Annotated in this window: 36 protein-coding genes, 1 pseudogene and 1 riboswitch; of the genes and pseudogenes, 27 read left to right on the top strand and 10 right to left on the bottom strand. The window is 38.2% G+C overall.

Annotation, left to right across the window (positions count from 1 at the left end; translation table 11 throughout):
* A partial coding sequence (locus AC5YDH_RS11570; protein ID WP_496119670.1) for an autotransporter outer membrane beta-barrel domain-containing protein occupies window positions 1-563 on the top strand: 563 nt, incomplete at its 5' end.
* Window positions 564-653: 90 nt separating this feature from the next.
* Here the strand turns inward: AC5YDH_RS11570 and AC5YDH_RS11565 are convergent.
* Complete coding sequence (locus AC5YDH_RS11565; protein ID WP_496119668.1) at window positions 654-899, bottom strand: hypothetical protein; 246 nt, start codon at window positions 897-899, stop codon at window positions 654-656.
* A 281-nt stretch (window positions 900-1180) separates the two neighbouring features.
* A pseudogene (locus AC5YDH_RS11560) lies at window positions 1181-1348 on the bottom strand (DUF3565 domain-containing protein); the annotation flags it as partial.
* A 108-nt stretch (window positions 1349-1456) separates the two neighbouring features.
* On the opposite strand from AC5YDH_RS11560, the gene gshB reads away from it, so the two are divergent.
* The 9 genes from gshB (at window position 1457) to lpxC (ending at window position 11938) form a co-directional block, all read left to right on the top strand.
* Window positions 1457-2401: a glutathione synthase gene (gene gshB / locus AC5YDH_RS11555; RefSeq protein WP_496119666.1), complete on the top strand. Its 945-nt coding sequence runs from the start codon at window positions 1457-1459 to the stop codon at window positions 2399-2401.
* A 21-nt stretch (window positions 2402-2422) separates the two neighbouring features.
* The gene (locus AC5YDH_RS11550) at window positions 2423-3535 is read left to right on the top strand and encodes a phytanoyl-CoA dioxygenase family protein (protein WP_496119664.1); all 1113 of its coding nucleotides are present in this window, start codon (window positions 2423-2425) and stop codon (window positions 3533-3535) included.
* Between the two features lie 294 nt (window positions 3536-3829).
* Window positions 3830-4927 carry an undecaprenyldiphospho-muramoylpentapeptide beta-N-acetylglucosaminyltransferase gene (gene murG, locus AC5YDH_RS11545; RefSeq protein ID WP_496119662.1) on the top strand — a complete coding sequence of 366 codons (1098 nt, stop codon included), beginning with the start codon at window positions 3830-3832 and terminating at the stop codon, window positions 4925-4927.
* A 12-nt stretch (window positions 4928-4939) separates the two neighbouring features.
* Window positions 4940-6388: a UDP-N-acetylmuramate--L-alanine ligase gene (gene murC, locus AC5YDH_RS11540; RefSeq protein WP_496119661.1), complete on the top strand. Its 1449-nt coding sequence runs from the start codon at window positions 4940-4942 to the stop codon at window positions 6386-6388.
* A gap of 56 nt (window positions 6389-6444) precedes the next feature.
* Window positions 6445-7374, top strand: coding sequence for a D-alanine--D-alanine ligase (locus AC5YDH_RS11535; protein WP_496119659.1), 930 nt, complete (start codon window positions 6445-6447; stop codon window positions 7372-7374).
* A 3-nt stretch (window positions 7375-7377) separates the two neighbouring features.
* Window positions 7378-8232, top strand: a complete 855-nt coding sequence (locus AC5YDH_RS11530; protein ID WP_496119657.1) for a cell division protein FtsQ/DivIB — start codon at window positions 7378-7380, stop codon at window positions 8230-8232.
* Window positions 8233-8301: 69 nt separating this feature from the next.
* Window positions 8302-9564, top strand: coding sequence for a cell division protein FtsA (ftsA, locus tag AC5YDH_RS11525; RefSeq protein WP_496119655.1), 1263 nt, complete (start codon window positions 8302-8304; stop codon window positions 9562-9564).
* Window positions 9565-9722: 158 nt separating this feature from the next.
* Window positions 9723-10910 (top strand): cell division protein FtsZ, encoded by a 1188-nt coding sequence (gene ftsZ / locus AC5YDH_RS11520; RefSeq protein WP_496119653.1) that lies wholly within the window; start codon window positions 9723-9725, stop codon window positions 10908-10910.
* A gap of 125 nt (window positions 10911-11035) precedes the next feature.
* On the top strand, window positions 11036-11938 hold the full coding sequence (gene lpxC / locus AC5YDH_RS11515; protein WP_496119652.1) for a UDP-3-O-acyl-N-acetylglucosamine deacetylase: 903 nt from the start codon (window positions 11036-11038) through the stop codon (window positions 11936-11938).
* A 96-nt stretch (window positions 11939-12034) separates the two neighbouring features.
* On the opposite strand, the gene AC5YDH_RS11510 is transcribed toward lpxC, so the two are convergent.
* Window positions 12035-12475, bottom strand: coding sequence for a DUF721 domain-containing protein (locus AC5YDH_RS11510; RefSeq protein WP_496119650.1), 441 nt, complete (start codon window positions 12473-12475; stop codon window positions 12035-12037).
* Window positions 12476-12579: 104 nt separating this feature from the next.
* Here AC5YDH_RS11510 and AC5YDH_RS11505 point away from each other — a divergent pair, with 104 nt between their 5' ends.
* From AC5YDH_RS11505 to recJ, 9 genes are all read left to right on the top strand, one after another.
* On the top strand, window positions 12580-13260 hold the full coding sequence (locus AC5YDH_RS11505; protein ID WP_496119648.1) for a M23 family metallopeptidase: 681 nt from the start codon (window positions 12580-12582) through the stop codon (window positions 13258-13260).
* A 261-nt stretch (window positions 13261-13521) separates the two neighbouring features.
* A complete protein-coding gene (gene aceE, locus AC5YDH_RS11500) occupies window positions 13522-16221 on the top strand; it encodes a pyruvate dehydrogenase (acetyl-transferring), homodimeric type (protein WP_496119646.1) in 2700 nt (899 codons plus the stop codon).
* A gap of 2 nt (window positions 16222-16223) precedes the next feature.
* Entirely contained in the window at window positions 16224-18128 is a 1905-nt protein-coding gene (locus AC5YDH_RS11495) for a 2-oxo acid dehydrogenase subunit E2 (protein WP_496119644.1), read from the top strand.
* An 86-nt stretch (window positions 18129-18214) separates the two neighbouring features.
* A riboswitch (yybP-ykoY riboswitch) is annotated at window positions 18215-18338 on the top strand.
* An 89-nt stretch (window positions 18339-18427) separates the two neighbouring features.
* A complete protein-coding gene (locus AC5YDH_RS11490) occupies window positions 18428-19006 on the top strand; it encodes a TMEM165/GDT1 family protein (protein ID WP_496119642.1) in 579 nt (192 codons plus the stop codon).
* Between the two features lie 182 nt (window positions 19007-19188).
* Window positions 19189-19989 (top strand): oxygen-binding di-iron domain-containing protein, encoded by an 801-nt coding sequence (locus tag AC5YDH_RS11485; protein WP_496119640.1) that lies wholly within the window; start codon window positions 19189-19191, stop codon window positions 19987-19989.
* Between the two features lie 307 nt (window positions 19990-20296).
* Window positions 20297-21763 (top strand): IMP dehydrogenase, encoded by a 1467-nt coding sequence (gene guaB, locus AC5YDH_RS11480; protein ID WP_496119638.1) that lies wholly within the window; start codon window positions 20297-20299, stop codon window positions 21761-21763.
* 116 nt (window positions 21764-21879) lie between these two features.
* Complete coding sequence (glmM, locus tag AC5YDH_RS11475) at window positions 21880-23211, top strand: phosphoglucosamine mutase (protein ID WP_496119636.1); 1332 nt, start codon at window positions 21880-21882, stop codon at window positions 23209-23211.
* Between the two features lie 8 nt (window positions 23212-23219).
* Complete coding sequence (pdxH, locus tag AC5YDH_RS11470; RefSeq protein ID WP_496119634.1) at window positions 23220-23876, top strand: pyridoxamine 5'-phosphate oxidase; 657 nt, start codon at window positions 23220-23222, stop codon at window positions 23874-23876.
* Window positions 23877-25580, top strand: a complete 1704-nt coding sequence (recJ, locus tag AC5YDH_RS11465; protein ID WP_496119632.1) for a single-stranded-DNA-specific exonuclease RecJ — start codon at window positions 23877-23879, stop codon at window positions 25578-25580.
* A gap of 79 nt (window positions 25581-25659) precedes the next feature.
* Here recJ and AC5YDH_RS11460 read toward each other — a convergent pair whose 3' ends face one another.
* Window positions 25660-26436: a putative porin gene (locus AC5YDH_RS11460; RefSeq protein WP_496119630.1), complete on the bottom strand. Its 777-nt coding sequence runs from the start codon at window positions 26434-26436 to the stop codon at window positions 25660-25662.
* A gap of 408 nt (window positions 26437-26844) precedes the next feature.
* On the opposite strand from AC5YDH_RS11460, the gene prfB reads away from it, so the two are divergent.
* The 5 genes from prfB to AC5YDH_RS11435 all read left to right on the top strand — a co-directional run bounded on the left by prfB (window position 26845) and on the right by AC5YDH_RS11435 (window position 31554).
* Window positions 26845-27940 (top strand): peptide chain release factor 2 gene (gene prfB / locus AC5YDH_RS11455; protein ID WP_496119628.1). Its coding sequence is split into 2 segments (ribosomal slippage): window positions 26845-26916 and window positions 26918-27940, totalling 1095 coding nucleotides; the frame shifts between segments, so codons are not numbered across the junction.
* A 139-nt stretch (window positions 27941-28079) separates the two neighbouring features.
* Complete coding sequence (locus AC5YDH_RS11450) at window positions 28080-28379, top strand: ArsR/SmtB family transcription factor (protein ID WP_496119677.1); 300 nt, start codon at window positions 28080-28082, stop codon at window positions 28377-28379.
* Window positions 28380-28405: 26 nt separating this feature from the next.
* The gene (locus AC5YDH_RS11445; RefSeq protein ID WP_496119626.1) at window positions 28406-29470 is read left to right on the top strand and encodes an alkene reductase; all 1065 of its coding nucleotides are present in this window, start codon (window positions 28406-28408) and stop codon (window positions 29468-29470) included.
* A gap of 96 nt (window positions 29471-29566) precedes the next feature.
* Complete coding sequence (locus tag AC5YDH_RS11440) at window positions 29567-30847, top strand: 3-deoxy-D-manno-octulosonic acid transferase (protein ID WP_496119624.1); 1281 nt, start codon at window positions 29567-29569, stop codon at window positions 30845-30847.
* On the top strand, window positions 30844-31554 hold the full coding sequence (locus AC5YDH_RS11435) for a 16S rRNA (uracil(1498)-N(3))-methyltransferase (RefSeq protein ID WP_496119622.1): 711 nt from the start codon (window positions 30844-30846) through the stop codon (window positions 31552-31554). The genes AC5YDH_RS11440 and AC5YDH_RS11435 overlap by 4 nt, the downstream gene beginning before the upstream one ends.
* Before the next feature lie 3 nt (window positions 31555-31557).
* Here the strand turns inward: AC5YDH_RS11435 and AC5YDH_RS11430 are convergent, their stop codons facing one another.
* Together AC5YDH_RS11430 and AC5YDH_RS11425 are read right to left on the bottom strand one after the other, a co-directional pair.
* Complete coding sequence (locus AC5YDH_RS11430) at window positions 31558-32514, bottom strand: mechanosensitive ion channel family protein (RefSeq protein ID WP_496119620.1); 957 nt, start codon at window positions 32512-32514, stop codon at window positions 31558-31560.
* 110 nt (window positions 32515-32624) lie between these two features.
* Complete coding sequence (locus tag AC5YDH_RS11425) at window positions 32625-33206, bottom strand: DUF805 domain-containing protein (protein WP_496119618.1); 582 nt, start codon at window positions 33204-33206, stop codon at window positions 32625-32627.
* A 280-nt stretch (window positions 33207-33486) separates the two neighbouring features.
* Between AC5YDH_RS11425 and acs the strand changes: the two genes are divergently transcribed.
* The 3 genes from acs (at window position 33487) to AC5YDH_RS11410 (ending at window position 38391) form a co-directional block, all read left to right on the top strand.
* Complete coding sequence (gene acs, locus AC5YDH_RS11420; protein ID WP_496119616.1) at window positions 33487-35433, top strand: acetate--CoA ligase; 1947 nt, start codon at window positions 33487-33489, stop codon at window positions 35431-35433.
* A gap of 137 nt (window positions 35434-35570) precedes the next feature.
* A complete protein-coding gene (locus tag AC5YDH_RS11415; protein ID WP_496119675.1) occupies window positions 35571-36749 on the top strand; it encodes an acyl-CoA dehydrogenase family protein in 1179 nt (392 codons plus the stop codon).
* 328 nt (window positions 36750-37077) lie between these two features.
* Window positions 37078-38391 carry a CitMHS family transporter gene (locus tag AC5YDH_RS11410; RefSeq protein WP_496119614.1) on the top strand — a complete coding sequence of 438 codons (1314 nt, stop codon included), beginning with the start codon at window positions 37078-37080 and terminating at the stop codon, window positions 38389-38391.
* Window positions 38392-38448: 57 nt separating this feature from the next.
* On the opposite strand, the gene AC5YDH_RS11405 is transcribed toward AC5YDH_RS11410, so the two are convergent.
* The 4 genes from AC5YDH_RS11405 to msuE form a co-directional block, all read right to left on the bottom strand.
* Complete coding sequence (locus AC5YDH_RS11405) at window positions 38449-39063, bottom strand: riboflavin synthase subunit alpha (RefSeq protein WP_496119612.1); 615 nt, start codon at window positions 39061-39063, stop codon at window positions 38449-38451.
* 80 nt (window positions 39064-39143) lie between these two features.
* Window positions 39144-40304, bottom strand: coding sequence for an MFS transporter (locus AC5YDH_RS11400; protein WP_496119672.1), 1161 nt, complete (start codon window positions 40302-40304; stop codon window positions 39144-39146).
* A 215-nt stretch (window positions 40305-40519) separates the two neighbouring features.
* On the bottom strand, window positions 40520-41626 hold the full coding sequence (sfnG, locus tag AC5YDH_RS11395) for a dimethylsulfone monooxygenase SfnG (RefSeq protein ID WP_496119610.1): 1107 nt from the start codon (window positions 41624-41626) through the stop codon (window positions 40520-40522).
* Between the two features lie 32 nt (window positions 41627-41658).
* Window positions 41659-42390 carry an FMN reductase gene (msuE, locus tag AC5YDH_RS11390; RefSeq protein ID WP_496119608.1) on the bottom strand — a complete coding sequence of 244 codons (732 nt, stop codon included), beginning with the start codon at window positions 42388-42390 and terminating at the stop codon, window positions 41659-41661.
* Window positions 42391-42562: the final 172 nt, after the last annotated feature.

The following is a 42562-nucleotide window of genomic DNA, read 5'->3' as shown; positions in this document are numbered from 1 at the left end:
CAGTTGAAAAACGTGGTGCTTATATTGATTCATGGGTACTTTGGAATAAATTCAATAATAAAATCGATACACCAGACCAAAACCAATATAAATACAATTCATCTGGTGTAACAGCATCCATTGAGGTGGGTGGTGATTATCTCATTAATAAAAATGGGAAGAAAAATTGGTGGGTACAACCCCAAAGCCAAGTGATTTATCAAGGTGTACACGCTCATAATTTCAAAGATGCGCAAGGTGTTGATGTTTATCATGGGAAAGATAATGTACAAGCACGTATGGGTGTTAAAACCTATTTAAATATTCCAACCAATGGAAATACATTAACAAGCTACCGTCCATATATTGCTTTGAACTATATTCACAATACCAATCCTTACTCTGTTGTAATTGATGGTATTCGTTATGAAAATGAAGGTTCAAAAAGCCAAGGAGAGTTTAAAGTAGGTGTTGAAGGAAATACGACTAAAAACAGTCAAGTTTGGTTAAATGCCTCGTATACCACAGGTAGTCATAATAATGAATCTTATCAAGGTAATATAGGATGGAAGTACAATTTCTAAGCAAGATATCGAATAAAAAAATAGGATCTCACATGAGGTCTTATTTTTTATGGATTTACCATAACCCCCCTTATGCAAAACCTAATTTATCTACGTATACAACTTATAAAATCGATACTCGGGAAAAATTAATCCAATTATAAAAAGAATGGTGAATCCTATCCATGTAAATAAAGCCATTGCACGTAATTGTTCGGTATTCCAGGCTTCAGGGTTGCCATTAAAGAAAAAGATACTTTTCCATCCCTTAATTGCATCTGCGCCACCCCATGAAAGAATCCATTTACAAGTTAAGCTAATGAAAATATATAAACAAATCCAAACAGGTGTAGACATAATTTTTAAATTTTGATTTCTTATAAGTGAATAAAATATAACATTATTATTTTAATAGTTGAATTAATCATCGCATAATTTACATTCCAACATTCCAACATTCCAACATTCCAACATTCCAACATTCCAACATTCCAACATTCCAACATTCCAACATTCCAACATTCCAACATTCCAACATTCCAACATTCCAACATTCCAACATTCCAACATTCCAACATTCCAACATTCCAACATTCCAACATTCCAACATTCCAACATTCCAACATTCCAACATTCCAACATTCCAACATTACACCTAATTTCTCCTGCCGTCCTTGTTCTGTTAACACCCAAGGGTGGTTTTGCCATGGTGGCGTATGACGTACGTGCTGATTATGCCCACAAGCAAGCTTTGCAATCCAATGTTGCTCATTATCTAAATAAAAACCAATAATTGCTTGTGGCATCAACACATCCTCAACATAAAAGAATAAAAAGGATTACGGAAATTCAGAAAAAGAAATTAAGAATCTCCGTTATACTCTGAAGCAGATCATTTTTAAAAGAGCAGAAATATGCGCGTACTTGTTGTGATGGATCCCATCGAAAATGTAAATCTAAAAAAAGACTCATCTATGGCAATGCTTTGGGCAGCAGCTCGACGTGGTCATGAACTAGGTTATGCATTACAACAAGATTTATATATTGATCAAGGCAAAGCATTTGGTCTTATTTCGCCTTTAAAAGTATTTGAAGATTACAATAATTACTATGAACTTGGCGAAAAACAAAAAGAATCTATCGCCGCGTACGATGTTGTACTGATGCGTAAAGATCCACCGTTCGACATGAACTTTGTGTATACCACATATATTTTAGAACAAGCAGAACGTGAAGGCGCTTGGATTATTAACAAACCACAAAGCTTACGTGACTGTAACGAAAAACTGTTTGCTACACAGTTCCCAGAACTTCAAGTTCCAACACTTGTAACGTCACAGCAAAGTTTAATTCGCGAATTTATTGCAGAACATAAAGATGTGATTGTAAAACCACTTGATGGTATGGGTGGAACAGGTATTTTCCGTTTAACTATAGATGGTGCAAATACAGGTTCTACACTAGAAATGCTCACAGAAATGGGTCAACAACCTATTATGGCGCAGCGTTATATTCCTGAAATTGTAGATGGTGATAAACGCATTCTTATGGTGAATGGTGAGCCTGTACCTTACTGCTTAGCGCGTATTCCACAAAATGGTGAAACACGTGGTAACTTGGCAGCAGGTGGTCGTGGTGAAGCGCGTCCACTCACTGAAAATGACAAAGCAATTGCGGCAAAAGTCGGTTCATTCTTAAAAGAAAAAGGTTTGGTATTTGTTGGTTTAGATGTGATTGGTAACTATGTGACAGAAATTAATGTAACAAGCCCAACCTGTATTCGCGAAATCGACACGCAATTTGGAACTTCTATTGCAGATGATTTGTTTGATGTTTTAGAAGCTGGTTTAGCCAAGTAACTTAAAAATTGAGAGCATGTCGTGTTATCTACACTTAAAAAAGTATGGACATATCCCAACAAGAAAACAGTCCTACAAGAATTAAAAAAAATAGCAAAAGCAAATCCGAAAAAGTTTGTGGTAGATGCCACAACACTTTTCGGCTTTGCGAAAAGCTTTGAGTCACATTCAATTATTGGCAATAAAACATTCAATGAATTGGGGTTGCATCGTTTTCGGGTGGAACAAGCATCTAAACTTGCTCAAAAAAGACGACAAAAACTTGCAAAATCACTCACTCAAGATGAGGTAGAGCAGTTTCAAAAAAATGGTTTTATTTTAAAAGAAAACTTTTTACCTGAAGATGATTTCGCTCGACTGTCCCAAGAGTTATTAGAAACGCCTCTAGAGACACGTGAAACCTTACAAGGAGATACGGTAACTCGAAGAATGTCTTTAGATGGTGATGCCTTAAAACAATTGCCTACAACAGAAAAATTATTGAATGATTTACGTTGGCAGGAACTTCTGAATTATGTAGCAAGTTCTAAAGTTCAACCCATGTATTATGTGCAAGTTATTTTGTCACAGGTTAGAAAATCGCGCCCCGACCCGCAAACAAGCTTACATAGCGATACTTTTCATTCAAGTGTAAAAGCATGGTTATTTTTAACCGATGTTACAGAAGATGAAGGACCTTTTGTTTATGTGCCAGGTTCGCATGTTGTCAATGAAAAAAGACTCGCTTGGGAACATTTGCAATCTATTCAAATGAATGAGCAATCGAATGCACTTAGCCGTAGAGGGTCTTTACAAATTCATCCAAATGAATTGGAAAATTTGGGATATGGGCAACCACAAGCTTTCGCAGTAAAGAAAAATACTTTGGTTGTTGCAGATACTTATGGCTTTCATGCACGAGGAGCAAGTGTTCGACCATCAACACGTATTGAATTGTGGGGATATGGTCGTCGTAGTCCATTCTTGCCTTGGGTTGGTTTAAATGTATTTTCTATTCCATTTGTTAAGCAGCATTTAATTCCATGGTATTGGACAGGTTTAGATTATTTGGAGCAAAAATACCAACGAAAAAACCCGTGGCGAAAAGTTGGGAAATTGAAAGCTACAACTCCTGCTGTAATGACAAGCAAATAAATTTAATTTAACCAAAAAGTACAAAAGAGCAAATAAAATTATTTTTATTCTGCTATTAAAAATAGGGTGGGGGGAGTGCATATTTTTACAAAAAAGGTGATCAATTCTCTAAAAATAAGAGAATTTGTATAGATTCATAATAAATCTAGTTTAAACTTCAATAACTGTAGAAAAAAACGATAAAATGCTGAGTGAAAAAAAGTAAATTAACTTTCACGTACTATGCGTTTGTGATTACAATTGATAGCTTATAACGAATTTTCATTAGCCCTTATTAAGTTGAAGAATTAGACCGTGACCAACGCACAGAAAAAACAGCCTAAACATGTCATGATGATGGCAGCAGGTACGGGTGGACATGTTTTCCCTGCACTAGCCGTTGCGAAAGAACTTCAGCAGCAAGGTGTTGAAGTGTCTTGGTTGGCAACACCGTCAGGGATGGAAAATCGACTATTAAAAAATCAAAATATTCCAATTTATCAAATTGATATTCAGGGTGTTCGTGGTAATGGTTTGCTACGAAAGTTAGCCGCCCCTTTTAAAATTTTAAAAGCAACATTAAGCGCTATGCGTTATATGAAACAGCTGAATGTAGACGCTGTAGCTGGTTTTGGGGGGTATGTTGCAGGGCCTGGTGGTTTGGCTGCACGTGCTTTAGGTATTCCTGTCATTATTCATGAGCAAAATGCGGTAGCGGGTTTTACTAATACGCAATTATCTCGTGTAGCGAAAACTGTTTGTCAGGCATTTCCAAATACATTTCCTGAAACTCATAAAATTAAGACAACAGGTAATCCTGTTCGTAAAGAAATCACCGAAATTTTAAATCCGAGTTGGCGTTATCAAGAGCGTGAAAAAGCGGGCGAGCCATTACGTATATTAATTGTGGGTGGTTCACTTGGTGCACAAGCTTTGAATGAGCGCGTACCTGCTGCTTTAAAGCAGCTAGATGTTCCTTTGAGTGTGTTCCATCAATGTGGTCAAAACCAAGTGGAAAAAACACAAGAAGGTTATATAGGTAAGTCAGATCAATTGCATGTTGAAGTTCAGCCTTTCATTGAAGATATGGCAAAAGCTTATAGCGATGCAGATTTAATTATTTGCCGTGCAGGTGCTTTAACGGTAACTGAAATTGCAACAGCAGGTGTGGCTGCAGTCTTTGTTCCATTACCATCTGCGGTAGATGATCACCAAACAGCGAATGCAAAGTTTCTTGCAAATAGCGGTGCAGCAAAAATTTGCCCACAAGCAACGCTTACACCAGATAGTTTAAAAGATATTTTAGCTCCGTTGATGAATCGCCAATTGTTGTCTGAAATGGCATCAAAAGCACGTCAGCAAGCTCAACCAGATGCAACCCAACAAGTGGTTCGTTTAATTCAAGAATTGTAATCCGAGAAAAATATGTCCCTAACTACACCAGCTGATCAAGCTAAAAAGTTAATTAAAGTGCCTGAAATGCGCCGTATTAAACACATTCATTTTGTGGGTATTGGTGGTGCAGGGATGTGCGGTATAGCCGAAGTTTTAAAGAACCAAGGCTATAAAGTATCGGGTTCAGATATTAAAGCATCTAAAACGACTGCTCAGCTTGAAGAAAATGGTATTAAAGTTTTCATTGGTCACGCAGCTGAAAATATTGAAGGTGCGAACGTTATTGTGGTTTCAACTGCAATTGATCAGGAAAACCCTGAAATTAAAACAGCAATTGAAGGTCGTATTCCAGTTGTTCGCCGTGCAGAAATGCTTGGTGAGCTGATGCGTTACCGTCATGGTATTGCTGTTGCAGGTACACATGGTAAAACAACAACCACAAGTTTAGTAACGTGTATGTTGGCTGAAGAAAACCTTGATCCAACGTATGTGATTGGTGGTTTGCTTAACCGTACAGGTGTAAATGCTGCATTGGGTGCGAGTCGTTATATCGTTGCTGAAGCAGATGAGTCAGATGCATCGTTCTTGCATTTACAGCCAATGGCAACCATTGTGACGAATATTGATGCTGATCACATGGATACTTACGGTGGTAGCTTCGATGTACTGAAAGATACATTTATTCAATTTTTACAAAAGCTTCCATTCTACGGTTTAGCTGTTGTATGTGGTGATGATGCGAATATTCGTGAAATTATGCCACGCATTGGACGTCCGTTATTAACGTATGGTTTCAATGAAGACAATGATATTCGTGCGGTAGATGTTGAACAAGATGGTATGCGCTCTCACTTTACCGTTTTGCGTAAAGACCGCGAGCCATTACGTGTAACAATTAATATGCCGGGTGCACACAATATTCTAAATTCATTGGCGGCAATTGGTATTGCAACAGATGAAGGTGTTTCTGATGGTGCGATTTGCCGTGCATTAGAAGGCTTTAGTGGTGTTGGGCGTCGTTTCCAAGTTCAAGGTGAGTTTGAGCTAGATGGTGGCAACGTGAAATTAGTAGATGACTATGGTCATCATCCTAAAGAAGTTGAAGCAACGATTAAAGCAGCACGTGCAAGTCATCCAAATCGTCGTTTAGTGATGATGTTCCAACCACATCGTTTTAGCCGTACACGCGATTGTTTTGATGATTTTGTAGATGTTCTTTCACAAGTAGATCAACTTCTATTGCTTGAAGTGTATTCGGCAGGTGAAAAGCCAATTGTAGGTGCAGATAGTCGTTCATTGGCACGTAGTATTCGTTTACGTGGTGAAGTTGAACCAACGTTAATTGATCCTGTAGAAGGGAATATTCAAAATGTGATGAAAAATGTACTCAAAGCAGGCGACTTGTTATTGACGCAAGGTGCAGGTAATGTTGGTGCAATTTCAATCGAACTTGTACAAAATAACTTATATTTAAAATAATCTCGGATTGAGATTTAAATTCGGTTAAGTGATTTATAAAGTTTAAGGATAACAACGTGTCAAATGCTTTGAAGTTCGGCAAAGTTGCCGTTTTATTGGGTGGGAAATCTGCTGAACGTGCAGTTTCTTTGGACAGTGGCAATGCTGTTTTGGAAGCATTACTTCGTTCAGGCGTAAATGCTGAAGGCTTCGATCCACAAGAACGCAGTGTGACTGAGTTGGTAAATTACGATCGTGCCTTTGTTGTGTTACATGGTCGTGGTGGTGAGGATGGTCAAATCCAAGGTGCACTAGAATGGCTTGGCTTGCCGTATACAGGTACGGGTGTTCAAGGTTCAGCTATTGGCATGGATAAAGTAAAAACCAAGCAAATTTGGCAAGGTTCCGAACTTCCAACCGCACCTTATCGCATTGTGACTAAAGATTCTGATTTACAAGAAATTGTAGACTCTATTGGCTTGCCATTTATTATTAAACCAGTACATGAAGGTTCAAGTATTGGCATGAGCAAAGTCGAAAAAATGGAAGACTTTGCAGAGGCTATTGCAAAAGCAACACAGCATGATGCGGTTGTTATGGCTGAAAAATGGATTACAGGTCGTGAATTTACGATTGTGATTTTAAATGGTCAAGCACTTCCAGTGATTCGTTTAGAACCGCCTAAAGATGTCGCATTTTACGACTACGAAGCTAAGTATAATCGTAACGATGTTCAGTACGGTATTCCTTGCGGCTTAACAGAGTCTGAAGAAAAACAATTGCAAACGTTATGTTTACGTGCATTCCAAGCTGTTGGTGCAAGCGGTTGGGGGCGTATTGATGCAATGCAAGATGAACAAGGTAATTTCTGGTTGCTTGAAGTCAATACTGTTCCGGGTATGACAAGCCACTCGCTTGTTCCAAAAGCAGCTCAAGCAATTGGTCATAGTTTTGATGAATTATGTGTTTTGATTCTTGAGCAAACACTGGCGGAAGTGACACACTAAATTATGGCTCAATTACCAGCTTCTACACGTCGTAAGAAAGCAGCAATTACGTCAATACATGATAAGCCTAAAACTTGGAAGGATAAGCTTTCAAACATTGGTGGGTGGCTCATGTTGTGTGTTGCTGTTATAGTTTTAGTTGTTGGTATTTTTGGGCTATATAAAGTTATAACAGATGGGCAGGTTGCACAGCTTAATGTTGTGGGTACAAACTCTGAGTTAGAAAAAAAGCAAGTCGATAGTTATGTATCACCTGTTGTGAAAAGTAATTACTTCACATCAGACTTACGTGAAATTAGAGATAAGACGCTTGAATTGTCTTGGGTAGATCGAGTGGTGGTATCTCGATTATGGCCAAACTCAATTCGAGTTCGTGTTATGCCTAAACAAGCGATTGCACGTTGGGGAACGGGTCGATTACTAAGTGATAGTGGTGATGTATTTACAGAGGTTACTGTAAAAAATCATCAAAACTTACCGCTTTTGCATGGACCATCGCATCAGTCTAAAATGATGATGCGTCGTTATAATGAAATTAATCAGTTATTTTTACCAGCAGGTATGAGATTAAAAGAATTATATCTGACAGATCGCATGACATGGTTTATGCAGTTTGATTCTGGATTACGTGTTATTGTTGATCAAGATCGAATGATGAGCAAATTGCAAAAATTGAGTTATTTGGCTCAAAATGATTTGAAGCCAGTGTGGGGTAAAATTTCTGCGATCGATTTAAGATACAGAAATGGTTTGGCAGTTCAATGGAAAAATTCAGTTGCACCTCAAATTGCAAATGGACATTTTGTTGTAACGAATAGTGACATAAACATTGCGGGCGAAGTAGCTGCGAAGCCATAATTAATAGGCTTTTATATATAGGCGTTTTGCCAAAAATTAAACATACACAAGTGATGGTAGTATTAAATAATGAATGAAGCTGTTCCCTCGGTTGTTGCGATAGACATTGGGACACACAAAGTTTCAGTTTTGATTGGTAAGGTACATGCGCCGGATAACATCCAGGTCATAGGGATGGCAACCGCTCGTAACCGAGGCATGAATAAAGGGAAAATTGTAAGTCTCGACAAAGTTGTTACAGCAATTAAAAATGCCGTACAAGAAGCAGAAGATATGGCTGAATGTCGTATTCACTCTGCTTGGATTTCTATTCCAAGTGCAGAGCTGAAAAGCTATTATGCTGCTGGTCGTACGCCAATTGATAACCATGATCATACAATTACTACAAGTGAAGTTGTGCGTGCTTTAGATTTAGCCAAAGCAAGCCATTTAACTTCAGATCATTATTTAGTTAGTGCTGTTCCTTTAGGTTTCGATTTAGATGATGCAGGAGAATGGGTACAAAATCCTATTCGTATGTCAGCACACAGCATGACAGCACATTATCAATTGATGATGATGCCAATAAGCATTATGCAAAATTTGGATCGTGCCTTAAAAGGTGCCAATATTTTTGTAGAAAAAATGGTGGTTTCAAACCTTGCAACAGCAGAAGCATCATTATTAAAAGATGAAAAAGAATATGGTGTGTGCTTAGTTGATATTGGTGCAGGAACAACAAATTTAGCGGTCTATTTAGATGGTCGTTTAGCATTAGCGCATACATTACAACGTGGCGGTGAAAACGTAACACGTGATATTGCGGCAGTATTGCAAACATCTACTGAAGAAGCAGAGCGTATTAAGTTGCTATATGGTTGTGTTGATCTAAGTGTGGTAAAGCCAGATCACATGATTCAAATACAAGGTATTGATGGTCCACAAACGATTAGTCGTATTGAACTGGCTGAAATTATTATTGCTCGATATGAAGAAATTTTTGCTCAAATTCGTCATGAGTTAGAAAAAAGTGGTGCAATCCATGGTCTTTATCATGGTGTTGTATTGGCAGGTGATGCGTGTCAAATTGAAGGCATGGTGAGTTTTGCTCGCAGAATATTAGGCGTTTCAGCTCATTTGGGGAATCCTCCTGTTGAGGTTACAGCCGATGACCAACATTTAGCATCATTACGTCGTTCACAATACATTACGGCAGCAGGCTTGCTCATGTATAGTCAGACTTATGCGCAAGATACAATTGTTGAACCTGAAGATACGAACGAGCTTTCTATGTGGGGACGTGTAGGAAGAGCGTGGTCAGGCTTAAATGAGAAGTTAAAATCAATTTTTTAGTTGAGTTTTTAGGGAATATTGTTAGGAAGTTGTATACAGAATAGCGAGCACTTGACAAGCTAAGCATTGAACAGCATCCTAAAAACAATTTTTATTAAGATCAAGGCAGTATACGGGCTTAAGTCGCTGCCAATTATGAATTAGGAAATCTAAAGATCATGGCATCATTTGAATTTTTTGAAGATGATCAAGCTGATAATAACGGTCAAGCCCGCTTCACTGTGTTTGGTGTGGGTGGTGCTGGCGGTAATGCTGTACAGCATATGCTTGAGTCAGATATTCAGGGCGTAAAATTTGTTTGTGCAAATACAGACAAACAAGCCTTGGATCGTATGAATTCACAATTTAAAATTCAGCTTGGTGAACAAAGCACACGTGGTTTAGGTGCTGGGGCAAATCCACAAGTAGGTCAAGCTGCAGCAGAAGAAAGTCGTGAGCTTATTCGTCAGCAACTTGAAGGCACCGATATGGTGTTTGTAACTGCTGGTATGGGTGGTGGTACTGGTACAGGTGCTGCGCCAGTAGTTGCTGAAATTGCGAAAGAAATGGGTATTTTGACTGTTGGTGTTGTGACAACACCATTCAATTTTGAAGGTAAACGCCGTCTGCAATCTGCGGAAAAAGGAATTGAAGCTTTAGAGCAACATGTTGATTCTCTAATTATTATTCCAAACCAGCGCTTGCTTAAAGTTTTCCGTGATATTTCAATGAAAGATGCTTATAAAAAAGCAGATGATGTATTGTTAAATGCGGTACGTAGTATTTTTGATTTGGTGGTTCGTCCAGGGCATATCAACCTTGACTTTGCCGATTTGAAAACAGCAATGAGCACTCGTGGTTATGCAATGATGGGTGTGGGTTCTGGTCGTGGAGAAACACGTGCACGCCAAGCAGCTGAACAAGCAATCCGCAGTCCATTGCTAGATAACGTAACAATTATGAATGCCAAAGGCATTTTAATTAACGTAACGGGTGGTGATGACGTAACATTTGGTGAAATTGAAGAAATTACCGATGTTGTGAACCAAATTGCCGATTTAGATGAAGGTCAAGTTTTCTACGGTACTGTCTTCGATCCAGATGCGCGTGATGAAATTAGCGTAACTGTTATTGCTACAGGCTTAACACGCAACTCAGCAGATTCAGTTGAACCTGTAAAACGTTCAGTTGCTCAAACACAAGTATCTTCATCAAATGTTGTTTCAGCAGATGAAGATGATGTGCCTGCAATTCAACGCCAGAACAATGAAACATCAACTTCTGCCAATACTTCAGGCGTTGCGGGCTCTGCTCGACCGACACCAATGAGTATTCAGGAATACCTTAAAAATCAACAGCATAAGTAGTATTTGTTGCTTTTTTTGATGGTTGTTTAAAACAAAAAGGTAGCTAAAATGCTACCTTTTTGTTTTTTAAAAAAGACTAAATATGCTAACGTATAGCTGTTTGATATATAGATGAATAGAGAAGCATGTTGAAACAACGTACCTTACAACGTGTCGTGAAAGCGAGCGGTATTGGTTTACATAGTGGGCAAAAAGTATTGATTAACTTTGTGCCTCACCATGCCGATGGGGGTATTGTTTTTCGTCGTGTTGATTTAAATCCGCCTGTAGATATTTCTGCTGATGCAATGCTGATTCAAGAAGCATTTATGTGTTCTAACTTGGTTCAAGAAAATGCCAAAGTGGGAACCATTGAACATGTGATGAGTGCAATTGCTGGTTTAGGAATTGATAATTTAATTATTGAAGTATCTGCATCAGAAGTACCAATTATGGATGGTAGTGCAGGTCCGTTTATTTACTTGCTTATGCAAGGTGGATTAAAAGAACTAGAAGCTCCGAAAAAATTTATTAAAATTTTAAAGCCGGTCGAAGCTCTTATTGATGATAAACGTGCAATTTTCAATCCACATGAAGGCTTTCAACTAAACTTCACGATTGATTTCGATCATCCTGCATTTAAAAAAGAATACCAGTCTGCAACCATTGATTTTTCTACAGAAACTTTTGTGTATGAAGTCAGTGGTGCACGTACATTTGGTTTTATGAAGGATTTAGATTATCTAAAAGCAAATAATCTTGCTTTAGGTGCAAGTCTTGAAAATGCTATTGGTGTAGATGATGATGGTGTGGTGAATGAAGAAGGTCTACGTTTTTCTGATGAATTTGTTCGCCATAAAATTTTAGATGCTGTGGGTGATTTATATTTATTAGGTCATCAAGTTATTGCGAAATTTGATGGTTATAAGTCTGGTCATGCACTTAATAACCAACTTCTTCGCAATGTTCAAAGTGATCCAACAAGCTATGAAATTGTAACATTTGATGACGAAGATGAATGCCCAATTCGCTATGTAAGTGTGATCTAACGCATTGTCTTTATGAGAAATGTTATAATATAATGATTTTTTCGTGATTTATTTCACATTATTTTACGCTAATTTGTTAAAAAATATTCAAACACGTTATTTTTTATTACTTGCCAAACGTAACAAAGCTTGGCTAAGCTTAGGGTCAGTTACAAAGTCTGCTGCGCTTTTGAGCATTTCTTGAGTTTCAGCATTAAGAGCTTTGGGCTGTACTTCAGTTTTTTGGGGTGTTTGGGGTTCTACTCTTAATCGGACATAAATTTTTTGTAAATCATGAAGTCCGTCAAGTTGTGAAAGCTGAGCAATATATTGTTTCTGCAAGTATGCAAGTTGACTAATCATGGCTTGATTGAGTCCGGTAATTGTCAAAATACCATTTTGGTAACAGGCTACATGCCATTGTTCTGGTTGTGGTAATAAGGGTTGAATTAATTTTGTAAGTTTCTGCCATGCAGATACTTGTTGAGAGAGAAACGTTAAGTTTCCTGTTTTTGAGTGTTTTCTGGTTTGCTGAAAGACATTAACAGGTTCAGACATACATTATTCCTTCATGATTATGTCTTATGTTATGCGCATTTTTCGGTAGATATCAAGGATGAGATTACCAAGAAGCTTTGAGTAAAACAGTTTATGAGGTTTTTATGCATTTAAAACGTATTGTGTTAGCTTTTTCAGTAGCTGTTTCTGCTGCTTCTTTAGCATTTGCAGATTTAGTTCAGATCAATGCTTCACAAAATGGTTCGCAAGATCGTTTAGAACAACTCACTCGTACCTTGGCCCAAGGTGCTTATACAGAGTCGGAAGATCTTGATATCCCTGCTAATACTCAAATTTCAGTAAAGCTTCGTGAAAAGTCAGTTGAATTAAATAATAGTTCGATTGCTAAAAAATATAATTCAACACCTACATATTCTTCAACAGCATACTCTTGGTTGGTAACGCATCCTCTTCCAGATATGAAACGTGTAAGTTCAGATTTTGGTGGTCGTACAATGGGTGGCCGTGCTGAAAATCACTCAGGTTTAGATTTATCTGCAGCATCAGGTACTCCAATTTATGCAACAGGGCCTGGAATTGTAACCAAGTCAGGTTGGGGTACAGGTTATGGTCAGTATGTTGAAATTAACCACGGTAATGGTTATTTAACACGCTATGCACACGCTTCTCGTTTAATTGCCCGTGTTGGTGAGCGAGTAAAAGCAGGTGAGCATATTGCTGATGTAGGTTGTACAGGTCGTTGTACTGGTCCTCATTTACATTACGAAGTTGTAAAAGATGGTCAACGTAAAAATCCATCTACATATTTAGCGATGTTGCCATAAGAAGGAAAATGGTAATTTGAATGAGCCCGCATAAAGCTCATCAACAAGCTTAATATATTAAACTATCATCAAATTTTGATAGTTGTGTTTAAAAAACCGCCATTCTTGGCGGTTTTTTGTTGTTTTACGTAACGAAAGGTCAATGGGTATTTATTTATTAAATATTAGACCAAAACCGTATTCATCTAGAGCGATATCTGAGCTAGGCAAAAGTGTGATACATATATGGGTATAAGATTAAGCATACAGAATAGGTGAAATATGGCGTTTTATGGCGATACAGATGCGCAAGAAACCCAAGAGTGGCAGGATGCGTTTGACTCTGTAATACAACACATGGGCACAGAGCGTGGTGCATTCTTGCTTGAAAAGCTATATCAACGCGCGATTGCTAAGCATGTTCCCATTCAGCGACTAAATACTCCTTACTTAAATACAATTTCAGTAGAAGAGCAACCAGCTATGCCTGGCGATCAAGATATGGAGCGTCGTATTCGCGCACTTGTTCGTTGGAATGCACTTGCAATGGTTCTTCGTGCGAACAAAACAGGTGATGATTTAGGTGGTCACTTAGCAAGTTTTGCATCATCTGCAACTTTGTACGATGTTGGTTTTAACCATTTCTTCCGCGCTAATAACGATAATTTTGGCGGTGATATGATTTATTACCAAGGGCATTGTGCTCCTGGTATTTATGCACGTTCATTTCTTGAAGGTCGTTTGACTGAAGAACATTTAAATAACTTCCGCCGTGAAGTTGACGGTATTGGTATCCCAAGTTATCCGCATCCATATTTAATGCCAGATTACTGGCAGTTCCCTACAGTATCTATGGGGCTTGGTCCAATCATGTCGATTTACCAAGCACATATCCAAAAATACTTAATGAACCGCGGTTTGATTAAAGAAGAAAATCGTAAGGTTTGGGCGTATTTGGGTGATGGTGAAATGGATGAGCCAGAAAGTACTGGTGCTATTTCACTTGCAGGTCGTGAAAAACTAGACAATCTAATTTGGGTTGTAAACTGTAATTTACAACGTCTTGATGGCCCTGTGCGTGGTAACGGTAAAATTATTCAAGAACTTGAATCGTTATTCCGTGGCGCAGGTTGGCGCGTTATTAAAGTAGTTTGGGGACGTCATTGGGATCCACTGCTTGCAAAAGATGAAACTGGCGCATTAAAAGCGGTAATGGAAGAAGCGGTTGATGGTGAATATCAGCGTTACCAAGTAAAAGGTGGTGCATATACACGTGAAAAATTCTTCGGTAAATACCCTGAAGCGGCAGAACTAGTAAAAGATTTAAGCGATGAAGATATTGATAATCTAAATCGTGGTGGTCATGACCCGTATAAAGTATTTGCAGCTTATGCAGAAGCATGTACAGCAAAAGGTCAACCAACTGTAATTCTTGCGAAAACAGTAAAAGGTTATGGCTTATCTGAAGAAATTGAAGCGGTAAACAAAACGCACCAAATTAAAAAGATGCAGATTGAGTCTTTAAAATACGTACGTGACCGCTTTAACTTACCAATTAGCGATGATGAATTGGTTGATGTACCTTTCTACCGTCCAAGCGAAAACTCGCCTGAACTTAAATATATGAAAGCTCGTCGTGAAGCATTAGGTGGTTACTTACCTGCTCGTCGTAAAGAAAGTGAAGTATTAGCGATTCCTGAGTTATCTGTATTTGATGCAGTGTTAAAAGGTTCTCAAGGTAAAGAGCAATCGACAACTATGGTCATGGTTCGCTTGATTTCAGCATTGTTGAAAGAAAAAGCAATTAAAGATCGTGTTGTTCCAATTGTACCTGATGAAGCGCGTACTTTTGGTTTAGAAGGGATGTTCCGTCAGCTAGGTATTTATGCTGCTCACGGTCAAAAATACACACCAGAAGACCAAGAACAGCTAATGCATTACCGTGAAGCTAAAGATGGTCACATGCTTCAAGAAGGTATTAACGAAGCGGGTGCAATGAGTGCTTGGGCGGCATTGGCAACAAGTTATTCAACAAATAACTTACCAATGATTCCAATGTACATGTATTACTCAATGTTTGGTTTCCAACGTATTGGTGATATTGCATGGGCTGCGGCAGATTCACAAGCTCAAGGCTTCTTATTGGGTGCTACGGCAGGTCGTACAACACTAAATGGTGAAGGCTTACAACATCAAGATGGTCACTCGCATATTCTTGCAAACACCATTCCAAACTGTGTGTCTTATGACCCGTGCTTTGGTTATGAATTAGCTGTCATTGTGCATGATGGCTTACAGCGTATGTATGTGAATCAAGAGCGTATTTTCTATTACTTAACAGTAATGAATGAAAATTACGAGCATCCTGAAATGCCACAAGGTGTTGAAGAAGGTATCAAACGTGGTTTGTACTTACTTGAAGAAGATACAAAAGCAACTGTTCAGCTTATGGGTTCAGGTGTAATCCTCCGTGAAGTGATTAAAGCTGCACAAATTTTACGTGATGAATACCAAATCCATTCAAATGTTTGGAGCGCAACAAGCTTTAACGAGTTGGCGCGTGATGGTATGGTGGTAGAAGAATACAACCGTTTACATCCAATGTCTGAAGCGAAAGAATCTTGGGTGTCTCAGCAACTTCGCGGTACTAAAGGTATTGTTGTTTCTGCAACTGACCATATGCGTGCATATAGTGAACAAATCCGTGGATATTTACCAGATAACCGTCCATTCGTTGCTTTAGGTACAGATGGTTATGGTCGTTCAGATTCACGTGCTAAGTTGCGTAGTTACTTTGGTGTAGATGCCGCACATATCGTTGTTGCTACATTGAAGAAATTGGCTGATGAAGGCGAAGTGGATGCACGTTTAGTAAAAGATGCAATTTCTACATTTGAGCTTGATACAGATCGTCCAGTTGCTTGGGCACCACAAGCACATGCAGAAGTACAAGCTGTTGCTGACTATAAAGAGGAGAACTAATCATGCAAATTATGACTCCTGATATTGGTGTAGATAAAGCAACGGTCGCAGAAATTTTAGTAAAAGTAGGCGATACCATTGCAGTTGATGACAGCATTGTTTTACTAGAGTCAGATAAAGCATCTGTTGAGGTGCCTAGCACTTCAGCAGGTGTAGTAAAAAGCATTCTTGTAAATCAAGGTGATGCAGTTGCTGAAGGTGCTGTATTAATTGAACTTGAAGCAGAAGGACAAACTGCAGCGCCTGCTGTAGAAGTTAAAGCTGAACCTGTTGCTGAAGTAAAAGAGACAGTTGTTGAAGCTGCTCCTGTGACTGCATCTGTTGCAACAACATCGCAAGTCGTTGATGTTCAAGTACCTGATATTGGTGTTGAAAAGGCCATTGTTGGGGAGGTGTTAGTAAAAGTAGGTGATAGCATTGCCGTAGATGACAGCATTGTGGTGGTTGAGTCTGATAAAGCAACTGTCGAAGTGCCAAGTACTGTTGCTGGTATTGTTGAATCTATTTCTATTCAAGTTGGTGACAGCGTGAAAGAAGGCGTTGTGATTCTTCAAGTGAAAACAGAAAGTGCTGCACCTGTAGCATCAGCAGCAACTGCACAAGCAACGCCTGCACCTGTTGCACCAGCAGCAATTCCTGCTGGTGATGTAGAAGTTGCTGTACCAGATTTAGGTGTAGATAAAGCTGCTGTTGCTGAAGTACTTGTTGCTGTTGGTGATAAAGTTGAAAAAGACCAAAGCATTATTGTTGTTGAATCTGATAAAGCGACTGTAGAAGTACCAAGTACGGTTTCTGGCGTGATTAAAGCAATTCACGTAGAGCTAGGTCAAAACGTGTCAGAAGGTATTGCTTTGGTGACTATTGCTGCTGAAGGTCAAGCTGCTGCTCCTGTTCAAGCGATACCTAAAGTAGAGGCACCGAAAGCGGTAGCACCAGCCCCAATTGCTACACCAACAACGCATTCAGCAGACAAACTGACAAAAGAACAAAACGTAGCAAATGCAAAAGTTTATGCAGGTCCTGCGGTTCGTAAATTAGCACGTGAATTGGGGGTTGTACTTGCAGAAGTAAAAGCATCTGGTCCACATGCGCGTTTAATGAAAGAAGACTTGTTTGCTTATGTGAAAACGCGTTTAACTACGCCACAAGCTGCACCTGCTACAGCAGTAGCACAATCATCAGGTTTACCAAAACTGCCAAGTTTTGATGCCTTTGGTGGTGTGGAAGAGAAAGTATTGACACGCTTGCAACAAGTGTCTATTCCTCAGTTGTCATTAAACAACTACATTCCACAAGTGACACAGTTTGATCTTGCTGATATTACAGAGCTTGAAGCTTGGCGTAATGATCTTAAAGGTAACTTTAAGAAAGAAGGCATTAGTTTAACAATTATGGCTTTCATCATTAAAGCTGTTGCTCATCTTCTTAAAGAAGAGCGTGAGTTTGCAGGTCACTTGTCTGATGATGGTAAGTCTGTACTTTTACGTAATGAAATTCACATGGGTATTGCTGTAGCAACGCCAGATGGTTTAACAGTTCCTGTGTTGCGTAATCCAGATCAAAAATCAATTAAACAAATTGCTGTTGAATTGGGTGTGTTAGGTCAAAAAGCACGTGATAAGAAACTTTCTCCGAAAGATCTTCAAGGTGCAAACTTCACCATTTCAAGTTTAGGTGCAATTGGTGGTACAGCATTTACACCACTTGTTAACTGGCCTCAAGTTGCAATCTTAGGTATTTCACCTGCGACAATGCAACCTGTATGGAATGGTCAAGGTTTTGATCCGAAACTTATGTTGCCATTGTCATTGTCATACGATCACCGTGTAATTAACGGTGCTGATGCTGCTCGCTTTACTAATAAGTTAACTAAGTTGTTAAAAGATATTCGTACTTTATTAATTTAATTGAATTAATTTAAGTGCGATAAGACCCTGCTTCGGCAGGGTTTTTTTGTGAAATTTGAAAAACGATGAAAATTTGAGTATAATGGCGTTACTTCATTGGGGAGTAGCCGCTGTTCGAAAAGAACAGGTGATGATCAACATATTTGCTCTAAAGCGAGCATGGTCATCATAGCAAAAAACCAAATGAGCTTCTTAAAGCTTTCTTTTGTTGGCAAGACCTTTGATTTACCACTCTGCACATATGGCTAGCAGGAGGGGTGAGTCATTGGTATATGTTATGCTAGCCAGAGAAAGACATCATGTTATCTGCTTTTTTCATTTCTTTAGCTGTTGTTGCCCTGTCTGAAATGGGTGATAAAACACAGCTGCTTGCATTACTTCTTGCCGCACGATTCCGTAAACCAGCTCCAATTCTATTCGCAATTTTTCTAGCAACTGTTGTAAACCATGGTGTTTCAGCTGTGTTGGGTCAATGGATTACCACAGTATTAAGCCCAACTGTATTGTTATGGATAGTATCGCTAGGTTTCATTGGTATGGCGATTTGGATGTTAATTCCAGATGAATTAGGTGATGAGTCGGAAAGTATTAACAAATGGCAAAAATACGGTGTATTTGGTGCGACCTTTGTTTTGTTCTTCCTTGCAGAAATTGGCGATAAAACTCAAATTGCGACTGTTGCTTTAGCTGCACGTTTTGACAGTATTGGTTGGGTAACATTAGGTACAACTTTGGGTATTATGCTTGTGAATGCACCTGCTGTATTCATTGGTAATAAGATGGCAGAGAAGCTTCCAATTTCCTTAATTCATAAAATTGGCGCATTAGTTTTCTTGGTTATTGGTGTTGCAGCATTGGCACAACATTATTTTTTCTAAAAATATACCGAAAAACAAAAAAACCTGAGTTTTTAGCTCGGGTTTTTTTGTGACTTGATACTCAAATAATTGATATTATTAAAAATATTTAAAGCATATTCATTGTAAGTTTCACTAATTAAATATATGTTATCTGTACATAGAAATACGCTTTTAAAAATTAGAAATTTTGGGGATTCGGTATGGCATTTGACCGCACTACATCGCAAGTATTATTTGATAATGGGTCACATAAATGTATTAGCTTTACCAGTTTGGTTAAAGGTGAGGGTGTGCAGGCCAACCAATTCTTAATTATTGATAACGAACGAGCTGCAGTACTCGATCCAGGTGGCGACTTGACCTATGTTCCATTGACTATGGAATTGAATAAATATACACGTCTTGCGAATTTAGATTTGGTGATGGCATCGCATCAAGATCCAGATATTATTACTTCTATGCCTCGTTGGTTGGTCTATACCGACGCAAAAGTTGTTGCATCTAAATTATGGGCACGCTTTTTACCACACTTGAATTCGGCATTTATGAGTGACCGAATGAAAGGAAGTTGGTTGGAGCGCTTAATTGAATTGCCAGATCAAGGTCAAAAAATTGAATTAGGTAATTCTTCAATTATTGCCGTTCCTGCACATTTTTTACATTCTGTGGGTAATTTCCAGTTTTATGATCCAATCTCAAAAATTTTATTTTCAGGAGATATGGGTGCATCAATGGTTGAAGATGCAGGTATTCCATTAGATAACTTTGAAGACCACATTCCGAAAATGAAAGGTTTTCATCAGCGCTATATGTGCAATAACAAGGTGATTCGTCTTTGGGTGCAAATGGTACGTACTATGGATGTGGAAAGCATTGTTCCACAGCACGGAACACCATTTATGGGTAAAGAGCAGGTAAACCAATTCCTCGACTGGATTGAAACACTTGAATGTGGAACAGACTTAATGGATGAGCGTGTTTTTACATGCCCAGAGTATTAATCAGTTTAAATGACTCATCGCTCTATAGCATTTAGATATAAATTCTAAGATGTATGGAAAGCGTACATTTATAGACGCGAGTTAGACTGTTAAGTTGGTATCAGTCAATAATAAGGAAGAAAAGAGAAGTTTTCTTCCTTATTATTTTAATCAGGTCATTATGAGTAAAATTATATTTAAATAAGTAATTGAGTTTTATTAAAATAAAATAAAATTTCAGAGTAAAAATAAATAATTGATAATAATAAATGAAATTTACATCCAAATTTGTTTATAATAGCGCACGGAAATTACCAGTGAGACTGTTATGCTGACCATCGTTCAAGAAGCGCTAACCTTCGATGATGTCTTGTTACTCCCTGCCTACTCAACTGTCCTCCCAAAAGATGTCTCTCTAAAGACACGTTTAACACGCGGAATTAATCTTAATATCCCTCTCGTTTCTGCTGCAATGGATACAGTGACTGAATCACGTATGGCAATTGCTATGGCGCAGAATGGCGGTATTGGTATTCTGCATAAAAACATGGATATTGCTGCGCAAGCTGCTGAAGTACGCCGTGTGAAAAAATTTGAAGCGGGAATGGTGAAAGACCCTATTACCGTAACTCCCGAAACAACTGTTCGTGAGTTAATTGCAATTACTCAATCAAACAATATTAGCGGTGTACCTGTTGTAAAAGACGGTAAAGTCGTTGGTATTGTGACAGGTCGTGATACGCGTTTTGAAACTAACCTTGAACAACCAGTAAGCAACATTATGACTGGTCAAGATCGTTTAGTTACAGTTCGTGAAAACGAATCGAAAGAAAATATCCAAGCACTTCTTCAAAAAAATCGTATTGAAAAAGTGATTGTTGTTGGTGAAAATAATGAGCTTAAAGGCTTAATTACAGTAACTGACTTTAACAAAGCAGAACTTTATCCAAACAGCTGTAAAGATGATTTAGGTCGTTTACGTGTTGGTGCTGCAGTTGGTACAGGTGTTGAAACCCCAAGCCGTGTTGAAGCATTGGTTGAAGCTGGTGTAGATGCTATTGTTGTTGATACTGCACATGGTCACTCTGCTGGTGTAATTGAGCGTGTACGTTGGGTTAAAGCAAACTACCCACAAGTACAAGTGATTGGCGGTAACATCGCAACTGGTGATGCTGCTCTTGCATTATTAGATGCTGGTGCTGATGCTGTTAAAGTGGGTATTGGTCCTGGCTCAATCTGTACAACGCGTATTGTTGCTGGTATTGGTATGCCACAAATCTCTGCGATTGACAGCGTTGCAAATGCACTTAAAGATCAAATTCCATTAATCGCTGATGGCGGTATTCGCTTCTCTGGCGATATGGCAAAAGCGATTGGTGCGGGTGCAAGCACAATTATGGTTGGTTCACTTATGGCAGGTACTGAAGAAGCACCTGGTGAAGTTGAATTCTTCCAAGGTCGTTACTACAAAGCATACCGCGGTATGGGTTCTTTAGGTGCAATGGCGGGTGCGACAGGTTCTGCTGATCGTTATTTCCAAGACTCTAAAGCAGGTGCAGAGAAACTTGTTCCAGAAGGTATTGAAGGTCGTGTACCTTATAAAGGTCCAATGGGTAACATCGTTCATCAAATGATGGGTGGTTTACGCTCTTCTATGGGTTATACAGGTTCTTCTACAGTTGAAGATCTTCGTCAAAATGCAAAATTTGTGAAGATTACATCTGCGGGGATGTCTGAATCTCATGTACATGATGTGACTATTACGAAAGAAGCACCAAACTACCGCGTTGGTTAATTTTCGTAGTTTTCTCGCTAAAAAGCCGTCAGACTTATGACGGCTTTTTTGTTTTTGGTGTAAAGTAATTACTATAAATGTGATGATGAAGATCACCATCAAGAAGTGAGTAAAACATGAGTTATTTTGGTACCGATGGTATTCGAGGCAAATTTGGTGAATTACCAATTACACCTGAATTTGCTTTAAAGTTGGGTTTCGCAGCGGGTAAAGTATTAAAAAATTATAGTAAAAAAAATAAGCCAATTGTTGTACTTGGGAAAGATACACGACTATCGGGTTATATTTTAGAGGCAGCACTACAAGCCGGCTTAAATGCTGCGGGTGTATATGTTCATTTACTTGGTCCATTACCAACACCTGCAATTGCACACTTAACACGAGCGTTACATGCGAGTTTAGGAATTGTAATTTCAGCTTCGCATAATCCATATTTTGATAATGGGATTAAGTTTTTCTCAGGAGAAGGTAAAAAACTCCCTGATGAAATTCAAGAAGCGATTAATCGAGAATTAGAAAACGATATCTTCATCGAAGACACTGCAAACTTAGGTAAAAGTGTACGTGTTAAAGATGCCAATGGTCGCTATATCGAATTTTGTAAATCGACTTTTCCATACCATTTAGATTTAAATGATTTAACAATTGTTGTCGATTGTGCAAATGGAGCGGCGTATAACGTTGGTCCTTCTGTATTTCGTGAGCTTGGTGCAAAAGTAATCGCAATTCACAATGAACCAAATGGTCTAAATATTAATGAAGATTGTGGTTCTACGCATCCTGGAAGCTTGCAAAAAGCAGTGGTTGAAAATGCTGCTGACCTTGGAATTGCTTTCGATGGAGATGCTGACCGTGTCATTTTAGTGGATAAAAATGGCGAACAAATTACAGGTGACCATATCCTGTATATTTTGGCGACTCAAGCATCGAAAAAGCCAAAAGGTATTGTCGGTACACTTATGAGTAATATGGCATTGGAATTGGCTTTAGAAAAAGCAAGCATTCCATTGTTACGTGCCAAAGTGGGTGATCGTTATGTGCTACAAGGCTTGGAAGAAAATGGTTGGGTGACAGGTGGTGAGCCGTCAGGTCATATCCTTACTTTAGATAAAAGTACCACCGGTGATGCCATTATTGCTGCACTTCAGGTTTTAACTGTAATGGTTGAGCAAAATAAAGCACTGCATGAGTTAGTAGATGGATTTACTTTATTGCCAAACGTTTTAGTTAATGTACGTTTAGCGGCAATGTTCGATCCATATACAGTGCCTACATTGGTTGACGAATTTGCAAAAGCGGAAGAACAGCTTAAAGGTCGTGGTCGTCTTCTTATTCGTAAATCAGGAACTGAACCTGTAATTCGTGTCATGGTTGAAGGTGATGATTTAGCAGAAGTAACGACTTTGGCAAATCATTTAGCAGATGCTGTGCGTGCAAACGCTGCATAGGAATTGATATGAGTGATGTCATTAAAGATTTAAGTGAGCTACGTTTAAGTTACCAAAAAGGTGAATTACACGAAGCTCAAGTGAATGAAAATCCACATGAACAATTTTTAAATTGGTTTAATCATGCTTTAGAAGCTCAATTACATGAGCCCTATACAATGTCTTTAGCAACAGCAAGCAAACAAGGTCGTCCACATGTACGTACGGTTTTGTTACGTGGTGCAACTGAAGCGGGTTATGATTTTTATACCAACTATGACAGTCAAAAAGGCATCGATTTAGCTGAAAACCCATATGCGGAATTATTGTTTTATTGGCAAGAACAAGAGCGTCAAATTCGTGTGTCAGGGCGTGTGGTGAAAATTTCTGAAGAGGAATCGACAGCGTATTACCACAAGCGTCCGCGTGATAATCAAATTGCAGCGCATGTTAGTACGCCACAAAGTGGTGTGATTGCAAGTCGTGAAGAGCTGCAACAGCGGTTTCAAACCTTACATGATGAAGTTGAAGATAAAACCGAGTTGGCTAAACCAGAGTTTTGGGGCGGTTATCGTCTAGAGCCTGATTATTATGAGTTTTGGCAAGGTCGTCCAAATCGTTTACATGACCGCATCACTTATGAAAGAATCGATGGTAAATGGATTATCCAACGATTGATGCCTTAAATGTCTAAAACTCTAATTAAACAAAGACCATTTATTACACGCCCTGAAAATTTTCAGGGCGTGCCTAATTTTGTCGCTGAAATTTTGGCACGACGTGGTGTCGAGTCTGAACAAGAACTCGAATTAAAACTCAAACACTTACTTGCACCAACAATGAAGGGCTTAGATCAGGCGATTCAAATTATTGATGAGGCAATAGATCAACAGCAAAAAATTGTGATTGTGGGAGATTACGATGCTGATGGTGCAACTAGTACGGCATTGATGATACTTGCATTACAAGAAATGGGTGCAAACATCGAATATTTAGTACCTGATCGTTTTAAATATGGCTATGGTTTAACGCCTGCGATTGCAGATTTGGCTTATCAGACGTATCAGCCTGATCTTCTTATAACTGTAGATAATGGTATTTCCAGCCATGCAGGGGTAGAAAAAGCTCAAGCTCATGGTATGAAAGTGGTCATTACAGATCATCATTTAACGACTAAAGAAACACCGAAAGCTGAAGCTGTAGTTAATCCGAATCAATTAGGCTGCGACTTTCCAAGTAAAGCTTTGGCAGGGGTGGGCGTTGCATTTTATTTACTTGCGAACTTATCGAGCCATCGTGCAAAGCGTGCTAAATCAACCAGTAAAATAACGCAATATTTAGATTTAGTGGCGCTAGGTACATATGCCGATGTCGCAAGTTTGGACTATAACAATCGTATTTTGGTTGATGCGGGATTGAAGCGAATTCAGCAAAGTCAGTGTCGTTCAGGAATTAGTGCATTACTTGATATTGCAGGACGTGATCCCGCTTCTTTAAAAGCACAAGATTTAGGTTTTGTCTTAGGTCCTCGGATTAATGCAGCAGGACGTATGGAAACCATGGATATTGGTATTGAGTGTTTGCTCGCAACCGATATTCAGAAAGCCTATGAACTTGCAGGACAATTAAATGATCTAAATGTTGAACGTCGTCAGGTCGAAGGCAAAATTAAACAAGAAGCTTTACTTGAGCTAGAAAAATTAGAGTTAGATCAACAAAATTTACCAGCAGCTTTGGTGATGTTTGAAGAACATTGGCATCAAGGTGTGATTGGTATTGTTGCTGGGCGTTTAAAAGAACAATTCCATAGACCTGCTATTGTTTTTGCAGCCGATGAAGATGGTGTACATATTAAAGGCTCAGCTCGTTCAATTGATGGTATTCATATTCGAGATTCGATTGAATTGGTTGCAGAGCAATATCCACATTTAATCAGTCATTTTGGTGGGCATGCCGCAGCAGCAGGCTTAACGGTCAAAAAAGAACATTTTTCTGAATTTAAGTCCGTTTTTGAAAAACTTATCGTGAATATGGATGATGAGTTATTTCAAGCTGTACTTTGGACAGATGGTGTTTTAAAGGCAGATATCATTCAGCTAAATACGGTCGATTTACTACAAAATTTAGCACCGTGGGGGCAAAAATTCCCGCAACCTATTTTTGAAGGGCAGTTTAAATTAGTTGATTATCGATGGTTGAAAGATTCACATTTAAAGCTACGTCTAGGCTTGGAAAATGGGCAAGTGGTGGAAGCAATTTCTTTTAATGCCAAAGAAAAATATGATTTTAATCCAATGATTGATCATGTGAATTTAGTTTATGAATTAGAGAAGAATGTATTTAATGGCAATGTAAATTTACAGTTACGAGTTGTACACCTATTTCAATAATTCTCTAGATGTATGAATGTTGACGGGAAAAAAAGCCACTCAATTGAGTGGCTTTTTTAGGGAAGATATATTCAATGTTTTAGAAGCGGTATTTTGCACCAACGCTGTAAGTGTTGTAATCATTTATATCATTTTTAGCAAAACCTACACGACCCTCTAAACTTACATTTTCAGTCACAAATTTGCGTGCATTAATGCCCCATTCTTTGTTATCCAAAAAGTCTTGTTTTTGATAGTCTGCACCAACACTGAATGTCTTATCAATAAAGTAATCAGCAGCAACATGGTAATCTTTAATATCGCCAAATGTTGCGCCAGCTTCAATATTAATATCTTGACCATTTGATAATGCTGTTACGTATTTTGCACGTACACTTGGTGCAGTATGTGATTTGGCATCATTATCATAGCCTTTAACACCAGCGGCAACTAATAGACCTGGAGCTGGTAAATAACCAATTTCTGCTGAGTAAACAGTTGTGTCAAAATTTGAAGCGTGTTTCATTTTAATGTCTTGACGACCAATGTCACCGCTTAAATAGAAGTCTGAGTTTGGTACAAAGTATTCTACGCCAGCAGAATAGTTATGTAATTTTGCATCATCTACTTTGCTGTAGTTGTACTGAGCTTTAACATTACTTGCACGGTCTAAAAATGCTGCTTCTGCAAGTGGTGCATTACGTGTTTGTACTGGTTTAAAGTAAGCTGTTCCTTCTACACCATAAATACCTTGAGTGCTTGCATGATCGGGATCGATCACACCAGCTGTTACGCCCACTTCTGCTTGGTATGCGTTGGCTGTGCCAGCAACGGCCATAGTTGACAACAATGCTGAGGCGATTGCTAATTTTTTCATGGGGTCTACCTCTTGATTTATAGTTTCAATATACATTTTTTGTTACAGGTTCAGTCTAGGGCAAAAATATGAACGGTCAATCGAGATACCGTTGTGGCAATGTAAATAGGGTTGGATTTGTGTAATTTGTGTTTTTAAGTAATTGAAATATAAAATTATATTTTATATTCATATTTTGATAGATTTTAATTTTAAGTAAAAAATAGTTTTTTTATTGTAAGGTCTGATTAATATTTAAGCTAAATTTCGCTTTTGGCTCTATTAGATGATGGCTGTATTCAAAGTGTAGAAACTAAAAAAGTGTTTAAATTTATTTCAATTTCTTATCGAGTGAAGTGTGAAATCGCATATTTGGTCTGTGCTATAATTTAACGCTATTTTGAATGTTTTAAATTGAGAGTATTTCACGTGGAAATTAATCCGTATCTATTACAGCTAAAAGATTTAGACGAACGTGGTCAAACACTACGGGGGTATCTTTGACTACGATCTTAAGAAAGAGCGTTTAGAAGAGGTTCTACGTGAATTAGAAGACCCTACAATTTGGAATGATCAAAACCGCGCGCAAGCGATGGCTAAAGAAAAGGGCGAATTAGAAAACGTATTAAACGTGCTTGATGGCTTATCGACTCAATTAGAAGATGCTCAAGCGATGCTTGATCTTGCGGTTGAAGCTGAAGAAGAAGAAATGCTTGTAGATGTTCAAGCAGAATTAGATTCAGCTGAAGCGGAACTTGCTAAATTAGAATTCCGCCGTATGTTCAGCAATCCAATGGATCCAAACCCTTGCTATGTTGAAATTCAAGCAGGTTCAGGTGGTACAGAAGCACAAGATTGGGCATCTATGTTACTGCGTATGTATATGCGTTGGATTGAACGCCATGGCTTTAAAGCTGAATTAATGGAAGAATCTGACGGTGATGTGGCTGGTATTAAGTCTGCTACGATTCGTGTAGAAGGCGAGTATGCGTATGGTTGGTTACGTACAGAATCAGGTGTACACCGTTTAGTGCGTAAGTCTCCATTTGACTCAGGTAACCGCCGCCATACATCTTTCTCTGCTGTTTTCGTTTCTCCTGAAATTGATGACAATATTGAAATTGAAATCAATCCTGCAGATGTACGTACAGATACTTACCGTGCTTCTGGTGCGGGTGGTCAGCATATTAACAAAACAGATTCTGCAGTACGTTTAACGCATGCACCAACAGGTATTGTGGTTGCTTGTCAGAACCAACGTTCACAACATGCTAACCGTGATCATGCTTGGAAACAATTACGTGCAAAATTGTATGAATTGGAAATGAAAAAGCGTAATGATGCAGCTCAAGCATTAGAAGATACAAAGTCTGATATTGGTTGGGGAAGTCAAATTCGTTCATACGTTTTAGATGACTCACGTATTAAAGATTTACGTACAAGTGTTGAAAGCTCGAATACGGGTGCTGTACTTGATGGTGATCTAGATAAATTTATTGAAGCAAGTTTAAAACAAGGTCTGTAAACAGACCTTTGCAAACATTTGTGTAGCAAAGCGAAACCGCTTGGAATATATATCTAAAAAAATCGATATATTAATCGATAAAATACGATATAATGATTGGAGCTGAATTGTTTTGTTGCACACAATTTGTGATGAAACTATGGACATCGACTTAATTTATAAAGCCTTATCCAACCCGACTCGTCGGCAAATTTTGCAGTGGTTAAAAACACCCGAACAGTTTTTGCCTGAAGATGAGTGTAATGGCTTTACGCGTGGTGTTTGTGCAGGGCAAATTGAGCGATTGGGTCAAGTATCACAATCGACCATGTCAAATCATTTGTCTGTGTTACAACAAGCAGGTTTAATTACTGCGACTAAGCATGGGCAATGGTCTTATTTTTCCCGCAATGAAACATTGATTCAGCAATATATTGAATATCTACAACAACACCTCTAAATGAAATTAGAGGGTGGAGTCACAGAATGGCTGAATTGAATACCCCCCTAAAACTTGGTGCATTAGAGCTGAAAAATCGTGTCATCATGGCACCTTTAACACGTAGCCGTGCAACCGATGATCGTGTTCCAACACCACTTATGGCGCAGTATTATGCTCAGCGTGCGAGTGCAGGCTTAATTATTGCTGAAGCAACAGTGATCTCTGAAGAAGCGAACGGTTATTTAAATACCCCAGGTTTATTTACTGATGCTCAAGTGGATGGTTGGAAGCAAGTCACACAAGCAGTTCATGACAAAGGTGGCTTAATTGTTTCGCAGCTTTGGCATGTTGGTCGTGTATCCGATCCATCATTACTCAATGGTGAAACACCTGTTTCAGCGAGTGATGTAAAACAAGCAGGGCAAGTGAGTTTACTCCGTCCGAAACGTGATTATGTTGCACCACGTCCACTTGAAATCTCAGAAATTCAGGCGATTACAGCACAATATAAGCAAGCAGCAATTCGTGCAAAAGATGCAGGCTTTGATGGTGTAGAACTCCACGCAGCCAATGGTTATTTGATTGACCAATTTTTACAAACTAAAACCAATAAACGTGAAGATGAATACGGAGGTTCAGTCTCGAACCGTGCTCGATTCTTGTTGGAAGTTGTAGATGCTTTAATTGAAGTATGGGGTGCAGATCGAGTGGGTGTTCATCTTGCACCACGTGGTGATGAACATGACATGGGTGATGACAATCCACGTGAAACATTCGGTTATGTGATGGAAGAATTAGGCAAGCGTAATATTGCGTTCTTCTTTACACGTGAATATTTAGCAGAAGATAGTATTTCTGATGATATGAAAGCGTGCTCAAATGGTGTTCCATACATTGCCAATATGCGTTTAAGTCGTGAAGATGCAATTGAATTATTGGCTTCAGGTAAAGCTGATGCAGTGTCATTTGGTAAAGCTTATATTGCAAACCCAGACTTGTATGAGCGTTTAGTACAAAATGCACCACTCAATGAACTTAAGTTTGAAAACATGATTGGTACCAATGTTCCTGAAGGATATATTGATTATCCAACATTAGAACAAGCATAAAGTTTAATACTATTATTTTTAAAATAAGCCACATGAATTAACAAGTTCGTGTGGCTCTGTTATATTTTCAGTAGACATTCATAAAAGGCGAAGTATTTGGCTACTCCATTTTGGTATAACGCAGCATTATCAATTTTAAAACCACTTTATAAATGGCGTATAAAAAAACGTGCAGTGAATGCTGAACAACTACAACAGGAGCAGTTAGAGCGCTTTGGTCCATTTCAAACGCCTAAAAATGTGCAAGCCATTTGGTTTCATGTCGTGTCGGTTGGGGAAACCAATGCTGCACAGCCCTTAATTGAGTATTATTTAAAATTAGGACATCCTGTTTTAGTCACCAATACAACAAAAACAGGGCAAGCCCGTGCGAAATCTTTATTCTTAAAAGAACCCTATTTAGATTTATTTCAAGCAGTATATTTACCTGCTGATCAAAAACAATTAATTGCAGAATTTTTTAAATTATATCAACCGAAATTATTGGCTTTAGTTGAAACTGAACTGTGGCCAAATTTGATAGATCAAGCTCATGAATTTGATGTGCCGTGTATTTTAATTAATGCGCGACTTTCAGAAAAATCTGCAAAGGGTTACGGTAAAGTACCAAGCCTAACAAAACCAATGTTGAGAGGCTTAAAAGAGCTCTTAGCTCAAGATCAAGCATCACTCGATCGCTTTGTTGCTTTGGGTGCAAGTACAGATACAAGCCAAGTTGTAGGAAGTATTAAATTTGATATTTCTGCACCATTATCATTTGTAGAACGCGCTCAACAGTTAATAGCAGAGTGGCAATTAGAAAACCGCAAAATTATTACGATAGCAAGTACGCATGCACCTGAAGAAAAAGATATTTTGATGGCTTTAAAGCCTTATTTAGCAGAGTATTCTGAGCTTCTTTGTATTGTTGTACCACGTCATCCTGAACGTTTTGATGAAGTTTTTGAGGTAAGTCAAAGCTTAGAACTAAATACGCAACGTCGTAGTTTAGGTCAATCTATTCAAGCCGACACGCAAGTTTATTTAGCAGATAGCATGGGCGAAATGTGGTTGTGGTATGCCATGAGTCAGGCATGTTTTGTGGGTGGTTCTTTAAGTGAACCGGGTGGCGGTCATAATATTTTGGAACCAATCGCACTCAATGTACCGACGGTTTTAGGCGAAAACTATTTTAATTTTCAAACGATTGTTGATGAGTTTGTGGAAGCATCTGCCATTAAAATTGTACAAACTGCTGAAGAAGCAGCACAAGATTTAGTTCAATTAGCTTATGATTCTGAGTTGGTTGCACATTTGAACCTAAATGCTGCCAATATTATGGAAAAAAATAAAGGCTCTTTGGCGAAACATATCCACGTGATTGACGAATATTTATGAATATTGTTTTACTTGATGAGCGTCAGACTCAGTCGGATATTTGGAAAATTACATCGAAACGTCAACTCGAACATTTGCATACGCATGTTGATGTAAAAGTAGGAGATACTCTAAAAGTAGGTATTCTTCATGGTAAGCGGTATCTTACAAAAATTGTTGATATCTCGGACACTGCAATTCATGTACAAGCATTAAAAGAAGAAGCTATTCCTAAAAAGTTAGCAGTGACTTTAATTTTGGCTTTGCCTAGACCTAAAGTTTTACGTCGTTTAATTGCAGATAGTGTGACCTTAGGTGTAGAGAAGATTATTTTGCTTCATAGTTATCGGGTCGATAAAAGTTATTGGCAAACGCCATTTTTGCAACAACTCGATCATTATATAACATTGGGTTTAGAACAAGCTGGCGATACTATTCCTCCGAAAATTGAACTGTATAAACGGTTTAAGCCTTTTGTTGAGGATGTACTTCCAACGCTTATTTCAGCAGACCAACCTGCTTATGTAGCACATCCGTATGCAGAAGAAAAAATGCCATGTGCAATTTCACATGGTTGTAGCATTGTGATTGGTCCTGAAGGTGGTTTTATTCCTTATGAAATTGAGTTGCTCATAAAAAACGGCTGCCAAGCTGTAAGCTTAGGCAACCGTATTATTAGAACCGAGACAGTCATTCCCTATGCTTTGGGAAGGCTATTTAATTCCTAAAAATTATTCAGGTGTTACCGTTGAACCACGGTGAACTTTAACCTCTTGAACAGGATATGGAATTGAAATTTCATGTTCTGCAAATGCGTGAATAACAAGTTCTTGTACTTGGCTAATAGACGCTGCCGTACCTGTTTCACTTGTATTTACCCACCAACGTACCGTTAAGTTTACTGAGAAATCTGCAAGTGCTGATACGTTTACGCTAAAGCCTGGTTGGCTAAGGATAGTTGGGTCACGATCTAATATTTTTAAAATTACATCACGTGCTTTTTGTACATCATCTTCATAACCAATACCAACAACAAATTCGCAACGACGACGCGTATAAGCGGTGTTTACCGTTACTGCACTGGTATAGACTGTTGCATTAGGAATAACAATACGACGACCATCTGGTGAGCGTAAGAATGTTGCACGAATTTGAATATCTTCAACTGTCCCTTCCATGCCTGAAACAATAATGTCATCGCCAATTTTGAAGGGTTCGCCAAGTAAAATTAGAATACCCGACAGTAAATTTTGAAAAATATCTTTAAATGCGAAACCGATCGCAACAGAACCAATTCCCAATGCACTCATCAATTGACCTGGAGTAAAGCCCGGAATTGAGATGACCATCGCAATTAGAAAACCAATAAAAATAATAGCAGAGCTACCGACACGGTTAAGCACTAAGACTAAGTTTTGCTTGGTGTAAGAGCGTTCAGATAGTGCTTTGCGTACAAAGAATTTAAATACTTTTGAAAGTAAATAAAAAATAGTAAACACAAAGAGAGCGATACAAATATACGGTAAACGCTCCCAAAAACCATCCATAAATTTATCGATCGTTGAATAAGCATCATTGTATTTTGTAGTATGTTCTAGAACAGTTTGTGCTGTTTTAGATGTTGCTTCGTGCAAAAGCTGGGTTGTGCCTTGAGCAACTTCATTCAAGGCATTTTGTTGTTCGGCCACGGATATTCCGATGAGTGAAAATTTTTATTATTTTGCCTGAATTTGTAGAAAAATTTAAGAAATAAAATTTTACCACGTGTATAAAATTGTCAAAAGATCAGGATTTTTGTTTAAAAGTAATCCGTACTTTTTTCAAGGATTTCAGTTGGTGTTTCAAGCTGACCTGATCCCATCATATAAGAAACAAGGCTACCTGTGCTGAATATAGATAAAATGGTAATAATGATCATCAACCAAGCTAAAATCTTTTCCCATGTGGCATTTTCACGTTGAGAACCATAGCGATTAGAACCTGAAGTACCTGAACCTAGTAGTAGATAGAAGAAGATAAAAATATTCACAAGTGGAATTAAAAAAAGCAGAATAAGCCAACCAGAATGGTTCATGTCGTGAAAGCGACGGACTTGAATGACTATGTTGAAATAAATATATAAAACAGAAATAACCAAAAAGCCTAATCCGCCTAAGCCTGTTAATGTATCTATGAAATGTGAATCTAAGGATTGTGTACTTAAGTTAAAAATGCCTAAAGTTAAGCTCAACGCAATGAAAGCAAAAAAAGCAATTAAATTGAAAAAACCATACCAAGCGATATAACTTAAACGTCCGAAACGACCCGTTAAAGATAAAGGACTATCTTTAATATGAGGTTGCTGACGTGAAAAAAAGTTGGATGATTGGTTCTGATTCATAAATTGGCTCAAGTTAAAAAAGGGAAGCGAGATTTGAACTGCAATCGTATTTAAATATATGTATGAATTATAAAATGAATTAAATATTTCAGATATAAAAATGAACAGTCTGAATAAATTAAATTGTAATTTGATAGATGGCTGTGTACAAATAATATACGACTAAAGCCTGATTGAGATGTATTAAAAATAACCTTAATACTAAATATATGCAGAAATAAAAACCAATAATTGGCATGACATTTCGAGATGAAATGTAAAAATATCAAGGAAGTATAATATGAATGAATTATATCCTGTTCCAGAAGGATTTAAAAAAACTGCTCGAACCAATGAAACTGAATACTTTGAGCGTTATCAAAAATCTATAGATCAGCCTGAGGAGTTTTGGGCGGAACAGGCAAAAAAGCTTGATTGGATTAAGCCATTTACGAAAGTTAAAGATACAAATTTTGATGCCAATAATTTTAAAATCGAATGGTTTGCAGATGGTCAGTTGAATATTAGTGCCAATTGTTTAGATCGGCATTTAAAAGAGCATCCTTATAAACCTGCCATTATTTGGGAGGGAGATCATCCATCGCGTCATAAAATTATTTCATTTGCAGAATTGCATGATGAAACATGTCGGTTTGCCAATGTATTAAAAAAGAATGGCGTGAAAAAGGGTGACCGTGTTGTGCTTTATATGCCAATGGTGTCTGAAGCTGCTATTGCTATGCTTGCTTGTGCACGTATTGGTGCGGTGCATTGTGTAGTATTTGGTGGTTTCTCGCCAGATTCTTTGGCAAGCCGTATTGAAGATAGTCAGGCAAAAATAGTGATTACAGCAGATTCAGGTATGCGTGGTGGAAAACCAATTCTGCTTAAAGACAATGTTGATGCTGCACTCGAATTATCTGGAACAGAATCAGTTCAAAATGTCATAGTGGTACACCGCACGGGTAACCCAATTCAGATGAAAGCGGGTCGAGATTTGTGGTATCACGCAGAAATTATGACGGTTAATGAAATTTGTCCGCCTGAGCCGATGAATGCAGAAGATCCATTATTTATTCTATATACATCAGGTTCAACAGGAAAACCCAAAGGTGTTTTACATACAACGGGCGGTTATCTAACGTATGTAAATTGTACTTTTCGAGAAGTTTTTGACTTAAAACAAGATGATGTATTTTGGTGTACAGCAGATGTAGGTTGGATTACAGGACATTCATACGTACTTTATGGTCCACTTTCAAATGGCACAACCACAGTGATGTTTGAGGGAATTCCACAATATCCAACATGGGCACGTACAGGTCATATTGTAGATAAGCACAACGTCACAATTCTTTATACAGCGCCAACAGCAATTCGCGCCATGATGCGCGAAGGTGATGCATTTGTACGAGAAAGTGATCGGAGTAGTTTGCGCCTATTGGGTTCTGTAGGTGAGCCAATTAATCCTGAAGCATGGAATTGGTATTACAGCGTAGTGGGTGAAAGCCGTTGTCCAATTGTCGATACGTGGTGGCAAACAGAAACGGGTGGTTTCATGATCACGCCTTTGCCAGGTGCAACAGATTTAAAACCAGGTTCTGCAACACGACCATTCTTTGGAATTAAACCTGCCATTGTAGATGCTGAAGGTGGTGAGCTGAATGGTGAAGCCGAAGGGAATTTAGTTATTAAAGATTCTTGGCCGGGGCAAATGCGCACTATTTGGGGGGATCCTGCACGTTTTATAGAGGCATATTTTTCAACTTATCCGGGTACATATTTCACGGGAGATGGTGCTCGTCGAGATAAAGATGGTTATTACTGGATCACAGGACGTGTGGATGATGTCTTGAATGTATCGGGACATAGACTTGGAACTGCTGAAATTGAAAGTGCTTTGGTTGCTCATGAGCATGTAGCAGAAGCGGCTGTAGTGGGTATGCCTCATGATATTAAAGGGCAAGGCATTGCAGCTTATGTGACTTTACAAGCAGATACGCCTGAGTCGGAAGAGTTACGTAAAGAACTTGTCGCATGGGTGCGTAAAGTACTTGGTCCTGTGGCAACGCCTGATGCAATTTATTGGGCACCTGCATTACCAAAAACACGTTCAGGGAAAATTATGCGCCGTATTTTAAGAAAAATTGCGGCAAATGAGCTAGATAGTTTGGGTGACACTTCAACCTTAGCAGACCCGCAAGTGGTGGATCAGCTCATTATTGAAGTGCAATCTCAACATACTTAAAACAATGCATTAATAAAAATACCGCTAGTTTAGCTAGCGGTATTTTTATTTTTGGAATAAAGACAGCAGACATTCAGATAAAGCAGATCTATGCGCTCTGTTAAGCTAAAAACCTAAGGAATAACACAGATAAAATGATGAATATTCACGCTCAAAATCTTCAAGATCCAATTTCTATTGCACATAAACTTGCAGAACAATTTGCAATGACGGCAGCAGAACGTGATAAGCAAGGTGGAAACCCAAAAACTGAACGTGATTTAATTCGTCAAAGTGGGTTATTGGGTTTATCTATTGGCACGCAGTATGGTGGGCAGGGTGCGAGTTGGAAAACCATTTTTAAAACTATTCAAACGATTGCTCAAGTAGATAGTTCATTGGCACATGTGTACGGGTTCCATCACTTACTGATTGCCACTGTTCAACTTTTTTCACAACCTGAGCAATATGGCAAATGGTTTGAGCAAACTGCACAAAATAATTTGTTTTGGGGAAATACCTTAAATCCATTGGATCGAAGAACAATAGCAAGCAAAATTTCAGATTCAGAATATATTTTTCATGGTGATAAGAGCTTTTGTTCAGGCTCTATGGATTCTGATATTTTACTGTGCTCTGGATATAACGAAGCAGGAAAATTATTAATTGGCGTGATTCCTACAGCGCGAGAAGGAGTGAGCTTTTTAGGGGATTGGAATAATATGGGGCAACGCCAAACGGATAGTGGAACGAGTCATTTTGAACACGTAAAGATTCAAGAAGATGAGTTGTTATTAAATCCGGGGCCATTAAGCACACCATATTCAAGTTTACGTCCGCTTATTGCCCAACTTATATTTGTACATATGTTTTTAGGTGTAGCAGAAGGGGCATTTGAAACGGCAAAAGAAACAGTGAAAAGCCAAAAAGCTTGGTCTAAATCTTTAGCTGAAAATGCCGTTAACGATCCTTTTATTCAAAAACATTTTGCAGAATTTTATGTGCAACTTGAAAGTGTACGTTTACTTGCAAATAAAGCGATTGAAGCATTGCAACAAGCTTGGGAGGTAGGTGAGAGCCTAACAGAAGAACAACGTGGTGAAGTTTCAATTGCAATCGCAACTGCGAAAATTGCATCTACGAATACCTCGTTATATATCACACAAAATATATTTCAAGTCATGGGGGCACGTGCAACGACAGCGAAACTTAATTTAGATCGTTTTTGGCGCAATGTACGTACGCAAACTTTGCATGATCCTGTCGATTATAAATATCAAGAAATTGGTGAGTGGGTACTTACAGGAAAAGTTCCAGATCCGAGTTTTTATTCTTAAGTTAATTTTCTACTGATTTAAATGGGCTTTTATGCCCATTTTTTTATTACTACTATCATAAATTTTAACTGATTACATTGACTAAAAATTATACTTTGCAAAAAGCTAACGAGAACACAATAAACACATTATATTTTTTATATTTATTAAGCTTTAGATTATTAATCAGAATTTTTGATTTATTTTTTAATTAAAGTTCAAAATAAATTTTAGCAATTTTTGCAGTCTCCATGCTTTGAATTTTTATTCTAAAAGTTATGTAAAAAATTAATTTGAGACAGGATTGGTCTTAGCGTTTTGCTAAAAAACGTATCAGAAGGAGTATTCAATGCTAACGTTAATTGGCATTTTAATTATTGTGACTATTGTTGTTCTGCTTTTGATAGGCAAAGTAAACCCTATTTTAGCGATGTCAATTATTCCTTTAATTGGTGCATTTATCGCGGGATTTACCCCATCAGAAGTTTCAACATTTTTTGAGTCAGGTATTACCAAAGTTACCAAAGTTGCGGTGATGTTCCTTTTCGCAATTCTATTTTTTAGTGTGTTAAAAGAACTTCATGTTTTTGATCCACTGATTAAAAAAATGGTGGCGATTACTCGGGGTAATGTTGTGGTTGTTGCAATTGTGACTACATTAATTGCAGCTGTTGTACATTTAGATGGTTCAGGTGCAGCAACATTCTTAATTATTATTCCTGCATTATTACCGTTGTATCGTAAGTTAGGCATGAGTCCATATTTGATGCTATTGCTCATGGCAGGAAGTATGGGGGTGATGAATATGGTGCCTTGGGGCGGTCCATTAGGACGTGCTTCTGCTGTAACGGGTGTTGATGCTTCTGTTTTGTGGCAAAGTATGATTCCCGTGCAGGTTATTGGTATTTTAGGCATGGTTGGTGTTGCAGTCATTATGGGTTTACGTGAAAAACGTCGAATTGCTGCAGCGCATTTAATGGGGACAACACCATTTAATCAAGACTGCACTTTAACCGATTTTCCTGATGATTCAGATGAAACTGTTAAACCAAAAAAATTATGGATCAATTTTGGTTTAATTATTTCAGCGGTTATTTGCTTGGCATTTGGTCTGTTCTCTGCTCCGTATGTATTTATGATTGCATTGTCTTTGGTGTTATTCATTAACTTTCCAAATCCTAGAGAACGTATGCAAGCAATTAGTCGTCATGCACCACAAGCATTGACTATGGTTGCTATTATTTTCTCAGCAGGTGCTTTCTTAGGCATTATGACTGAATCGGGAATGTTGAAATCAATTGCCGTTGATCTGATTCAAATTTTGCCATCAGCATGGGTGGGTGGATTACATATTTTTGTGGGTATTCTTGGTGTTCCGATGGATATCTTTACAAGTACAGATGCTTATTACTTTGCTTTATTACCGATTGTACAAGAAGTTACGGCAACTTCAGGTGTTGCACCAAATTCAGTGGTATATGCCATGGCAATTGGTAATAACGTAGGTACATTTGTGAGTCCATTTTCACCTGCAACATGGCTAGCTATGGGGCTTGCAGGTACGGAAATGGGTAAGCATTTACGTTATTCATTTGGTTGGTTGTGGTTATTTAGCTGGTTCTTGTTAGCGGTGGGCTATGCGCTAGGTTTATATTGGTTTTAATTTAATCTTTATAATTATTTGTAAAAAGGCTACTTCATTTGGAGTAGCCTTTTTATTTTAGCGACGATGAATGTTTTCTAAAGTATCGACAAGCGTACGTGTCATTTGATCAATTTCATAATTCACTTCATCTCCAATTTTTATATCTTTCCAAGTGGTTAAGCGTAAAGTTTCAGGAATTAAATCAATTGAAATTGTGTTTTGATCACGGTTTACCGCATTCACGGTAAGGCTGCAGCCATTGAGACCAATAAATCCTTTTAAGAAAAAATATTTAATATTGTTTGCGGGAATTTCGAGTTCTAAATGTAGAGTTTCCCCATTTTTTTCAAGCTGTCGAATGATTGCAGTACCTTCAATATGACCATATAAATTATGACCACCATTTTCTGCTCCAACTTTTGCAGAACGCTCAATGTTGACTTCATTTCCAGTATTTAAAAATTTTAATGTGGTAAGTTTGTTGGTTAGTGCAGATACGTCAAAATGTACCTGATTTTCTTCTAAATTAATGTAGGTTGCTGTTAAACAAACACCATTAATTGCAACACTAGCACCAATAAAAACATCGTGAAAAAAGTTTTGATCGTTTGAAATCACAAGCGTTGTAAAACCATCACCTTGGCGGATTTCTAAGACTTTTTCTAAACCTTGAACAATACCTGTGTACATAATTTAAAATTCTTCTCATCAAAATAATGAAGATTGTGCAGTTACATGATAGCCAACTACATTGATTCTATTAATTTACATTAAACTTTATGGTCAACATTGGGTAAAAAGAATGTTAATAGACCGAGTAAAGGCAAATAAGAGGTAAATGAAAAGACCCATGAAATGCCTTGATGATCGGCAACATAACCAAGTGCTGCTGCCGCGATTCCGCTAATTCCGAACATGAGTCCAAACATTAAACCCGAGATCATGCCGATACGGCCTGGCATAGCTTCTTGTGCATACACCACCATGGCTGAAAATGCAGAAGACATAATGATGCCAGCAAAAATAGTAAAGATGCATGTCCAAAATAAATTAGCATAAGGCATCATGAGCGCAAAGGGCGCCATACCTAAAAATGACACCCAGATGACCGCTTTACGTCCAATACGATCTCCAATTGGACCACCAACAAATGTTCCCAATGCGACGGCTGCAAGAAAGGCAAATAGGTAAAGCTGAGCATGTTGTAGGGTAACGTGAAACTTGTCCATTAGATAGAACGTATAATAATTACTAATGCTTGAGATATATGTAAATTTTGCAAACATTAAAAAGCAAAGAATCACAATCGCGCGTATGAGAGGTGAGTTGCTTAATCGAGCTTTGGTAATTGGCTTAGATTTATTTTGTTGATTGGCTAAAGTCGTTTTTACAGTCCAACGACTAATTTTATATAAAACAAAAATAGCGAAAATGGCGATCATGCTCAGCCATGCTGCAGATGCTTGACCACTTGGAACAATGATTGCCGCTGCTAATAATGGACCGATGGCAGAGCCACTATTTCCACCCACTTGAAAGGTCGATTGTGCAGTACCAAAATGCCCTCCAGAAGCCATGCGAGTAACACGCGATGCTTCAGGGTGAAATGTAGAAGAACCAACACCAATAAGGGCTGCTGAAATGAGAAGTAATCCAAAATTAGGTGCAAATGCGAGTAAAAAAATACCACTTAATGTGATGCACATTCCAATAGGTAATAAATACGGTTTTGGATATTTGTCGGTATAAAATCCAATCCACGGTTGAAGCATTGAAGCCGTCATTTGAAAAACCAGTGAAATAAGACCAACTTGAGCAAAGCTAAGAGCAAAATTTTCTTTTAAAAGCGGGTAAATTGCAGGTAAAGATGCTTGTATTAAATCGTTTAAACAGTGGGCGAGGGCAATGGCTAAAACGATAGGAAGCGACATTTTACTGGATGAGTTCGACTGATTTTGTGGGGTCGGATTCGCTAATTTTGATGTGGAACTCACTATTTTCTATTCTCTAATTTTTCAATCGTTCAAGTATAAGGTTATCGTAATAATTCATGTGATTGAATTGCATCATGTATAAAAAAATCCCTTAAGCCGAGTCTTAAGGGAAAGTTATAACATTAGAATTCTATTTAATTATTATCTGAAAATTATGCAGATTTTGCCGTAATTTCATTTTGTTTTTCTTCTTCAAGTTCACGAACTAAAGGCAGCACTTTTTCACCAAAATATTCAACTTCTTCGATAAAGTGCAAGAAGCCTGAAAGTACCAAATCTACACCTATAGCTTTTAATTCAATAATGCGTTCAGCAATTTGTTGTGGTGTACCAATCAAATTTGTGCGGAAACCATCGTTATATTGAACTAAGTCTTCAAAAGTCGATTTTGCCCAGTTTCCTTCGCCTTCTTGGGTTGCTGCCCCAGCTTCTTTAGTGGCATGACCAAAGGCTTTTACTGCATCTACATTGGCATGATCAATAATTTTTTGCAGAACGGCTTTTGCTTCTTCTTCTGTGTCACGGGCAATGATGAATGCATTTACACCGACTTTAATTTCATGATTATTTGCACGTGCTTTTTCACGTAAATCATCAATTTGCTTTTTCAATTCTTCTGGGGTGTTGCCATTGGTGAAATACCAATCTGAAACACGAGAAGCCATATCGCGTGCTGCACGTGAACTGCCTCCTTGAAAAATTTCAATATGTGGTTTTTGCACAGGTTTAGGCGAAAGTGTGTAATCTTTAAATTGGTAATATTTACCATCAAAATTGAAATGATTTTGTGTCCAAACACCTTTTAAGGCACGAATGAACTCTTCAGAACGTGCATAGCGTTCATCATGTTCAGGCCATTCTTCACCAATGGCATCGAACTCTCCACGAAACCAACCACTCACTACATTAATTGCGATACGTCCATTTGTTAAATGATCAATCGTTGCAAGTTGTTTTGCCGCAAGAGCTGGTTTCCAAGGGCCAGGTAAAATTGCAGCAATGACTTTTAGCTTTTCAGTTTTTGCTAAAATTCCATGACTGAAACTCACAGATTCATGCTGATTTTCAGCGTTATAGCCCGCAGTAAAACGAATTTGAGTGAGGGCATATTCAAAGCCACTTTTTTCAGCCGCTTGAGCTAAACGTACGTTATATTCATAGCTCCAATCTGTACGTTGTTCAATGTTGCTGACAACCAAACCACCACTAACGTTTGGTACCCAATATGCAAATGTAATATTTTTATTGATATGTGACATGAATAAACCCTCTGTTTTTTATAAATTATTCATTATGCAACTTGAGATTTTGGTTTTTTATGATGAAGTAAAGCTTCAGCCGCATCTAAACTTGGTACAGCAGCAGATGGTAAAACTTCTTCTTGTTCAATTAATTTGTTGATGCCGAGGCTTTGTGTTGCTTGTTGTGATTTTGCTTTAGCCACTTCAGCACGTTGACCTTTTGCAGGTGCCCATTCAAGAATAGGGAGTGCACGTGCTACAGCAAGCGTGATACGGTCACGAAGGAATTCGCTATGAATAGTGTATTCAGGTGTGAAATCACGGTCAGTTGCATAAACACCAATTGGTAAAGTCTGTGCTTGGAAAAAACTGAAAAGAGGGCGTAATTGATGCTCTAAAACAAGTGCATGACGATCACTACCACCAGAAGCAGCAAGTAGCACTGGTACATCGACAAGAGCTGTTTGTTCTACGAAGTCAAAGAAATGTTTGAATAAGCCTGTGAAAGATGCACGATAAACAGGTGTGCCGACAATTAATGCGTCTGCTGCTTCTACGGCAGCTAAGTCATCTTGCACACGTTGTGGTAGTTGATTTCGATAAATTGCACCACCTAAAAATGAACCAATTTCGCTAAACTTAATGAAGTGAATATTGATGGGGGTCGCTTCACCAAGTTCATCTAAAATTGCTTGAACAAGCGTTTCTGTTTTAGAAGGATTATTTAAGCCGCCTGAAACAGCAACGATATTAAGTGGTTTTTGTTGATTAAAATTTGACATTTGAGGAAGCCTAAAAGAGATATATTTCGGAATTCTTTTATTAATCAATATGTGCTTAATTCTGTAAAATAAAGAAATGAAGATAAGTTATCTGATTTTAAGATATGGATTGGTTGGTGAAGTTTTTAGGTTTAGTTAGTTATTTAAATATATGAAAAATAAAATTATATTT

The organism is Acinetobacter sp. FY683, from assembly GCF_059515885.1.
Note: the sequence above shows the minus strand (reverse complement) of the source record. Positions and strands in the feature narration are given on the sequence as shown.

Coding starts and splice junctions, on each gene's coding strand:
- AC5YDH_RS11565 (WP_496119668.1), bottom strand. CDS start 899: ATGTCTACACCTGTTTGGATTTGTTTATATATTTTCATTAGCTTAACT.
- gshB (WP_496119666.1), top strand. CDS start 1,457: ATGCGCGTACTTGTTGTGATGGATCCCATCGAAAATGTAAATCTAAAA.
- murC (WP_496119661.1), top strand. CDS start 4,940: ATGTCCCTAACTACACCAGCTGATCAAGCTAAAAAGTTAATTAAAGTG.
- AC5YDH_RS11530 (WP_496119657.1), top strand. CDS start 7,378: ATGGCTCAATTACCAGCTTCTACACGTCGTAAGAAAGCAGCAATTACG.
- ftsA (WP_496119655.1), top strand. CDS start 8,302: ATGAATGAAGCTGTTCCCTCGGTTGTTGCGATAGACATTGGGACACAC.
- ftsZ (WP_496119653.1), top strand. CDS start 9,723: ATGGCATCATTTGAATTTTTTGAAGATGATCAAGCTGATAATAACGGT.
- lpxC (WP_496119652.1), top strand. CDS start 11,036: ATGTTGAAACAACGTACCTTACAACGTGTCGTGAAAGCGAGCGGTATT.
- AC5YDH_RS11510 (WP_496119650.1), bottom strand. CDS start 12,475: ATGTCTGAACCTGTTAATGTCTTTCAGCAAACCAGAAAACACTCAAAA.
- AC5YDH_RS11505 (WP_496119648.1), top strand. CDS start 12,580: ATGCATTTAAAACGTATTGTGTTAGCTTTTTCAGTAGCTGTTTCTGCT.
- aceE (WP_496119646.1), top strand. CDS start 13,522: ATGGCGTTTTATGGCGATACAGATGCGCAAGAAACCCAAGAGTGGCAG.
- AC5YDH_RS11495 (WP_496119644.1), top strand. CDS start 16,224: ATGCAAATTATGACTCCTGATATTGGTGTAGATAAAGCAACGGTCGCA.
- AC5YDH_RS11490 (WP_496119642.1), top strand. CDS start 18,428: ATGTTATCTGCTTTTTTCATTTCTTTAGCTGTTGTTGCCCTGTCTGAA.
- AC5YDH_RS11485 (WP_496119640.1), top strand. CDS start 19,189: ATGGCATTTGACCGCACTACATCGCAAGTATTATTTGATAATGGGTCA.
- guaB (WP_496119638.1), top strand. CDS start 20,297: ATGCTGACCATCGTTCAAGAAGCGCTAACCTTCGATGATGTCTTGTTA.
- glmM (WP_496119636.1), top strand. CDS start 21,880: ATGAGTTATTTTGGTACCGATGGTATTCGAGGCAAATTTGGTGAATTA.
- pdxH (WP_496119634.1), top strand. CDS start 23,220: ATGAGTGATGTCATTAAAGATTTAAGTGAGCTACGTTTAAGTTACCAA.
- recJ (WP_496119632.1), top strand. CDS start 23,877: ATGTCTAAAACTCTAATTAAACAAAGACCATTTATTACACGCCCTGAA.
- AC5YDH_RS11460 (WP_496119630.1), bottom strand. CDS start 26,436: ATGAAAAAATTAGCAATCGCCTCAGCATTGTTGTCAACTATGGCCGTT.
- AC5YDH_RS11450 (WP_496119677.1), top strand. CDS start 28,080: ATGGACATCGACTTAATTTATAAAGCCTTATCCAACCCGACTCGTCGG.
- AC5YDH_RS11445 (WP_496119626.1), top strand. CDS start 28,406: ATGGCTGAATTGAATACCCCCCTAAAACTTGGTGCATTAGAGCTGAAA.
- AC5YDH_RS11435 (WP_496119622.1), top strand. CDS start 30,844: ATGAATATTGTTTTACTTGATGAGCGTCAGACTCAGTCGGATATTTGG.
- AC5YDH_RS11425 (WP_496119618.1), bottom strand. CDS start 33,206: ATGAATCAGAACCAATCATCCAACTTTTTTTCACGTCAGCAACCTCAT.
- acs (WP_496119616.1), top strand. CDS start 33,487: ATGAATGAATTATATCCTGTTCCAGAAGGATTTAAAAAAACTGCTCGA.
- AC5YDH_RS11415 (WP_496119675.1), top strand. CDS start 35,571: ATGAATATTCACGCTCAAAATCTTCAAGATCCAATTTCTATTGCACAT.
- AC5YDH_RS11410 (WP_496119614.1), top strand. CDS start 37,078: ATGCTAACGTTAATTGGCATTTTAATTATTGTGACTATTGTTGTTCTG.
- AC5YDH_RS11405 (WP_496119612.1), bottom strand. CDS start 39,063: ATGTACACAGGTATTGTTCAAGGTTTAGAAAAAGTCTTAGAAATCCGC.
- AC5YDH_RS11400 (WP_496119672.1), bottom strand. CDS start 40,304: ATGTCGCTTCCTATCGTTTTAGCCATTGCCCTCGCCCACTGTTTAAAC.
- sfnG (WP_496119610.1), bottom strand. CDS start 41,626: ATGTCACATATCAATAAAAATATTACATTTGCATATTGGGTACCAAAC.
- msuE (WP_496119608.1), bottom strand. CDS start 42,390: ATGTCAAATTTTAATCAACAAAAACCACTTAATATCGTTGCTGTTTCA.